Source organism: Streptomyces sp. AM 4-1-1, from assembly GCF_029167625.1.
Lineage (GTDB): Bacteria > Actinomycetota > Actinomycetes > Streptomycetales > Streptomycetaceae > Streptomyces.
This window is the reverse complement of sequence record NZ_CP119145.1, coordinates 1,261,791-1,319,461: the sequence shown is the minus strand read 5'-3', so window position 1 is coordinate 1,319,461 and position 57,671 is coordinate 1,261,791. Positions and strand designations below refer to the sequence as shown.

Below are 57,671 nucleotides of genomic sequence, written 5' to 3'. Positions count from 1 at the left end.
CGCCGCGAGCCGCACCCGGGCGGACGCGGCGTGCGCGGGCCGGTCCGCCACCGCGACGGCCAGCCAGGGGGCGGCGAGCAGCCGCGAACCGTCCCGCAGTTCGGCCCCCGTCCCCGACACCATCAGGAACGTCCCGTCGCCCCGGGCCCGCGCCACCCGCTCGGGGAACGCCAGCGCCGCCACCAGCCCGGCCACCGCGTCGTCCGTCCCTCCGCCGCCGCCGGACCCGGCCGTTCCGTCCTCGCCCGTGTGCGACCGCTGGTCCCGGCCGGCCACCTGGACGGCGGAGGCCAGTCGGCGCACCTCCTGACGCCAGCGCGCCGCGTACCCGTCGCCGCCGCGTCGCGCGCCTCGCCAGGCGCCGGCCAGATCGTCCCCGTACTCCCGGGGCGGTTCCTCGCTCAGCAGCGCCACCACCTCGGCCGCGCGGCGCGCCCCCACCTCGGCGGTCCCGTCCAACAGGGCCCGTGCCAGCCGGGGATGCAGCCCGATCCGGGACATGCGTACGCCCCGCTCGGTCACCCGCCCCGCCGCGTCCACCGCGCCGACCGCCGACAGCACCTCCCGCGCCGCACCCATCGCACCGGCAGGCGGCGCATCCAGCAGTGCCAGGCCCGTCGCGTCCGGATCGCCCCAGCAGGCGGCCTGGAGCGCGAACGCGGTCAGGTCCGCCACCTCGATCTCCGGGGCCGGGAACCGGGCCAGCCGCCCGTCCTCCGCCTCCGTCCAGCACCGGTACACCGCACCGGGCGCCTCCCGGCCGGCCCGGCCCGCCCGCTGCCGCCCCGTCGCCCGCGACGCCCGCACGGTCGTGAGCGCGCCCAGTCCCCGCGCGTGATCGGTGCGCGGCTCCCGTGCCAGCCCCGAATCGACGACGGTCCGCACCCCGGGGACGGTCAGCGACGACTCCGCGACCGAGGTCGCCAGCACCACGCGCCGCCCCCCGGACGACCCGGCCAGCACCGCGTCCTGCACGGCCGCGGAGGCCCGTCCGTGCACCTGGAGCACCTCCGCGCCGGTCCCGGCCAACTGCCCCGCCACCCGGGCGATCTCCCCGACGCCGGGCAGGAAGCACAGCACGTCCCCGGCCCGCTCGGTGAGCGCCCTCCGCACCACCGACGCGACATGGGACAGCAGCGCGGGATCGACCCGCATCCCGTGCGGCGGACGCACCGGAGCGGGCGGCGGCGCCCACACCACGTCGACCGGATGCGAGACCCCCTGGGCCGTCACCACCGGGGCGTCACCGAGCAGCCGCGCCCAGCCCTCCGCGTCCGTCGTCGCCGAAGCCGCCACCAGCCGCAGATCGGGCCGGATCGCGGCCCGTACGTCGAGCAGGAACGCGGCCACCGTGTCCGCGTCCAGATGGCGCTCGTGACACTCGTCGATGATCACCGTGTCGACCCCGGCCAGCTCCTGGTCGCGCTGGAGGCGCTGGAGCAGCACCCCCGTGGTCACGACCTCCACCACCGTTTCGCGCCCGGCCACGCGCTCCCCGCGCACCGTGAAACCGACCCGCCCGCCGGGCCCCTCACCGAGCAGCCACGCCATCCGCCGCGCCGCCGCCCGAGCCGCGATCCGCCGGGGTTCGGCGACCAGGACCCGGCGCGGCGCACCGCCCCCGACGAGCCCGGCCAGCACCAGGGGTACGAGGGTCGTCTTGCCGGTGCCCGGCGGGGCGCACAGGACCGCCACCCCCCGTTCGTCGAGCGCTCGCCGAAGGGCGGGCACTGCGGTACGGACGGGCAGCCGGTCCAGTGCGTCGGTGCGGGTCATCCCCTCAGTCTCGTACGCAGACGAAGATCGCGGTCCCCGGGATCAGATTTCCGCGCAGCGGCGACCAGCCTCCCCACTCCTGGCCGTTCCAGGCGGGCCACTCCGGTTCGACCAGGTCGACCAGCCGGAAACCGCCCGCCACCACGTCCCGTACCCGGTCACCGAGCGTCCTGTGGTGCTCGACGTACACGGCAGAGCCCCGCTCGTCCTGTTCGACGTACGGGGTGCGGTCGAAGTAGGAGGCGGCGACCGAGAGCCCTTCGGGCCCCGGCTCGTCCGGGAACGCCCAGCGGATCGGGTGGGTCACCGAGAACACCCAGCGGCCCCCGGGCCGCAGCACCCGGCGCACCTCGCGGAACACCCGCACCGGGTCCGCGACGAACGGCACCGCGCCGTACGCCGAGCAGGCCAGGTCGAAGGAGCCGTCGCGGAACGGCAGCGCCCCGGCGTCCGCCTCCACCAGCCGCACCCGGCCACGGCCGTCACCACCATGCCCATCTGCCCCACCGGCCCCATCTGCCCCATCGGATTCGGCGGATTCGGCGGTTCCGACGCTGTCGATCCGCAGGGCGTGCTGGAGCTGGCGGTGCGAGAGGTCGAGGGCCACCGGGCGGGCGCCCCGGGCGGCCAGCCAGCGCGAGCACTGGGCGGCGCCCGCGCCGATCTCCAGGACGTCCAGCCCGGACAGCGAGTCCGTGGGGCCCAGCAGCCCGGCCTCTGCCTCGTCCAGCCCCTCCGGCCCCCAGACGAACCGGTCGTCGCCGAGGAAGCCGCCGTGGTCGCTCTGGTACTCGTCGGCGTTCCGGTCCCACCAGCCGCGGCTGGCCCGGCTGCTCTCCGTCTCGCCGGTGATCCGACGGGTCGCTTCCGGTTCGGCCTCGTACATGTCTTGGCTCATCGTGTCCGTCGTTGTAGTTTGCCTACATCCCGCCGCGGGGTGTACGTACCTGGTGGTCCCGCGGTCCTCGTCGGAACGCCCCGGACCCGAACCGGGTCCGGAAGATCTCCGCGGATCTCGCCGTACGGTTCCGTACGCCCCCGCGTACGGGAGCGGGCGCGGTGCCGCCGGGGCCGACACGGCCCGGACGGGCATGAGTTGTGCCGGGCACGGGTGAATCCACCCCGGGCGCGTGCCGTCGTGCATTGACCCTGTCCGGCTGCCCCCGTATGCTACAAGTTGCGTCGCGAGCCTGCGCGCCTCAGACCTAGCAGGCCGCGCTTGCGTCTGTCGTATGTCCCCTCGGTTGTCGAGGCACTGCCCGTTCCACGGGTCCGGTGCTTCCCAGGCTGTCCGGCTTCTGCAGAGGCGATACGGGCTCTCGGCGTAGCAGTACCTACGACTCACTGTCCGTACCGGAGCCCTTTCCCACATGACGAGCAGCACCGAGACCACCTCTACCACCCCGCAGGTAGCGGTCAACGACATCGGTAACGAGGAAGCCTTCCTCGCCGCGATCGACGAGACGATCAAGTACTTCAACGACGGCGACATCGTCGACGGCGTCATCGTGAAGGTCGACCGGGACGAGGTCCTGCTCGACATCGGTTACAAGACCGAAGGTGTCATTCCTTCACGCGAGCTGTCGATCAAGCACGACGTCGACCCGAACGAGGTCGTCAAGGTCGGCGACGAGATCGAGGCCCTTGTTCTCCAGAAGGAGGACAAGGAAGGCCGTCTCATCCTGTCCAAGAAGCGTGCGCAGTACGAGCGCGCCTGGGGCACGATCGAGAAGATCAAGGAAGAGGACGGGATCGTCACCGGTACCGTCATCGAGGTCGTCAAGGGTGGTCTCATCCTCGACATCGGCCTCCGTGGCTTCCTGCCGGCCTCCCTCGTCGAGATGCGCCGCGTCCGCGACCTCCAGCCCTACGTGGGCAAGGAGCTCGAAGCCAAGATCATCGAGCTGGACAAGAACCGCAACAACGTGGTCCTGTCCCGCCGTGCCTGGCTCGAGCAGACCCAGAGCGAGGTCCGCCAGACCTTCCTCACGACCCTGCAGAAGGGCCAGGTCCGCTCCGGCGTCGTTTCCTCGATCGTCAACTTCGGCGCGTTCGTGGACCTCGGCGGCGTCGACGGTCTCGTGCACGTCTCCGAGCTTTCCTGGAAGCACATCGACCACCCCTCCGAGGTTGTCGAGGTCGGCCAGGAGGTCACCGTCGAGGTTCTCGACGTGGACATGGACCGCGAGCGTGTCTCCCTGTCGCTCAAGGCGACGCAGGAAGACCCGTGGCAGCAGTTCGCCCGGACGCACCAGATCGGTCAGGTCGTCCCCGGCAAGGTCACCAAGCTCGTTCCCTTCGGCGCGTTCGTGCGTGTCGACGAGGGCATCGAGGGCCTGGTGCACATCTCCGAGCTGGCCGAGCGCCACGTGGAGATCCCGGAGCAGGTCGTCCAGGTCAACGACGAGATCTTCGTCAAGGTCATCGACATCGACCTTGAGCGTCGTCGCATCAGCCTCTCGCTGAAGCAGGCCAACGAGTCGTTCGGTTCCGACCCGGCCTCGGTCGAGTTCGACCCGACCCTGTACGGCATGGCCGCGTCCTACGACGACCAGGGCAACTACATCTACCCCGAGGGCTTCGACCCCGAGACCAACGACTGGCTCGAGGGTTACGAGACCCAGCGCGAGGCCTGGGAGACCCAGTACGCCGAGGCGCAGTCGCGCTTCGAGCAGCACCAGGCTCAGGTCATCAAGTCCCGCGAGGCCGACGAGGCCGCCGCTGCCGAGGGCGCTGCCGCCCCGGCCGCAGGCGCCCCGGCTGCCTCGGGCGGCAGCGGTGGCGGTGGCGGTTCGTACTCCTCGGAGTCCGCGGACAACTCCGGCGCCCTGGCGTCGGACGAGGCCCTCGCCGCACTGCGCGAGAAGCTGGCCGGCGGTCAGAGCTGACGCTCCGACCCCAGCCGGTGACCGGCTGAGGTAGTTGTGTGAGGCCCGTTCCCTTCGGGGGGCGGGCCTCACTCGTATGTACTCGTACGCGGTGAGGCCGGGCCGGTGCTACGGCGTGACCGTGATGTTGGTCAGGCCCCGGCCGCCGGTGACGGTGTTGCTCCCGTACACCGTGGTCACACAGTTCGGGCCGCTGTTGGTGACATTGACGGCGAGCCGCTTGTCGCCCGTGGCGCCGGTCAGGTCCGAGGTGTTGGCGCGGAAGACGGTGCCGCAGCCCCAGCCGCTCTGCTGGGTGTGGGTCTCGTAGCCGTTGTTGGTCGTACGGGAACCCTTGTTGCCCTCGACGAGGACGTTGTTGCCCTTCACGTCGACCCAGGAGTCGTCGTAGTTGGCACCGGTCAGTCCGCTGCCGTCGAAGGTGTTGCCGATGATCTGCGCGCCGGTCGTGCCCTCCTTGATGTCGACGTTCTCGCCGCCGACCCCGGGTCCGATGGTGTTGCCGATGATCCGCGCCCCGTCGCTGCGGTCGGAGAGGTCGCCCGCCGTGCCGACGTACACCCCCTCGCCCATGCCCCGGCCGTTGTGGCCGGTGTCGTACACACGCGAGTTCTCCAGGACGGCGTTCCTGCTGGAGGTGCGGAAGTGCACCCCCTCCATGTCGAGATCGTGCACGGTCACCGAGTCGATCACCACGTTGTCGGCGGCGTCCGTCACGATGCCCTTCTGGCCGCCGGTGACGGTGATGCCACGGACCGTCCAGTTGGAGGCGCCGTTCAGGTGCAGCCCGTAACCACCGCCCGCCCTCAGGATCGCCGCGGACGAGCCGGTGAGGGTGATCCGCGCGGAGGTGGTGCCGGGCACGGTGGCCTTGAAGTTGCCGGTGTAGGTGCCGTCCGCGAGATGAATGGTGGCGCCGGGCGTGACCGAGGTCAGGACCGACTTGAGCTGCTTGGCGGTGGTCACCTCGATGACGGCCGCCGATGCGCCGGTGGCGGGAGCGGGACGCCCGGTGCCGGCGAAGGCCGTTCCGGTGGTGGCGAGCGCCGCGGCCAGCAGGGCGGGGAGCAGCGTGCGGGTGCGCATGGGGGGAGCCATGGGGAGCCTTCTCGTCGTGGGGTGAGGGCGGTTCGCGGGTTCGTACGGTGGGGCGCGCGTACGGCGGGTGGGGCGGCCCGGCCCCGGACCGCTGATCAGGGACGGTAGGGAGTGGGTGTGGGCATGTCAAGGTCTGGACCAGGCGTCGGAGCCGTGGGCCGGTGACCGCCTCCGGCCCGGGGATGTGGCGACGGGTCGGAGGCGGCTTCCGTCGCGTACTCGACGGGAGCGTCCGTGAGGTGGGGGATCTCAGGGAGCGGGAATTGCCCGGGGAGGGGGAATGCGTGTGCCGCGCGGGACGTTCTCCCTGGTGCCGCTCCCGGCAAGCCTCGCCCCATCGCGCCGCCCAGCACGCACGCTCGCCGCGTTGGCCAGAAGCCCTGGTGGCTCCTCCCTCAAGGTCCTGAGGACCAGGGGGGACCCCCTCCAGAACTTCCGGCCGCCTTGCGATCGCACGCACCGGACGACGCTCCTCCCGGGCGAACAATGCCGGGAGCGGCACCAGGAACACGAGGAGGAGCGGTAACCGTGCTTGATCCGCAGAGTCTGTACGAATGGGAGCCGAAGGGCCTGGCAGTCGTCGACATGGCGCTGGCTCAGGAGTCGGCCGGCCTGGTCATGCTCTACCACTTCGACGGATACATCGACGCGGGAGAGACCGGCGAGCAGATCGTGGACGGGGTGCTCGAAACACTTCCGCACCAGGTCGTCGCCCGCTTCGACCACGACCGGCTCGTCGACTACCGCGCCCGGCGCCCCCTGCTGACCTTCCGGCGCGACCGCTGGTCGGCGTACGAGGTCCCCACCCTCGACGTCCGGGTCGTCCAGGACGCCACCGGGGCGCCCTTCCTGCTGCTGTCCGGGCCCGAACCCGATGTGGAGTGGGAGAGGTTCGCCGCCGCCGTCGAGCAGATCGTCGAGCGCCTCGGGGTCCGGCTCACCGTCAACTTCCACGGCATCCCGATGGGCGTCCCGCACACCCGTCCGGTCGGCATCACCCCGCACGGCAACCGCACGGACCTGATGCCCGGTCACGTCAGCCCCTTCGACGAGGCCCAGGTCCCCGGTTCCGCCGAGGCGCTGATCGAGTACCGGCTGATGGAATCCGGCCACGACGTCGTCGGTGTCGCCGCCCATGTGCCCCACTACGTCGCCCGCTCGTCCTACCCGGACGCGGCCCTCACCGCCTTGGAGGCGGTCACGGCCGCGACCGGGCTGGTCCTGCCCAGCATCGCCCACGCGCTGCGCACCGAGGCACACCGCACCCAGACCGAGATCGACCGGCAGATCGGCCAGGGCGACGAGGAACTGGTCTCGCTCGTCGAGGGACTTGAGCACCAGTACGACGCCGTCGCCGGCTCGGAGACCCGTGGCAACCTCGTGGCGGAACCGGTCGACCTGCCGTCCGCCGACGAACTCGGGCGCGAGTTCGAGCGGTTCCTCGCCGAGCGGGAGGGCGACGCCTGACCGGCGGTCGCCAGGAATCCGGGCGAGTGACAGGACGGCGCGCCGGCCGGGCGGCAGCGTTCGTGGCGGTGGTCCGGGCGGCAGTGTTCGTGCCGACGGTCCGGGCGGCGACTTTCCGGGCCGTGGTCCGGACGGCAGAGTCCTGGTCCGCGAACCGGACGACAGCGTTCGTGCGCCCGGTCCGGACGACGGCCTTCGGGCCCGGGGGCCGGACGACAGCCCGTAGGCTGCGGTCATGCTGAAAGTGGGCCTGACCGGTGGGATCGGCGCCGGCAAGAGCGAAGTGTCGCGGCTGTTCGCCTCGTACGGCGCGGTGCTGATCGACGCCGACCGCATCGCACGTGAGGTCGTGGAGCCCGGAACCCCCGGGCTCGCGGCGGTGGTCGAGGCATTCGGCGCGGACGTTCTCACCGACGACGGCACGCTGGACCGCCCGAAGCTCGGGTCGATCGTCTTCGCCGACCCCGACCGCCTCGCCGCACTCAACGCCATCGTCCACCCACTGGTCCGCGCCCGGTCCGCGGCGCTGGAACGGGCGGCGGACCTGGACTCGGTCGTCGTCCACGACGTCCCGCTGCTCACGGAGAACGGTCTGGCCCCGCTGTACGACCTGGTCGTCGTGGTCGACGCGGCCCCGCGGACCCAGCTCGACCGGCTGGTGGGGCTGCGCGGGATGACGGAGTCCGAGGCACGCGCGAGAATGGCCGCACAGGCGACGCGCGAGCAGCGTCGCGCCGTAGCCGACCTGGTGATCGACAACGACGGACCGCTGGAGGCGCTGGAGCCACGGGTTCGCGAGGTCTGGTCGCAACTGCGGGACCGGGCCGCCCCGCGCTGAACCGGTGCGTGGAACGCGCTGCGTGGAATGCCGTCACCGGTTCGAGCGTTCTCCCTGTGAGCCTGAGGGAAGGACGCGACCGTGCCCGAGACCAACCCGGAAACCCATGTCATCGACTTTCGCGCGGCCGAACAACTGCTGGCGGCGCGTGACCCGCGGGGAGCGGTCAAGCTGCTGGACTCCGTGATCGGGGCGCACCCCGAGAACACGGCCGCCCGGCTGCTGCGGGCCCGTGCCTTCTTCGCCGCCGCTCAACTGCGTCCCGCCGAGCTGGAGTTCGAGCTGGTCCTGGAGCGTGAGCCGGACAACGCGTTCGCGCACTTCGCGCTGGCCCGCACCTTTCAGCGGGCCGGCCGTCCGGAACAGGCGACCCGTCACTTCAGGCTGGCCGCCGCGCTCGACCCGAACCCGGAGTACCTGACGGCGGCGCGCTTCGACGAAGGCGGCTGACGCCTCGGGGACGGGGCGGTTCTCCGTACCTCCTCGCGTCGTTCCCGCGGTGGTACGGGGCCGGCCGGTGCTGTTGCCGGCCGTCCCCGTCCCCGTCCTCGTCCTTGGCCCGGGCCGGCTCGTCCTCGTACCGGAGAGATCCGCCGGAACCGGGGACTCTGCCGGTGGCGGCGGATACCGTGGTACGCACAGCGGCACGGTCGACGAGGGGACGGTCGCGGTGGAAGCGGAGTTGGTGGCGCTGGCGGCATCGGGGGCCTCGGTGCTCGTCCATCAGATGGTGACGGACGGCTGGGCGCACGCCCGTGACCGGCTGGTCTCGCTCTTCACGCGTGGTGATGCCACGCCGGAGGAAGAGGAAGCCGTGGCGGGGGAGTTGGAGACCGCTCGCGGTGAGCTCTCCTCGGCGCGGGACAGCGGTGACGACGAGCTGGCCAGGGACGTCGAAGCGGAGTGGCGTACGCGGCTGCGCCGCAGGCTCGCCGCCGATCCATCGGCGGCGGCCCGGCTCCGGTCCGTCCTGGCGGAGCTGGAGGAGAGCGGTCCGGCCCGCCGGACCGGGGACGTGCACAACTCGGTCGGTGGCAACGCCCGGGTCGGTGGGCCGGTGATCCAGGCGGGGGACGTCGGCTCGCTGCACATCGGCGGCCAGGGCCAGGCCGTGTCCGACGCGTAGTGGCCCCTGTCCGGCGCATGACGCCGCCGGTCCCTGGGCGTCCGCCGAGCGTGTGACGGGGTCGCCTGCTCGACGGACGGTGCGGAGCGTCAGTGGACGATGGTGTAGCTGCGCCACAGCGGGTCGTTGTGCGCGTTGTTGTCGGTGAGGGTGGTGGCCACATAGGCCACTCCCCGTCCCGAGCAGTCGGGTGTGGTGTACAGGATGACGTCGACCAGGGTGCCGTTGGTGACCTCCGTGGCACCGGGGTCCAGACGGTGGCATCCCCGGACGGACGGGCTGTCGACCTGGATGACCTTGTCCTGGTCGGTCTTGTAGATGATCGGTCCGACCGCGTTGCGTCCGAGGCCGGAACAGCCCGCGAGGGCCAGGGTCAGTAGCGTCGAGCCGGCTGCGATACCGAGACGGCGGTGACGGCGATCGGTCACGGACATGGGCGGGTCCTCGTCTGTCTCGTCCGGCCACGGGGGCGTGCTGACGCTGGCCACCCTGCCCGCTCGGCGGATCACCGGCATCCCGTGGGCGGCCGGGTGGGCGTACGCCGCGCGGCGTACGGGGGACGTGTCGGGCAGGGGCGCGCCGTCGGCCGTTCGACCATTGCCCATATCGGGCATACCGTGGTATTGGCGCCTTGGTGAAGGCGCTCGCGGATGTCATGTGATGTCCCGGATGTCGACGGATGTCAGGGGATCGTGATGGGTCTGGTGCTGGTGATCGTGGTGGCGGCGCTGATCGGCGTCGGCCTGCTCTGCACAGCGGCTGCGGCGAGAATCGTCAAACAGTACGAACGGGGTGTGGTCCTGCGGTTCGGCCGGCTCCGCCGCGGGGTGCGCGGGCCGGGATTCACCATGGTGGTTCCCGGAGTCGACCGGCTGCACAAGGTCAACATGCAGGTCGTGACGATGCCCGTCCCCGCGCAGGACGGGATCACGCGCGACAACGTGACGGTGCGGGTGGACGCCGTCATCTACTTCAAGGTCGTCGACCCGGCGAGTGCGGTCATAGAGGTGGAGGACTACGGCTTCGCGGTGTCCCAGATGGCGCAGACCTCGCTGCGCTCGATCATCGGCAAGAGCGACCTGGACGACCTGCTCTCCAACCGGGAGAAGCTCAACCAGGGACTCGAATTGATGATCGACAGCCCGGCGGTGGGGTGGGGCGTGCAGATCGACCGGGTGGAGATCAAGGACGTCTCGCTGCCGGAGTCGATGAAGCGTTCCATGGCGCGGCAGGCCGAGGCGGACCGGGAACGGCGTGCCCGGGTGATCAACGCGGACGCCGAACTGCAGGCGTCCAAGAAGCTCGCCGGGGCCGCGGAACAGATGTCCACCCAGCCGGCCGCTCTCCAGCTGCGGCTGTTGCAGACGATGGTGGCGGTCGCCGCGGAGAAGAACTCCACGCTGGTGCTGCCCTTCCCGGTGGAACTGCTGCGGTTCCTGGAGCGGGCGCAGCTGCCGTCGGGATCTCCCGAGCGGGCGGAGGCACCGGGACAGGAGGCGGTGCCGTCGCGGGCGGGTACCTCCGGCGATGCCTCCGCGGCGGAGCCGGCGCCCGGCCCCGCCCCCGGCCCGGACTCTCGCGCCGGCGCCGACTCCGAGGCGGATTCCGGCCCCGGTCGCCCGGCTGGGGCCGCCTCGGCCGACAGGCATCTGACCAGTCACTGACCGCTTCTCCTCCACCGGCCCTGAGCTGCGGGAACACCGCGCCGGGGCCGGTTGTCGGACCTCCCGCCCAAGGGCTGTCCCGCGATCCGTGGTGGATCAGCGTGCGGCGTCGGATGCGGTGCGTCGCAAGGCGGAGGAGCGTCCGCGTACTGGATGTACGGGGACGTTCCCACAACGCCGCGAGGCGCCGTAGCTGTCGTCGCACGCCCACCAGGGACTGCGGGACAGCCCTTAGACTCGCGAACCAGAAGGAAACAGAAGGAACCGGGAATCAGCGAGCGGGACGAGTCCGCGAAGGCGGGGAGGGGACGATGGCCGTGGCACAGCAGGACCCGCGGGACATCGCCGACGGCCGCCTCATGCGCCGCGCGGCGGTGTTCCTGCCCGCGAGGCTGCCGAGGGACGGGCAGGTCGCCTTCTGGGACCCGGAGGACCTGGGCAGCCGTGAGGGGCAGGGGAGTCCGGAAGGTGTCGAGGGTCCCGGCCGGACCGGTGAGCTCACGGTCGTCCGCCGGCACGGTACGGACGGCGTCCGTCGTCGTACGGTCTCCGCCGTGCTGCTGCCGGTCGCCGAGGCCGTGCCGTTGCTGGCCCGTGCCAGGCACCGGGCGACGGCGCACCCCGCCACCCGGTGCCTGGGCGCCGCCACCCTGCACGCCCTCAACCTCGTGGCGCGGGGCAGGCTGCTGCCCGGACTGACGGCCGACGACCACGACGCCTGGCGGGCCGGGCCACGGGACGCGGAGGACGTGGCCCATCTGCGGGCCATCGCCGCCGCCCTGCCTCCCGAGGGCCACGCCGTCCCGTTGCCGGACCACACACCGCTCCGGGTCCCCGAGCCCGAGGCGCTGCTCGGTTCCTTCCTCGACGCGGTGGCCGACACACTGCCCCGCACCCCGGCCGCCCCCCATGCGATGGGCGCTCCGTACGCCGCCCGCGAGGCGCAGCATCTGCCGGGGGCCCGCGAATGGGCCGTGGAGGTCGCAGCCGGACTGGACGCCGGGGTGCGGGTGTCGCTCCGGCTGGACCTCTCGGCGTACGACCTCTTCGACGCCTCGGACATGTCCGACGACGCCTCGGAGGTGCCCGACGCGTCCACCCGGTCCGGCGGGTCCGGTCACGCCCACGCGGGACCGTCCGGCGACCGTGGGGCCCGGCATGCCGCCGCTGCCGTCGTGCAGGTGCACAGCCTCGCCGATCCGACCCATGTGGTCGATGCCGCCGAACTCCGGGACGGCGGGGCGGGGGACCCGTTCGGCCCCCGGGCGGGGGTCGACGCCGCACTGTCACTGCGCCGGGCCGCCCGGGTCTGGAGCCCGCTGGAGCGGCTGCTGGAGCAGCCGGTTCCCGACGTCCTCCCGCTCAGCGAGGACGAGCTGTACGAGTTGCTGGGCGACGCCGGGGCCCGGCTGGCGTCGGCCGGGGTCGCCGTGCACTGGCCGAGGGAGCTGGCCCGCTCGCTCACCGCCACCGCCGTCGTGCGCCCGGCCCCCGGATCGGCCACCGACGGCACCTCGTTCTTCGACGCCGAGCAGCTGTTCGCCTTCAACTGGCAGCTGTCCCTCGGCGAGGACCGGCTCACCGAGGCGGAGATGGACACCCTGGCGGAGGCGCACCGCCCGGTCGTCCGGCTGCGGGACCAGTGGGTCGTCGTCGACCCCGCTCTCGTACGCAAGGCGCGCAAGCGTGAACTCGGCCTGCTGGACCCCGTGGACGCTCTCGCGGTCGCCCTCACCGGCACCGCCGAGGTCGACGGGGAAGAGGTCGAGGCGGTGCCGGTCGGCGCCCTCGCCGCCCTCCGCGAACGCATCCTCACGGACGACGACACGATCGCCCCGCCGCCCGGCCTCCACGCCACCCTGCGGGACTACCAGCTGCGCGGTCTGGCCTGGCTGGACCGGATGACCTCGCTCGGACTCGGCGGCTGCCTCGCCGACGACATGGGCCTCGGCAAGACGATCACGGTCATCGCGCTCCACCTGCGTCGCGCGCACACCGCGCCGACCCTGGTGGTCTGCCCCGCCTCCCTGCTCGGCAACTGGCACCGGGAGATCAACCGCTTCGCCCCCGGGGTGCCCGTACGCCGGTTCCACGGCGCCGACCGCACCCTGGCCGGCCCGGACGGCGGCTTCGTCCTCACCACCTACGGCACGATGAGGTCGAGCGCGGCGCAGCTCGCCGAGCACGGCTGGGGCCTGGTCGTCGCGGACGAGGCGCAGCACGTGAAGAATCCGCACTCCTCCACGGCGAAGGCGCTGCGCACCATCCCGTCCCCCGCCAGGGTCGCCCTCACCGGTACCCCCGTCGAGAACAACCTCTCCGAGCTGTGGGCGCTGCTCGACTGGACGACGCCCGGTCTGCTCGGCCCGCTCAAGGCGTTCCGGTCCCGCCACGCCCGCATCGTCGAGAACACCGGCACGGCGGCCGGTCTCGGCAACGACGAGGCGGTCGAACGGCTCTCCCGGCTGGTCCGGCCGTTCCTCCTGCGGCGCAAGAAGTCCGATCCGGGCATCGCCCCCGAGCTGCCGCCCAAGACGGAGACCGACCACCCCGTCTCCCTCACCCGGGAACAGGCCACGCTGTACGAGGCCGCGGTGCGCGAGACCATGGCGTACATCGAGGCGTCCGAAGGCATCGCCCGCCGAGGACTGATCATGAAGCTGCTGGCCTCGCTCAAACAGATCTGCAACCACCCCGCGCAGTACCTGAAGGAGGAACCGACCCGCCTCGACGGGCGGTCCGGCAAGCTCGCCCTGCTCGACGAACTCCTCGACGCCATCCTCGCGGAGGAGGGCTCGGTCCTGATCTTCACCCAGTACGTGACGATGGCCCGCATCCTCTCCGCACACCTCACCGCCCGCGCCGTCCCGTCCCAGCTCCTGCACGGCGGCACCCCGGTGGCCGAACGGGAACGCATGGTGGACCGCTTCCAGGCCGGTGAGACGCCGGTCTTCCTGCTCTCCCTCAAGGCGGCCGGGACCGGACTGAACCTCACCCGGGCCGCGCACGTCATCCACTACGACCGCTGGTGGAACCCCGCGGTCGAGGAGCAGGCCACCGACCGCGCCTACCGCATCGGCCAGACCCAGCCCGTGCAGGTCCACCGGCTGATCGCGGAGGGCACGGTCGAGGACCGGATCGCGGAACTGCTGGAGTCCAAGCGGGTCCTGGCCGACGCGGTGCTCGGCTCCGGTGAGACGGCCCTGACCGAACTCAGCGACCACGACCTGGCCGACCTCGTCTCGCTCCGGAGGCCGTCATGAGTCCCCGCGCCCAGCCCCGCAGCGGTACTCAGCAGCCGTCCGCCCGCTCCCGGCCGGGCCCCGACGACCTGCGGCGCACCTTCGAGGCCGTACCCCCGCGCGCACCGGGCGCTGACGGGCCCTTCGCGGACAGCTGGTGGGGACGGGCCTGGGTGACGGCGCTCGAAACGCTCTCCATGGACGAGGGCCGTCTCGACCGGGGCCGGGGATACGCCGACGAGGGCCACGTCGCCGCCGTCACCGTGACCCCCGGCCGGGTCGTCGCGTACGTGCACGGCAGCCGCCCTCGGCCGTACCGGGCGGAGCTGAGCCTGCGGGTCCTCTCCGACGACGACTGGGACACCTTCCTCGACGCGGTCGCCACCCGGCCCGGTCACCTCGCCGCCCTGCTCGGCAAGGAGATGCCGCACTCCCTCGTCGACACGGCCGCCGAGACCGGCATCAAACTGCTGCCCGCCCCCGACGACCTCGATCCGGTCTGTTCCTGCCCCGACCGGGGCCGCCCCTGCAAACACGTCGCCGCACTCTGCTACCAGACGGCCCGGCTGCTCGACACCGATCCGTTCGTGCTGCTGCTGATACGGGGCCGGGGCGAGCGCGAACTCCTGGACGAGCTGGGCCGCCGCAACGCGGCGCACTCCGCCCGCGAGCGTCCCGCCGCCCCCGAGACGCCCTCCGTCCCGGCCGCCGAGGCACTGGCCGGGCGCTTCCTCCCCCCGCTCCCCGCACCCCTTCCGGTGCCCGCCCACCCCGGTCAGCCGCCCTCGTACCCGGACCCGCCCGGTGCCCGCGCCCCGCTCTCCCTGGACCACCTGGCCATGGACGCGGCGGTCCGTGCCCGGACGATGCTGGCCACCGGGACCGATCCCCTCGCCGGGCTGAACGTCTGGCAGGACGCCGTCCGCCTGGCCGCGGCCCGCCCCACCGCGGGGCTCACCGCCACCACCCGCGCCCTCTACCGCGAACTGGCGTTCGCCACCGGCCGCAACCCCACCGACCTGGCCCGTGCCGTCGCCGCCTGGCGACAGGGCGGCGCCGAAGGACTCGCCGTACTGGAAGACCCCTGGGACCCGCCTGCCGGCCCCTTCGACCGTGCCCGGCCGCTGCTCGCCGCCGCCGACTTCCCCCGCTTCCAGCCCTGGCGCAACCACCTCACCCACCCCGGCGGGACGCTCCAGCTGCGCTTCGGCCACGACGGCCGCTGGTACGGCTACGAGTCCGATCCCGGCGAGGACGACTGGTGGCCGCGCGCCTCCCCCGATCCGGACCCGGTCGAGGCACTGACCGCCCTGTACGGCGGATGAACCGGACCTGATGCCTCCGGATCGCCGACCGGGGTCCAGGCCGCCTGAGGCCCCCGGACCGCCGAGGCTCCCGGACCGGGGGAGGGCCCGGACCGGGGGAGGGCCCGGACCGGGGGACCCGGCCCACCGGCCGAGGACCAGGGCGGGGAGGACCAGGGCGGGGAGGACCAGGACGCCGAGGACCAGGGCGGGGAGGTGTCCCGGATCGGCCGAGGTCCCGGATCGGCCGAAGCCGCTCCCTCTCGTGGGGGAGGTCGTTAGAGTTGCGCCGTGGGCGACGAGACGCGGAACACGGTCAGTGGGCAGGCCCGGATCGACACGGTCGTCCAGGCGGGACACATCGGCGAGTTGCACCACCATGTGCACATGGCGACGGCCGGGACCACGACGACCGAGACCCAGGTGACGCCCTATCAGGTCCCCCCGGAGATAAACCACTTCGAGGACCGTCAGGAGGAGCAGAGCCGGGTCCTGCGGGCCGTGGCCGACCGGCCGGGCGGCGGCTCGGGACCGCTCGTGGTCTCCCTCCGGGGCATCGGCGGAGTGGGCAAGACGACGCTCGCCTTCCGCCTCGCCCGCTCCTTGCGGGACCGCTGCCCCGACGGTGTCCTCTACGTCGACCTCGACGATCTGCGGCGGGACGGCGTGGTCGAGATCGCCGACGCGCTCGGTGAACTGCTGCGACCGCTCGGTGTCCGGCCGCCGTGGCTGGAGGAGTCCTTCGCCGGACGCGCCAAGCAGTACCTCACCCGTACCCGGGACAAACGCCTCGTCGTCGTCCTCGACAACGTCCGGTACGGCGCCGAGGCCGTCCCGCTGCTGCCCGCCTCCGCCGCGAGCGTGGTCGTGCTCGTCAGCCACGGATCGCTGTACGACATCGAGGGCGGCGCCGCGCTCGAACTGCCCCTGGGACCCCTCACCGACGAGCACGCCGTGGGACTGCTGCGACGCATCGTCGACGATCCCCGGCTCGACGCCGAACCCGAGGCCGTCGCCGAGCTGGCCCGGATCTGCGGCGGGCTGCCCGCGGCCCTCCAGGTCGGTGCCCAGTGGGTCCGCAAGCACCGCCGCCGCAGGCTCCCCCGGCTCCTCGGAGAACTCACCGCCGAACTGCGCGAAAGAGGGCTTCCCGTGGTCGAAGCGGTGTGGGACGCGGCCTACCGCGATGTGAGCCCGGAGGCACGCACCCTGTACCGACTGCTCGCCGTGCACCCGGCCCCGCATGTGACGGCCGACATCGCCGCGGCGCTCCTCGGCACGGGACCGGACTCCGCCGAGGACGCCCTGGAGGAACTGGAGTCGGCGGGCCTGCTGGAGGTCAGGGGCACGCAGCCGTCCCGGATGCACGGACTGCTCAGGGCCCACGCCGCCCGCTGCGCCAGGGAAGCGTCCGACGGAGAGGCGGCCGAGGGACGCGAACGCCTGGTCCGCTGGTACACACGCCAGGCGCAGCGGGCCGACGCGCTGGCCGCGGGTCCCCGGATGACCTTCGCAGAGCGGGTCGCGCCGCTCACCGGGGCGCCCGACGTCGAGTTCACGGCGAAGACGGACGCGCTGCGCTGGCTCGAAACGGAACGCCTCGCACTGCACGGCTGTGTCCGCACCGCCCACGCACACGGGATGGACGCCGAGGCGTGGGCCCTGTGCGAACCGTTGTGGACGCACTTCCTCGACCATCCGCACTACGCCGACACCCTCGACTCGTTCCGCACCGGGGCGGCGGCGGCCCTCCGGTCCGGTCATCTGCCCGCGCTGGTGCGGATGCGCTGCCAGCTCGCCCGGCCGTTGTGGGAGCAGCGGGCGTACGACGAGGCGCGGGACGAACTGGAGCAGGCGGTCCGTGCGACGGAGCTGTTCGGGGATGCGGAACAGCCCGCGCGGGAACGCAAGCTGCGTGCCTCCGCACTGGAGTTCCGGGGCAAACTGGCCTCGGTCCAGGGTGATTGGGCCGGGGCGGCCGTGGACTTCGAGGCATCCCTCCGCATCCACGCCGAGATCGGCAACGACTACGGCGTGCTCCTCCAGACGTATCTGCTCGGGCAGGCCGCGGCGGCGACCGGGGACCCGGCGCGGGCGACGGAACTGCTGGAGCGGGCCCACGCGATGGCCGGTGAGCAGAACCGTGCGCGCATGGCCTCACGTACCGGTTTCGAACTCGGCAGGGTACTGGCCCGCTTGGGCCGGACGGACCAGGCACGGGAGTTGTTCGACGCGGCGCTCGTCGGCGCCCGGGAGCGTGGGTCCGGCTTCGACGAGGCGCGGGTACGGGACGCGCTCGCGGCGCTCGACGAGGCGGTGGGGGACGAGGACGGCGCCCGGAGTCACCGCGAGGCGGCGCACACGATCCGCGCGGCGGGCGGCCAGCTCGACACCTGACCGCCTGACCGACTGGCTGGTTGACCGCTGACCGCTGACCGCTGACCGCTGACCGCTGACCGACTGACCGCTGACCGCTGACCGCTGACCGACTGACCGGTTGTCCGCTTGGGTGCGGGCTTCGGCGGTCCGGCACGGCGCCGGTTCAGACCTCGGTGTCCGCCTCGCCAGCCGATGCGACGGCCAGGCGGGCCTGGTAGCGGCGGCCCGCGATCTCGCACCGTACGACCGTGGGCAGCCACGGCGTCCGGGACCCGGTCCGGTCCGGATCACCGGGCGGCGGCTCCGGCCGGGCGGACAGCCAGGCGTGCACGGCGGACAGCACGGCGGCCGGGTCGGTGCGGATGACCAGCCCGGTCGCCGGGTCCCGGGACGGTTCGATACGGGCACTGAGCAGCGGCAGGCCGTGCCGTCCGACGATCCAGTGATCGGGTGCCAGGGCCACCGCCGCCGTACGGGTCCGGCCGGGGTGTGCGGCGAGGACATCGGCGGTCCAGCCCGCCGCCGTCCAGGTCACCCGGTGCGGGCCGGACGCGGTTCCCTCGCCGGCGGGCCGCCGGAAGAGCAGGCCCGCGCCCTGCGCGTGGCGGGCGGTTCCCCGGTCCAGCTCCACGGCGAGGTGGTGCACGTGCTCGTGCGGTTCGACGGTGACGGGATGGCGTACGACCCGTACGGTGTCGCCCTCGACACCCGCCCGCACGACGAAGGCGACGGGGGTCCGGGGGCGTGTCGGGGGGATGGGCAGCGGGCGGGCTTCGGCGGGAGTGTCCGGTGGGGTGAGCGCGAGCAGGGCGTACAACTCCTCGCGCAGCCGGTGCAGCGACCGGCCCCGTTCGGCGAAGGCGAGACCGGCCGCGACCGGGGCCGGAACGGCCAGGTCCACATCGCCGGGGGATTCCAACCGGGGCACCGAGGAGAGGAGTTCGGCCATCGGGGTACCGGGGATCAGCTCCGGTCCGCCGTCGCACGCGGCGACGAGCGGCCGCCCGACGGCGGCGGCGTACAGCGCCGTGGAGCCGTGGTCGGTGACGACGGCGTCCGCGGCCACGAGCAGCGCGGCCCATTCCTCGTACGGCCGGGCGAGCAGCAGTCCACCGTTGACGGCGGGTGCCAACTGCTCGTTCAGGTCGAAGACGCCGGGTGCGCTGTGCAGGTTCGGGTGGGCCAGCAGGGCGAGTTGGTACGCGTCGTGCGGGAGCTGTGCGACGAGCCTGGCGGGCAGCCCGGGGTGACGGGCCAGCAGCGAGTACGGGCCCCAGGTGGAGGTGAGCACGATCAGCCGGCGGTCGCCGGTGCCGAGGGCGGCGCGGTAGCTGTTCCGTCGGGGGAGCGAGGCCAGCAAACGGTCGAGGGTCGGATCGCCGATGACGGCGGCCCTGGTCGCCGCGGTGGGGCTGCCCGCGGTGAGGCGGTCGAGCTGGCTGGAGTGGGCGAGCGCGTGCAGTGCGGCGAGCGGGCGCCCGCCCGGGAGAAGCAGGCGCGGATCGAGACCGGACGCCGAACGGCCGGCTTCGGCGGCGGGCAACGCCTTGTTGTACCCGGCGCCGTGCGGGAACAGCACGCGCGGCCCGCGCAGTTCGTCGATCGCGCCCTTCGGGCTGGCCGCCAGTGTCAGCCCGGGGGAGATCATGCGGGCCTCGGCCCACGGGATGGTGCGGGCGCCCGCACGATCGATCGCGGCGAGCGCGTCGACGCCGAAGTCGGAGCCCGGGACGAGGGTGAAGCGGCGGCGGATGCGCTGATCCCCGGCGAAGACCGGAAGCACGTCCAGGAGCCGGTGGAGAGCGGTCGCGGAACGGGCGGCGAAGAGGACGGTCACTGCCTCGGCCTCATGGTCCTTCGCGGTCACGGTCCCGGGTTCGCGATCCGGAGCCGTCCCGACTCCGGTGCGGTCACCCGGTCCGGGTGCGGTCATCTCCTCGCGCCCGCGGTCCGCCGCGCTCACCGTAGCCACTCCGGAACGACGGCGACGGCGACGGTAACGCGCCTGTCCGGTCGCCGCCGCGCCACGGTTGCCGTTGCCGATACCGGCGCTGGTGCCGACGCCGGTACCGGATGCCGTGCCGGTGTGATGGCCGGTCGCGGGCGCTGTTCCGCCGACGTCGCGTGCGGTACGCGGAATGCCGTGTCCGGCCCGGGGGTGAGCCGGTGCGGCGACCGGTCAGGCGTGTCGCCGATCACGAGGCGCGGCGTCCGGCCGGGGACACCGTCCCCGTGGTGCGGGACGGCGGGCTCCGGACGGTTGGACGGCATGGGCGAGAGACTACCGCCGTCCCGGCCACGGGCCGGGACGGCCGGAACACGGCGGGGAAGGGGAGCGGGACGCGCCGGGTCGGAGGGTTCGAGCCGTCGGCGTGCTCCCGCACCCGTCACAGCACCGGGCGCCCGCCCCTGCCCCGTACCGCGGCCCTCGTCCATGACACACCCCGGCCGGCGAAGAAGCGGTCGAAGAGGGGCAGGGGGAGTTCCGCCGCCCGGGTCCCGGCCGTCGTGCCCGACGGGTTGTGGAAGTGCACACCGTCGCCGTCGGCCGTACGGGACGTCAGCAGCACCAGATGCCCGCCCCGGCCGGGTGCGGGGCGCTCCGGGTGTCTGATCCCGTAGTGCACCGAGGCCATCACGGCACGGCCGCCGTCCAGCAGACCGGGGATCTCCTCCACCGTGAGACGGCGGTGGACCGTCGCGTCGAGCCCGTGCACCTCATGCGCGTACTCCGCGAACGGGGCGTACACCAGTCCCCGGATCACTCCCTCGGCGTCCTCCGTGTACGCCCCGTACTTCAGCGCCCCGTCCCGCAGCGCGAACAGGGAAGGAACCGGCGGCGACGGTGCCGTCCCGCTGAGGCCCGACGGGTCCTCGGCGCCGCCGCCCAGCCCCATCCGCAGACACGTCATCCCGCACAGATGCCCCGCCCAGCGCGCGTACTCGGCGGGCGAGCCGGCGCCCGAGTCCGCCCACCCCGGATCGCCACCGGGATCGAACCCGCCCTCCACGATCGGCCCGACCAGTTCGGGCGTGGCGAACTGGGTGAGCACCGGAACACCGCAGGCGGGACAGGTCACTGGCGATATCCGTTCAGGAACCGGCCGATGCGGCTGATCGCCGCGTCCAGGTCGTCGGCGTACGGGAGAGTCAGGATGCGGAAGTGGTCGGGGCGCGGCCAGTTGAACCCGGTGCCCTGGACCACCTGGATCTTCTCACGCAGCAGCAGGTCCAGCACGAACCTCTCGTCGTCGACGATTGGGTGGACCTTCGGATCGATGCGCGGGAACGCGTACAGCGCCCCCTTGGGCTTCACGCACGACACGCCGGGAATCTCGTTCAGCCGCTCCCAGGCGCGGTTGCGCTGCTCGTGCAGTCTGCCGCCCGGCGCCACCAGTTCACGGATCGACTGCCGACCGCCGAGCGCCGCCTGAATGGCGTACTGCGCGGGCGCGTTGGGGCACAGCCGCATGGAGGCGAGGGTGGTCAGTCCCTCCAGATAGCCGCGGGCGTGCTGCCGCGGTCCGGAGACCACCATCCAGCCCGAACGGAACCCGGCCACCCGGTAGGTCTTCGACAGCCCGCTGAAGGTGAGGCAGACCAGGTCGGGGGCGAGGACGGCCACGCTGTGGTGCTCGGCGTCGTCGTAGAGGATCTGGTCGTAGATCTCGTCGGCCAGCACCATCAGACCGTGCCTGCGGGCCAGATCGAGGATGCCTTCCAGCACCTCGCGCGGATAGACCGCGCCGGTCGGATTGTTCGGATTGATGATGACGACGGCCCTGGTGCGGTCGGTGATCTTCGAGGCCAGATCGGCCAGGTCCGGGTTCCACTCCGCCGACTCGTCGCACGTGTAGTGCACGGCCTTGCCGCCCGCGAGGGTGACGACAGCGGTCCACAACGGGTAGTCGGGGGCGGGGATCAGCACCTCGTCGCCGTCCTCCAGCAGCGCCTGGATCGCCATGGAGATCAGCTCGGAGACCCCGTTGCCGAGAAAGATGTCGTCCACGTCGACATCGGGCAGACCGATGTCCTGGTAGCGCTGCGCCACCGCGCGGCGGGCCGAGAGGATGCCGCGTGAATCGCTGTAGCCATGGGCCTGCGGAAGCATCCGGATCATGTCCTGGACTATCTCCTCGGGTGCCTCGAAACCGAAGAGCGCCGGGTTGCCGGTGTTGAGGCGCAGCACGCTGTGGCCCGCCTCCTCAAGGGCGTTGGCGTGCTCGATGACCGGGCCCCTGATCTCGTAACAGACCTCGTCGAGCTTGCTGGACTGCCGGAACTCCATGCGTGGGCCTCCCCGGTCCGATTGCGTACTTGGTTTTACCAAGTTTGAGCTTGGAAAGTCCAACAACATGTCTAGACTGCCTCGCATGCCACGTCAGCAGCAGGCGGTACGCCGCCGGAGTTATGACCAGTTCTGCGCCGCCGCTCGCGCCCTCGATTCCGTCGGCGACCGGTGGACCCTGCTGATCGTCCGTGAACTGCTGGCGGGACCGCGGCGCTACACCGACCTGCACGCCGATCTCCCCGGGGTCAGCACGGACGTTCTCGCCTCCCGGCTCAAGGACATGGAGCAGGGCGGCCTCGCCACCCGCCGTCGCCTGCCGCCGCCGGCGGCCGCCTCGGTGTATGAACTGACCGAGCGGGGCCGGGCGTTGCTCCCCGTCCTCACGGCACTCGCCGCGTGGGGCGCGCCGGCGCTGACCGAGCGCCGCCCGACGGACGCGCTGCGCGCGCACTGGTTCGCGCTCCCGCTGCTCTCCGCCCTGGACGGCGTCAGCCAGGCCGGGGTGGTGGAAGTGCGCCTGGACGAAGGTGAGTTCCACGTCCGCACGGGCGGCGGTGAGCCGGGGGCGGGCGTCTACGGGTACGGACCCGCCACCCGGCCGGATGCCCTTCTCACCCTCGACGGCGAGATCTGCCTCGCGATCGGGCGGGGTGAGGTCACCCTCGCCGACGCGGTGAGGGACGGGCGGGCCGTGGTGGCCGGGGAGGGGCCGCTGGCGGCCGAGCTGCGTGGCGAACGCGGTGGTGGGGCCGGGAGGTGAGCCGGGGGCGGTGGACGCAGGGGCGTCCCATCGCTGTGGTCAGGTGATTCCGTGGCGGAACTCCCGGGTAGCGTGGGGGCATTTGAGTTGCCTGGGACGCGAAGGCTGAGGAGTGACGCATGAGGAAACCGAGCGACGACATACCGGAGGACAGGACCGAGGACAGGGCCACCGACGAGGTCGCCTACGGGGCCGCCGATGAGGTCTCCGGCGGAGCCGGGACCGTAGTGGAAAGCGGAGCCGGGACCGGAGCCGGCGGGGAGACGGGTGCCGGATTCGAGGGGACGATGTCCGCGGGAACCGCCGCGGGCGCGGCGACCGGAGCGGTCGGCGGACCGGGTGCGCCGACCGCCGGTGAGCGGGGTGTCGGGGCGACGGGCGGGCCGGTCGCCGGGGTCTGCGACGGACGGGGCGCCGGGGTCTGCTTAGCGGGGAAGCGGCACAGGGGACTACGCAGGGCCGCGCTCGTGGGCACCTGCGTGGCGGCACTGGGATTCATCCCGGCGTCCGCGTCCGCCGCTCCGGACGGTGGGGTGAGCGCCACCGTGCTGGCGAAGGGTACGTCCCCCGGCCGGCTGAAGGTGAAGACCCCGAGGGGGCGCACCGACGTCACCTTCCGTGAGATCACGATCCAGCCGGGCGGTTCCACCGGCTGGCACACCCATCGCGGCCAGCTGATCGTGGTCGTCAAGTCCGGCACTCTGACCCGGACCCTGGCCGACTGCTCGGTGGAGGTGGCGACCGCGGGGACGTCCTTCATCGAACCCGCCGGGGCCAGGAACCGCCACATCGGACAGAACCTCGGTACCGAGCCGGTCGTGCTCTGGGCGACCTATCTGCTGCCCGCCGGGAGCGAACTCGCCGAGGACACCGCCCCGGTGGGGTGCGGCGCGGGCAGGTAGGGCGCCGGACGCGCGCCGGTCGTCCGGCGTCGTGGGCGGGTGCTTCCCGATACGCGCCGAAGCCGGGGGCGGGTGTTCCCGATACGCGCCGAAGCCGAGGGCGGCCGGACCGTTCCGGAAGGTCAGCGCCTCACCGTCCCGTCCGGGAGCGTCGTGTCCCGTCGGTGGAACGGTCCGCGATGATGGGGGACGTGCGACTGGAAGCGATCACCTGGGAACGGCTGGCCGACGCCCTGGCCGTGCGTGCCGACGGCCTGACACCGGCCGGGGGCGGCCCCTGGCTCAGGCTCGCGGTCGACGGGGCACCCGCCGGCCGTACCGGCGAACTGGCCGCCCGGGTCGCCGGGGCGCTGCGGGTGCGCGGCCGCCCGGTGCTCGTCGTCTCCACCGAGGGGTTCCTGCGGCCCGCGAGCCTTCGGTTCGAATACGGCAAGCGGGACCCCGACGCGTACTACGACGGCTGGTTCGACACGGGCGCGCTGTGGCGTGAGGTGTTCGGACCACTGGAGGCGGGCGGTAGCGGTCGGGTCCTGCCCGACCTCTGGGACCCGGTGACGGACCGCGCCACCCGGAGTCCGTACGAGGACCTGGCGGCGGGCGGGGTGCTGGTGGTGCACGGGCCGTTCCTCCTGGGGCACTGGTTCCCGTTCGACCTCAGCGTCCATCTGCGGCTCTCGCCCGGTGCGCTGGCGCGGCGCACGGAGGAACCGGAGCGATGGACGCTGCCCGCCTTCGCACGGTACGAGGACGAGGTGACGCCCACCGACCGGGCGGACGTGGTCGTGCGGGCGGACGACCCACGACATCCGGCCTGGACCGGCCTCGGCCAGGCACCGCGCGCCTGACGTCGGCCGATCCCGTGGGCCCGCCCCGGACGCCGACGCTCGCCGGACGTGCCGCCCCGAGACGTACCGCTCGTCGGACGTGCCTGCCGCGGAGACGCCGCTCCGTGCCGCTCCCCGAGCATGCCGACCCTGGAGTGGCGCCCCTGGCCGGGGCCGACCATGCGCGCGACGGCCGGTCAGAACAGCGGCTGCGGAAGCACCCCCTCCAGCGCGAGCAGCCGTCGTTTCGTCTCCAGACCGCCGCCGAAGCCGCCCATCCCGCCGTCGCTCTCCACCACCCGGTGACAGGGCACCACCACCGGCAGCGGATTGGCCCCCATGGCGGCCCCCACCGCCTGCCCGGCCCCGGGCTGCCCCACCCGCCCGGCCAGCTCCCCGTACCCGACGAGCGTCCCGTACGGCACACCCGTCGCCAGCTCGCGGAGCACCTGACGGTTGAACCCGGACGTCAGTGACCAGTCCAGGTCGAGTGTGAACTCCCGCAGCCCGCCCGCGAAGTACGCCGCGAGCTGGCGTATCGGCTCGGCGAGCCGCGCGGAGCCGGGGCTCTCCACCGGCTCCGCGCCGAGCCGCGTCCGCAACCGCGCGACCGCCGTGTCCCGCACCGCTGGGGAGGCGTGGAAGGCCACGCTCACCAGACCGGCACCGGACGCGGCGAGGAACAGCGGACCGACGTCGCTCCCGACGACGGCCCACCGCACCGCACCGACCTGCTCCGAACCCCCGTTGTCGTCCATGCCGACCACCGTACGACCCGTCACTGACAACGCGCCCCCGCCGGCCCCGGAGCGTTTCTGAGCGATCCCGGCCGCCCCCGACCGGCGGTCCAGTGCGCGTGGCCGCCGTCCCCCGGCCGTCGGCCACCACAGGCCCCCGCCAGCCCCTCACCGGCGCCCGGCGGGCCCTGGCCGTCCGGCTCAGCGGGTGGCGGAACGCACCACGTCGGGGTTGTTGGTGATGATGCCGTCCACGCCGAATCCCTTGACCCGCACCGCGTTCGCCGCGTCGTTGACCGTCCACGTGCTGACCCGCAGCGGCTTGCCGTGCGCGCCCTTGAGCTTGTGCACGGCCGCCACGTAGTCGGCGGAGACCGAGGTGTACGTCGGGTTGATCTGGTCGGTGAACGCCGCGTACGAGGGCAGATCGGCCACCGACGGAGTGCCGAGGAACCCGGTCGTGACATCGGGACGCTGCTGGTGGACCTTCCTCACGCTGTCCGCACCGAAGCTCTGGACGACCAGCCGGCGCTTCACGTGGGCGCGGTCGAGCCAGCCCTCCGCGCGCAGGACGCGAAGGGTCTCCTTCTCGATACCCGGATAGATCTCGGGGCTCTTGATCTCCAGGAGCAGGTTCTGGCGGTTCCGCTCGACGCGGCGCAGATACTGCTTGAGGGTCGGCACCCGGGCCCCGGCGTACCGGGGCGCGAACCAGCTGCCCGCGTCCAGCCGGGCGATCTCCGCCGCGGTGAAGTCCTTGACCGCCCACGACGTCCGGCCGGGGAAGACCCGCTCGACGTCGGTGGTCCGCCTCAGGTCGGTGTCGTGGATGACCACGAGCACGCCGTCCCTGGTGAGCTGGACGTCGTTCTCCACCCAGGCGATGCCCAGGGCGTCGGCCTTGTCGACAGCGGCCAGCGTGTTCTCCGGGGCGTAGGCCGACGCGCCCCGGTGGGCGATGACGAGCGGGGCCCGGCCGGTCCCGGCCGTGGCCGGGGCGCCCGTGGTGTGTGCCTCGGCCGTCGGCAGCAGCAGGGCTCCCGTGGCGACGAGGGCGACTGCGGAGACGACTGCGGTGCGTACGTACACGGATGCTCCTCGCATCGGAAGGGTGACGGACAGAGACTGACAGCCGTCCGTCAACACGCGACGGGCGAAGGATGGCCGTCACATGAACGCGATCCCACAGCACCGGCACCAGGACGGCGACCGGGAGCGGCGTCACCGGGTCCCGGGAACCGGTCGCCGGGTCGGCCCGGACCCGCGCCGGGACGCCCCCGGACCGGTTCCCGGGACCGGTACCGGCGCCGGAACCGGTCCGGTCGGCATACCGGTACCATGCCGTTTCCATGTGTGCCCGCCGAGCCCGGCGCCTGACGATCTCCCCCGCGACGGGAGCGGAACGGCGAGCGGAGTCGCCGGGTGTCGGAAGTCCGCTCCCTGTCGCGGGGGAGATCGTCAGGGTCACCCCCGTACCTGGGCCTCCGTGAAGGGCGTACGAGCATGCAGGGCACAGTCGACGGGTTCGTCCACGGTCCCGTGACGCCCGTGGCGGCGTTCCTCGTGGCGTGTCTGGGTGCCGTACTCGGACTCCGCTGCGCCAACCGGTCGCTCGGCGGGAAGCGTCCCGTGAAGGGCGGCTGGCTGGCTCTCGGCGCCGCCTCCATCGGCACCGGGGTCTGGGCGATGCACTTCATCGCCATGACCGGCTTCAGCGTCGCGGAGACGCCGATCGGCTACGACAGGACGATCATCTTCGCCGTGCTCGCCGTCGCGATCACCGTGGCGGGCGTCGGCATCTTCCTCGTCGGCCACCGTGGGACGACCCGGATGGCGATCGTCACGGCGGGCACCGTGACCGGTCTCGGCATGGCCTCCACGCACTATCTGGGCATGGCCGGGATGCGGCTGCCGGGGCAGCTCGAATACGACACGCTCACGGTCGTTCTCTCCGTGGTCGTCGCCGTCGTGGCCGCCACCGTCGCGCTCTGGGCGGCCGTCTCGCTGCGCGGCCTGCTGCCCGGACTGGGGGCCGGAGTGGTCATGGGCGTCGCGGCGGGCGGGATGCACTACACCGCCATGGCGGCGGTCAGCGTGCGGCTGGACACCGTGACCGGGGCCGTCCCGGCCGCGACGGGGACCTCGGACACCACCGCCCCCCTCCTCGTCCCGATGCTGATCGGACCGGTCTGTTTTCTGCTCCTCGCCGGGGCGGTCGTCCTGCTCGGTCCCCGGATCATGGCCGGCCGGCCGAACCGGAACGGACGGGGCTCCACCGGCCCCCGCCCCGCCGGCCTGGCGGGCCTCCCCGCGCAGGGCCGACGTCCGCGCGCGCGGACACCGGTGGGCCGGGCCGGGGCCAGGGTCCCCGCCAGGGCCGGAGCGCGACCGCCGCACCACGGCTGACCACCGGACGCGGCGGCCCACGGCCGCTCCGGAGCCGATGGGCCGACGGTTGTCAGTGGCGGGTCGTACCGTTGTTGCATGCGGCCCGTTTCGAAGATCGAACGTTCGGTGGCGCCTTTCGAGGTCGTCAGTCCCTACCAGCCCAGCGGTGACCAGCCGGCGGCCATCGCCGAGCTGGAGCGGCGTGTCCGTGCGGGGGAGAAGGACGTCGTCCTGCTGGGCGCGACCGGCACCGGCAAGTCCGCGACCACCGCCTGGATGATCGAGAAGCTCCAGCGCCCGACCCTGGTGATGGCGCCGAACAAGACCCTCGCGGCCCAGCTGGCGAACGAGTTCCGGGAGCTGCTCCCCAACAACGCCGTCGAGTACTTCGTCTCGTACTACGACTACTACCAGCCCGAGGCGTACATCCCGCAGTCGGACACCTACATCGAGAAGGACTCCTCGATCAACGAGGAGGTCGAGCGGCTGCGGCACTCCGCGACGAACTCACTGCTCACCCGGCGTGACGTCATCGTGGTGGCCTCCGTGTCCTGCATCTACGGCCTCGGTACGCCACAGGAGTACGTGGACCGCATGGTCCCGCTCAAGGTCGGCGACGAGATCGACCGGGACCAGATGCTGCGCCGCTTCGTCGAGATCCAGTACAACCGCAACGACCTCGCGTTCACCCGGGGCACCTTCCGGGTGCGCGGCGACACCATCGAGATCTTCCCGGTCTACGAGGAGCTGGCCGTCCGGATCGAGATGTTCGGCGACGAGATCGAGGCGCTGTCGACGCTCCACCCGCTGACCGGCGAGGTCATCAGCGAGGACCGCGAGCTGTACGTCTTCCCGGCCAGCCACTACGTCGCGGGCCCCGAACGCATGGAGAAGGCGGTCAACGGCATCGAGCGCGAGCTGGAGGAACGCCTCGCCGAGCTGGAGAAGCAGGGCAAGCTGCTGGAGGCCCAGCGGCTGCGGATGCGCACCACCTACGACATCGAGATGATGCGGCAGATCGGCACCTGCTCCGGCATCGAGAACTACTCGATGCACATGGACGACCGCGGCCCCGGCACCGCCCCCAACACCCTCCTCGACTACTTCCCCGAGGACTTCCTCCTGGTCATCGACGAGTCGCACGTCACGGTGCCGCAGATCGGTGCGATGTACGAGGGCGACGCGTCCCGCAAGCGGAGCCTGGTCGAGCACGGCTTCCGGCTGCCGTCCGCCATGGACAACCGCCCGCTGAGGTGGGAGGAGTTCCAGGAGCGGATCGGCCAGGCCGTCTACCTCTCCGCGACCCCGGGGAAGTACGAGCTGTCCCGGGGCGACGGCTTCGTCGAACAGATCATCCGCCCCACCGGCCTCGTCGACCCGGAGGTCGTCGTCAAGCCCACCGAGGGCCAGATCGACGACCTGGTGCACGAGATCCGCGCCCGCACCGAGAAGAACGAACGGGTGCTCGTCACCACCCTCACCAAGAAGATGTCCGAGGACCTCACGGACTACTTCCTGGAGCTCGGCATCCAGGTCCGCTATCTGCACAGCGACGTCGACACCCTGCGCCGTATCGAGCTGCTGCGCGAGCTGCGCGCCGGGGAGTACGACGTCCTGGTCGGCATCAACCTCCTCCGGGAGGGTCTCGACCTGCCCGAGGTGTCGCTGGTCGCCATTCTCGACGCCGACAAGGAGGGCTTCCTGCGTTCCGGGACCGCCCTCATCCAGACCATCGGCCGCGCGGCGCGGAACGTCTCCGGCCAGGTCCATATGTACGCGGACAAGATCACCCCGGCGATGGAGAAGGCCATCGAGGAGACCAACCGCCGCCGCGAGAAGCAGATCGCGTACAACACCGAGCGGGGCCTCGATCCGCAGCCGCTGCGCAAGAAGATCAACGACATCGTCGCGACCATCGCCCGCGAGGAGGTCGACACGGAGCAACTGCTCGGTACGGGCTACCGCCAGGCGAACGGCGGGAAGGCGGCCAGGACACCCGTTCCCGCCCTCGGCGGGAAGGCGGCGGGCGTGGCGGGCAAGGGCGGTGCCAAGGCGGGCGCGGTGGTGACGGACCGTCCGGCCACCGAGCTGGCCGGGATCATCGAGGAGATGACCGACCGGATGCGGGCCGCCGCCGCCGACCTCCAGTTCGAGGTGGCCGCCCGGCTGCGCGACGAGGTCGGGGAGCTGAAGAAGGAACTGCGCCAGATGCGGGAGGCGGGACTGGCCTGACCGGCGGGCCGGAAGAGGGCCGTGACACCAGGACCGCGTCGCGAGGACCACCTCACCAGGACGGTGTCACCAGGACGGTGTCGCGAGGACTGTGTTGCAAGAACGACACAGAAACGACCCGGAGTCACCGCGCCCTTCGCGGGACTGCGTAGGGTGCTGGGAACCGCGCACGGATGGTCGCGGGAAATGCGGAGAGGGGACAGCGCGTGACGGTCAACATGACCAAGGGCCAGGCCATCAGCCTGCAGAAGACCGACGGGGGGACCCTGACCGCGGTACGGATGGGGCTCGGCTGGCAGGCGGCGCCGCGCCGCGGACTGTTCGGCTCGCGCACCCGGGAGATCGACCTGGACGCCTCCGCGGTGCTGTTCGCCGACAAGCAGCCCGTCGATGTGGTCTTCTTCCGCCACCTCGTCAGTGACGACGGCTCGGTCAAGCACACCGGGGACAACCTGGTCGGCGGCGCGGGTTCCGGCGGCGACGACGAGGCGATCCTCGTCGACCTCCAGCGGGTACCGGTCCACATCGACCAGATCGTCTTCACGGTGAACTCCTTCACCGGGCAGACGTTCCAGGAGGTGCAGAACGCCTTCTGCCGGATCGTCGACGAGACCAACGGCCAGGAGCTGGCCCGTTACACGCTGGACGGCGGCGGCCAGTACACCGCCCAGATCATGGCGAAGGTGCACCGGTCGGGGAACGGCTGGCAGATGACCGCCCTGGGCAACCCGGCCAACGGCCGTACGTTCCAGGACCTGATGCCGGCGATCCTGCCGCACCTGTAAGGACGGCACACAAGCGTTACGCGCAGCTCCCGGAGGCACCCGCCGCCGGGAGCTGCGCCTCATGGCACGGCCGTACGACGGTGCGGCGGGGCAGGGCACGCAGCAACTCGTCGAGGGGACAGCGCAATGACGGCCGAGCTGGTCCGGGGGCAGAACCACGTCCTGCCCGGGACCCGTCTGGAGATCCGGGTGTCGGCGGGCTCGCCCGTCGTGGCGGGTGCCACACTCGGCGACGACCGGGGCAGGGTGTCCGGCGTCGACCGGATCGCGCACCCGGGCTCGCCCCGGCTGCCCGGCCTCGAAGTGTCCCGGCAGGCCGCCGCGGACCACCGGCTCGCCGTCGACCTCGACGCGCTGCCCGAGGACGTGCACCGTGTCACCGTGCTGCTGGCCCTGCCGGTGGGGGCGGGCGGCCCGGACAGGTTCGGCGCGGTCGCCGCGCCGTTCGTCGCCGTCACCACTCTGGAAGGCACCGGAATAGCCGGCTTCACCCTCACCGGACTGGACACGGAATCCGCGGTCGTCGCCCTGGAGCTCTACCGGCGACAGGGCGCCTGGAAGGTCCGCGCCGTGGGTCAGGGGTACGCGGGCGGTCTCGCCGAGATGCTGGCCGACCAGGGTCTCGACGGGGCGGACGGACTGGCCGGGTCGATCCAGGAGGCGGTAGCACGGGGACTGGCCCGCTCGGTGACCCCGGCCCCGCCGCCCCGCACCCCGGACGGCGACCGGGCCCGCAGGACACCGGACGCCGCGCCGCCCCCGGCGGGGGCCGTCTCCGTGCCGCCCGTTCCCGTACCGCCTGCCGACGTGCCGCTCGCTCCCGTAGCGTCCACCGACGTGCCGCCCGTTCCCGTACCGCCTGCCGACGCGCCGCCGGCTCCCGCGCCGCGCGTTTCCGGTCCGCCCGCCTCCGTCGGCGGGCCGGTCGACTACACGCATCCGCGCCGCCGGGCCTCCACGACCTCTCCGTCCTCGCCGCCCCCGGCCGCCGCCCCCGCGCCACCGTCCGTGTCCCCGCCCGTGTCCCCGTCCGGCGAGCCGCCCACCGGGCCGCCGCGACCCGTCGCGGGCGACGCGACCGGCTGGTCCATGGAGGAGCGCCTCTACAACCAGATCTGGGGCATGTTCGAGGACCTGGCCCGCGCCACTGCCGCGTACCGCAGCGCCGTCGACTTCGCCGAGTCCCGGATGGACCAGGAACTCGACCGCACACTCTCGGACCCCCGTTCCCGGATCGGGGGCGCCGGGGACAGTGCGCGCGAGCGGGCCCGCGCCAAGCGCGACGAGCTGACCGACCGGGCCCGCGACGTCCTCGACCGCGACCTCGCCCAGCTCGCCGCCGAGTCCGCCGTCGTCGAACCCGCGCTGCCCGCCGCCTACGCGAGCTGGGACAGCCCCGTCTGGGACGCCCACCGTGTGCCGATGGAGATGCCGATGGCGCTGCGGGTCGGCGATCTCCATCTGCCCGAGCGCACCGACCTGCGCATTCCGTTCCTGGTACGGCTGCCGCTGGAACGCGGGCTGTGGATCGACAGCGGCCGCACCGCTTCCGAGGCCGCTTCCCTGACGGACCGGCACCAGTTGCGTCACCTCGCCCTGGAGACGGCCGTCGCCCACGCCGCCCGGCTGCTCGCCGTCCACCCGGCCGACGCGTACTCCGTGCACGTCATCGATCCGGCCGGTTCCGCCGCCCCGGAGCTGGCCCCACTGGTGAGGGCAGGGGTCCTCGCCGGTCCGCCGGCGGCCGGGGCCCAAGGTGTGGCGTCCGTGCTCGCCCACCTCACCCGCCGGGTCGATCTGGTGCAGATGGCCGTCCGCGCCGGCGCCGCCGACTCGCTGCCGCCGGACCTGGACACCGGCGAACACCTGCTGATCGTCAACGACTTCCCGCACGGGTTCGACGACCGGGCCGTCACCCAGCTGCGGTATCTCGCCGACGAGGGCCCCTCGGTCGGTGTGCATCTGCTGATGGTGGCGGACCGGGCGGACGCCTCCGAGTACGGGCCCGTGCTCGACCCGCTCTGGCGCTCGCTGCTCCGGATCAGCCCGGTCCCGGACAACCACCTCGCCGACCCCTGGGTCGGTCACGCCTGGACGTACGAACCGCTGCGGCCCCCGTCCGGCAGCCCGGTGCTGGAACAGATCCTGGCCCGGGTCGCGACGGCTCGACGCGCTCTCGGCCGCTGACCGCGCTGCTCCCCGCACCGGCCCCGCGCTACCGCGCTGACCTGGTGTTTTGGCTTATTTTTGCCCAACACTTTACCTTCCCTTGGTGTTCCCTGTACTGTTTTTCGGACGGAGGGGAGTACTCCCGAACGCGACGTGCCCGTCAATACGGACTGTGACCGGTCCCGGGGCGTCGGCCCGTGCGCGCGCCCCGCGCGCTCGGGTGGAAGAGACCTCCGGCAGCGACGACGCTGATCAGTAGCCGTAGCGAATTGCCGGAGGCACAGTGGACGTTTCATGGACCCTCTGGGCGCTGACCATCCTTGGTCTGAGCGCCCTCATCGCGGTCGACTTCTTCATCGGGCGCAAACCCCACGACGTCTCGACGAAGGAAGCCGGCGTCTGGACCGTCGTCTGGATCGCGCTGGCGGCGCTCTTCGGGCTCGGCCTGCTGGTCTTCGGCGAGAGCCGGGCCTCGGGCGAGTTCTTCGCGGGCTTCATCACCGAGAAGTCACTCAGCGTGGACAATCTCTTCGTCTTCATCCTGATCATGGCTAAGTTCTCGGTGCCGTCCCAGCTGCAACAGCGGGTACTGCTCGTCGGTGTGCTGATCGCACTGGTGCTGCGGGCGGTCTTCATCGCGGCGGGCGCCGCGATCATCTCCAGCTTCGCCTGGGTGTTCTACATCTTCGGGGCGTTCCTGATCTACACCGCCTGGAAACTCGTCCAGGAGGCCCGGTCCGGCGGGGAGGAAGAGGAGGAGTTCGAGGAGAACCGCCTGCTCAAGACGGTCGAGCGCCGTTTCGGCGTCTCGGACAAGTACCACGGCACCAAGCTCTTCATCCGGAACAACGGCAAGCGCGTGCTGACCCCGCTCATGGTCGTCATGCTCGCCATCGGCACCACCGATGTGCTGTTCGCGCTGGACTCCATCCCCGCGATCTTCGGTCTCACCCAGGACCCGTACATCGTCTTCACCGCCAACGCCTTCGCGCTGATGGGGCTGCGGCAGCTGTACTTCCTCATCGGCGGGCTGCTGAAGAAGCTGGTCCATCTCAGCTACGGGCTGTCGGTCATCCTCGGCTTCATCGGGGTGAAGCTCGTGCTGCACGCCCTGCACGAGTCCGGGGTGCACGTCCCCGAGATCTCCATCCCGGTCTCGCTGTCCGTCATCTGCGGTGTCCTGGTGATCACGACGGTCACCAGCCTGATCGCCAACAAGAGGAGCGCGGCGGCCGAGGAGGAGGCCGGGCGCGCCCGAGATGAGGAGAAGGCCGGACAGGGGAGCGGCAACGGCTCCCGGAGCTGAGTGCCGCGTCCCGGGGCTGAGCCGTCTCCCGTCTTCCGGCGTCCGTCCGCCGTTCACCAGCCCCGGGCGCGCCACTCCGGCAGATGGGGCCGCTCGTCGCCGAGCGTGGTGTCATGACCGTGGCCGGGGTAGACCCACGTCTCGTCGGGCAGCCGGTCGAAGAGCTTCGTCTCCACATCGTGGAGCAGGCTCGCGAACGCCTCGGGGACCTTGTTCGTGTTGCCGACCCCGCCGGGGAAGAGGCAGTCCCCGGTGAACACGTGGGGGGCGCCGTGCGGGTCGTCGTAGACCAGTGCGATCGAGCCCGGAGTGTGCCCGACCAGATGGCGCGCGGTCAGCGAGACCTCGCCCACTCCGATGGTGTCGCCGTCCTCCACGAGCACATCGGTCGGGACGGGGACGGCCTCGGCGTCGTGACGTCCCGCGTAGGTGCGTGCCCCGGTGGCCGCCACCACCTCGGCCAGCGCCTGCCAGTGGTCACCGTGCCGGTGCGTGGTGACGACGGACGCGATGCCGTCGTCACCGATCAGCCGCAGCAGCGTTCCGGCCTCGTTCGCCGCGTCGATCAGCAGCTGTTCCCCGGTGGCCCGGCAGCGCAGCAGATACGCGTTGTTGTTCATCGGACCGACGGCGACCTTGGAGATCATCAGATCGGTCAGTTCGTGTACGTCCGCAGGTCCGCCGACCTCGACCGCTCCGCTGTACGTCATGCGCCTCAGCCTATAGCGGGGGCAGTGCGGGGAGGGGGCTGCCGTCGGCCACGTCCAGGGCCGAGCCGTCGCGGCGCCCGCACAGCCACCCCAGCAGATCGGGGGCCGTGCCCCGGACGACGACGGGGGAGCCCTCCGCGCCACCCCCCGTGGTCCAGCGCCGGCCGTCGTCGGTGGTCACCTCCGTGGACACCACGTCCGGGTGCCCCGCGAACCGCTCCGTGAGGAAGTCGATCTCGCGGGCCGTGAACTCGTCCGGCAGGTCCTCCAGCCCGTAGCCGACGCCGAGGTCGACGTGGTGCAGTTCGACCTCGACCCGGCGGCGGAACGGCACCCGCGAGGCGGAGTCGGTCACACCGTTGCGCAGCGTGACGGTACGTGACCAGTCGGCGGGCACGGCGGCCGCATCCTCGAAGAGCGCCGCGGTCGCGCGCAGGTCCGCGAGCTGATCGGCGAGCGGCCGGGGCGCGTCGCGAGCGATGTCGGAGTCGCGCGTTTCGCTGCTCGCGTACATCGGCCGGCCCCGGAGAACATTTACGAGCGCTTCGGCGTTACGCGAAAGGTGCGCGAGGACATGCCCCCGGCTCCAGCCCGGCAGTCGCGACGGTTCGGCGACTGTGACGTCATCGAGTTCCGCCGTCGCTGCCAGCAGCCGCGCGGTCGCTTCACGTACGGCGTCCAGGTCGTGCACATGCTCAATCATGGGGCCGAGCCTAAGGGCTGTCCCGCGATCCGTGGTGGATCAGCGTGCGACGTCGGATGCGGTGCGTCGCAAGGCGGAGGGGCGTCCGCGTACTGGGTGTACGGGGACGTTCCGACAACGCCGCGAGGTGCCGTAGCTGTCGTCGCACGCCCACCACGGATCGCGGGACAGCCCTGAGCTCGGCCACTCATTCGGGTGAAGGAGCCGGACGACGACCATAAATCGAATGCGCGTGCTATACGCTCGGAGTCGAAAGCCTCGTTCTCCGCTGTGGCGCCCCCCATACCCTGGGCCAGGGGCTCAGTTCCCCCATTTCTCTTCAGAAAGGTGCGGACCGGCGTGACCGACCGTCTCATCGTCCGTGGCGCTCGTGAGCACAACCTCAAGAACGTCTCGCTCGACCTCCCCCGCGACTCCCTCATCGTCTTCACCGGGCTCTCCGGGTCGGGCAAGTCGTCGCTCGCGTTCGACACGATCTTCGCCGAGGGCCAGCGGCGGTACGTGGAATCGCTCTCCTCGTACGCCCGGCAGTTCCTCGGCCAGATGGACAAGCCGGACGTCGACTTCATCGAAGGCCTCTCGCCCGCCGTCTCCATCGACCAGAAGTCGACCTCGCGCAACCCGCGCTCGACGGTCGGCACGATCACGGAGGTCTACGACTACCTCCGGCTGCTCTTCGCGCGGATCGGCAAGCCCCACTGCCCCGAGTGCGGCAGGCCCATCAGCCGCCAGTCGCCGCAGGCCATCGTCGACAAGGTGCTCGGGCTTCCCGAGGGCAGCCGCTTCCAGGTGCTGTCCCCGCTGGTGCGTGAACGCAAGGGCGAGTTCGTCGACCTCTTCGCCGACCTCCAGACCAAGGGCTACAGCCGGGCGCGGGTGGACGGCGTGACCATCCAGCTCTCCGAGCCGCCCACGCTGAAGAAGCAGGAGAAGCACACCATCGAGGTGGTCATCGACCGCCTCACGGTGAAGGACAGCGCCAAGCGCCGGCTGACCGACTCGGTCGAGACCGCGCTCGGGCTCTCCGGCGGCATGGTCGTGCTGGACTTCGTCGACCTCCCCGAGGACGACCCCGAGCGTGAGCGGATGTACTCCGAGCACCTCTACTGCCCGTACGACGACCTGTCCTTCGAGGAGATGGAGCCCCGCTCCTTCTCCTTCAACTCACCCTTCGGCGCCTGCCCCGACTGCACGGGTATCGGTACGCGCATGGAGGTGGACGCGGAACTGGTCGTCCCCGACGAGGAGAAGTCCCTCGACGAGGGCGCGATCCACCCCTGGTCGCACGGTCACACCCGGGAGTACTTCGGACGGCTGATCGGCGCGCTCGCCGACGCCCTCGGGTTCCGTACGGACATTCCGTGGGCCGGGCTGCCGCAGCGCGCCAAGAAGGCACTGCTGTACGGCCACAAGATCCAGACCGAGGTGCGCTACCGCAACAGGTACGGCAGGGAACGCGCCTACACCACCCCCGCCTTCGAGGGTGCGGTGCAGTTCGTCAAGCGGCGGCACTCCGAGGCCGAGAGCGATTCCAGCAGGGAGCGCTTCGAGGGCTACATGCGCGAGGTCCCGTGCCCGACCTGTGAGGGGACGCGGCTGAAGCCGATCGTCCTCGCGGTGACGGTCATGGACAGGTCCATCGCCCAGGTCTCCGCGATGTCGATCAGCGAGTGCGCCGAGTTCCTCGGCCGGCTGAAGCTGAACGCCCGCGACAAGAAGATCGCCGAGCGCGTGCTCAAGGAGGTCAACGAGCGGCTGCGGTTCCTCGTCGACGTCGGCCTCGACTACCTCTCGCTGAACCGCGCGGCGGGCACACTGTCCGGCGGCGAGGCCCAGCGCATCCGGCTGGCCACCCAGATCGGTTCCGGCCTGGTCGGGGTGCTCTACGTCCTGGACGAGCCGTCGATCGGTCTCCACCAGCGCGACAACCACCGGCTGATCGAGACCCTGGTCCGGCTCCGGGACATGGGCAACACGCTCATCGTCGTCGAGCACGACGAGGACACGATCAAGGTGGCCGACTGGGTCGTCGACATCGGCCCCGGAGCCGGTGAGCACGGCGGCAAGGTCGTCCACTCCGGTTCGCTGGAGGACCTGCTGACCAACAAGGAGTCGATCACCGGCCAGTATCTGGCGGGCAAGCGGGCGATCCCGCTGCCCGACGTCCGGCGCCCGGTCGACCCGGCCCGCCGGCTCACGGTGCACGGCGCCCGGGAGAACAACCTCCAGGACATCGACGTCTCCTTCCCGCTCGGGGTGCTCACGGCGGTGACCGGTGTCTCAGGGTCCGGGAAGTCCACCCTGGTCAACGACATCCTCTACACCCACCTGGCGCGTGAGCTGAACGGCGCCAAGTCGGTGCCCGGCCGGCACACCCGGGTCGACGGCGACGACCTGGTCGACAAGGTCGTGCACGTGGACCAGTCGCCCATCGGGCGTACGCCCCGGTCCAACCCGGCGACGTACACGGGCGTCTTCGACCATGTGCGCAGGCTCTTCGCGGAGACGATGGAGGCGAAGGTCCGCGGCTATCTGCCGGGCCGCTTCTCCTTCAACGTCAAGGGCGGGCGCTGCGAGAACTGCTCGGGCGACGGCACGATCAAGATCGAGATGAACTTCCTGCCGGACGTCTACGTCCCGTGCGAGGTCTGCCACGGAGCGCGCTACAACCGGGAGACGCTGGAGGTCCACTACAAGGGCAAGTCCATCGCCGAGGTGCTGGACATGCCGATCGAGGAGGCCCTGGACTTCTTCGACGCGGTCCCGACCATCGCCCGGCACCTGAAGACGCTCAACGAGGTCGGTCTCGGGTACGTGAGGCTCGGGCAGTCCGCGCCGACGCTCTCGGGCGGTGAGGCTCAGCGGGTGAAGCTGGCCAGCGAACTCCAGAAGCGTTCCACCGGCCGCACGGTCTACGTCCTGGACGAGCCGACGACCGGGCTGCACTTCGAGGACATCAGCAAGCTCATCCAGGTGCTCTCCGGGCTGGTCGACAAGGGCAACACGGTGGTCGTCATCGAGCACAACCTCGATGTCGTCAAGACCGCCGACTGGGTCGTCGACATGGGCCCCGAAGGGGGCAACGGCGGTGGTCTCGTCGTCGCCGAGGGCACTCCGGAGCAGATCGCCGCGGTCCCGGCCAGTCACACCGGCAAGTTCCTCCAGGACATCCTGGGCGCGGACCGGATCAACGAGGCGGCGGTACCGGCAGGGCGCAAGCCGGTGCGGAAGACGACCGCCCGGAAGACGGCCACGAAGCCGGCGGCCACGAAGAGGGCGGTCGCCGCGAGCGAGGCGCCGGCCACCCGCACCGCGACGGCCAGGGCGACCGGTTCGGCCAAGTCGGCGGCGGGCACGACGAAGGCCGTGAGCGGGGCCAAGGCGGCTGCCAAGAAGCCCGCGGCGAAGAAGGCGGCCCGTACGCGAAAGGGCTGACCCCGGGGTACTGCGATGCCCGGGTGGCCGCAGCCGGAACCGCGATTCCCCCAGCGGCCACCGGGCGGGGCGTGTGCGACCGCCCGCTCCCGCCCGGTGCCGGGCGCCGGATATCGGTCGGGCGCCGGAACCGGTACGGCCGGCCCAGCGATGGCTGGGCCGGCCTGCCGGTCGTGCCTGCCGGTCGTGCCTGCCGGTCGTGCCTGCCGGTCGTGCCTGCCGGTCGTGCCGTTCCGGCCGTCCTGCGCCGGTCGTCCCGCCCCGGTCACCCCGCCCCGTATCACCTGGTCGTGGGACGCCTCAGCGGCGAGCGGCCCGGCCGAGGGCGTTCCGGTCTCCGCCGGTATCGTCGGTTCCGTCACCGATGCCTCCGGTACCCCTGGCGCGCGTCCCTGACCCCCCCACCCCCGCCCCTCCGACCAGTGGAGACCGCATGTCCGGCCAGTCCGCCGCCCGCCGTACCGTGCTGAAGGGCGCCGCGCTCGCGGGCGCCGCCGGACTCGGTGTGGCCGCCTGCTCGACCGAGTCCAAGCTCGGTCACGCGCAGACGCCGACACCCACCGCCCCCGTCGAACTCGGCGCCCCGAGCGAGGTGCCCGTCGGCGGCTCCAGGCTCTACCGCGACAAGCGGCTCGTCGTCACCTGCCCGGCCGAGGGCCAGTACAAGGCGTTCAGCGCGCAGTGCACCCACGCGGGCTGTCTGCTGGACAAGGTCGAGAGCAACGAGGGCCACTGCCCCTGCCACGGCAGCCGCTTCGACGTGACGACGGGGCAGGTCGTGCAGGGCCCGGCGACCGTGCCGCTGTCCCCGGTCCCCGTCAGGGTCGAGGCCGGAAAGCTCGTCGCGGGCCCCGACGCCTGACGAATCCGGTACGGGACCGCGTGGACCGCGTCACTCCCAGTCCCAGTCGATGCCGACCAGACCGGGCCGTACCGCCTGCTCCACCAGATGCACGGTCCGGTGCCTGCCGGTGAGGGTCAGATCCGTCCGGGCCGCACGCGGCGCCCCCGCCGAGACCTGCGCGAAGCGCCGGCACCGCACGGGCAGCGCGTCCTCGTCGAAGCCCACCTGAAGGACGTACTGCCCGCCGGCGAAGGTGAAGCCGCGCATGTACTCGCCGCACGGCCCGCCCGTACCGTCGTCGAAGCCGTACCCGAAGAAGTACGTCTCACCGGCCCGCAACCGGGTGTCGAACAGCAGCTCCGCGACCAGCACCCCCGTCGCCGCGTCCCAGCGGACCCGGCCCGCCCGGCAGTTCTCCCGGGCCCGCACCCGCACACCGGCCGGATCGCATCCCGGGTCACCGAGGTACACCGCGAGATAGCGGTCCACGCCGTCACGGTGCGCGCGCACCGCGTGCTGCGAGTCCCGCGCGGTCATCCTGCGGCCTGGACCGATCCGTACCCGCTCCTGGTGCGTCACCGTGTGCAGTCCACCGTCGGGCGGCGACTCCAGCAGGGCGAGCAGCCGCTCCACCGAGCCGGACGTGTCCATCAGGGAACGGTACGAACGGGCCACCGGCCGGTCCGCGTCCGTGCGCGCCCCCGCCGGTTCCAGCAGCCGCAGCAGCGACTCCTCCGGCAGTTCGAGCACCTCCTCCAACGCCCGGACGGCCCGCAGCGACTCGGCGCGGCGCGGACGCCTGGCCCCCCGCTGCCAGTAGCTCAGGCTCGTCACGCCGACCTTCACACCACGGTGCGCGAGGTGGTGCCGTACGCGCTGGAGCGGCAGGCCGCGCGCCGAGAGAGCGGTGCGTAGCGCCAGATGGAACGGGCCGGTACGCAGGACCTGTGCCAGTTCGGCCTCGATCTGCCGCATGGGGACCTCCGGTGAACGTTCACGAAGCGGGTGTGGGAAGCCGCGTCGAAGGGGTGCTGAACGCAGGTGGGCCGGGGACGCCTGTTCACACTTCAGCCGTGCCGTTCACACCGGCGTGTCATCCCGCATTGAAGCGCGTTGACCAGCTCCTGACAACGGTTGATGCTCCTCGACAGCGTCCGGACACGCTCCCGCCGAACCACCCCCACTTCATGGGAGGAACGTCATGCGCAACCGCAGAATCCGGTCAGGACGGCTGTCGGTCGCCGCCACCCTCGCCGCCGTGGTGCTCACCCTGCCGACCGCGTCGGCGAACGCCACGACCGCCGCTCCGCCCGTCGTCGCCACGGGCCGGTCCACCGCCGCCGCCCCCGCGCCCGCCGCCGTCGGCGCCCCGGCCCCGGCCGGATCGCTCGCCGCCGCACGGCGGCTCGACATCACCATGCAGGCCCAGCAGAAGACCAACTGGTGCTGGGCGGCCTCCGGCAACACCATCGCCACCTGGTTCGGCCGGAACTACTCCCAGAACCAGTTCTGCAACGCCGCCTTCAACCGGGCCCAGGGCTACGAGTGCCCCAACTCGCAGGCCGCGCTCGACAACGTCCAGGCCGGCCTGTCCTGGGCCGGTGTCCGGCCGGGCTCGTACGTCACCGGCTGGCTGCGCTACCCGACCGTTCAGGCCGAGATAGCCGCCGGACGGCCCGTGGAGAGCCGCATCCAGTGGTCGTCGGGCGGTGGGCACATGCATGTGCTGTACGGGTACGACGACGCCAACAGCTGGGTGTACTGGGGCGATCCCTGGCCCTCCAACAACCGCTACAACTGGGCGTCGCACGCCTGGTACGTCAACAACAACGAGTTCTCCTGGACCCACTCCCTCTACCGGATCGGAGCGTGACGCCATGACCTCCACCCACGGCCGCGCGACCGGCCGCACGTCCCGGCGCGCCCCCGCGCGCGTCGCCGCGGCCGCCGCGCTCACCGGCGCCGCACTGCTCGCCCTCGCCGCACCACAGGCGTCGGCGGACACCGGGCCCGTGCCGGACCCCGCCCTCAGCAAGGCCACCCTGGCCGCCGCCCGGGAGACGGTCACCGACGCGTCGACCATGACCACGCTCTCCCGGTTCTTCGCCCGGGAGGAGACGGGCGGCCGGACGTCCGCCGCCTCCCTGGCGGCCGCCGCACCGCGTATCGAGGGCAACACCGTCCCCGTGCGCACCCTCGATCCGGCCTTCGTCGCGGGGGAACCCGGCGCACCCGTCGCCCGGCTCGACTACCTCGCCACCACCGCGGTCTCCGCCGACGGCCGGAAGGCGTCCCTGTGGACCGCCCCGGCGAACGCGGCGGGCACCGACTGGCGGGTGGTGAACATCGCCACGGGCGACGACGAGACCCGGTACGCGAGCGCCGGCGCCCGGAAGCTCCCGGGCGGCACGGTCTTCCACGAACCGCAGATCGACGCCTGGTACGTCCAGAAGGGCGACCGGGTGCTCCCCCTGGACGACGACGCGGTGCGGGCGGTCGGCGGCGACGGCACCACCCTCACGGCCTACCGCGCCCGAGTGCGCGCGGCGTACGGGGACAAGCTCCCCGGCTCCGACTACGCCCGCTCGGGCAAGGCGGGCGGATACGCGCCGGTGGCCGCCCCCACGCCCGGCCGCGCTCCCGGAGTCCTGACGACGCGGACGGCGGGGGTGGGCGCCGGTGTGCTCGCCGTACTCGCCCTGGGCGGTCTCACCGCCCTGCGCCGCCACCGCGGGCGCCGGGGGGCCACCGGGGCCTGACGGGCCGCCCCCGCCCACCCGGCCCTCCCCCCTTCCGCCGTCTCCCTCTCCGCCTCCTCCCCGCAGGTCCGTGCTCCGGGACGCCCCGCCCCTCCGCGTCCCGGAGCACGGCACCCCGGGCCGCGCCGGACTGTCGGCGCTCGCCAGTAGGCTGTGAGACATGGCAGACCCCTCCAGCTACCGACCCAGGCCGGGACAGATCCCCGACTCCCCGGGGGTCTACAGGTTCCGCGACGAGCACCGCCGGGTGATCTACGTCGGGAAGGCGAAGAGCCTGCGCCAGCGCCTGGCCAACTACTTCCAGGACCTGGCGGGTCTCCACCCCCGCACGCGCACCATGGTCACCACGGCCGCCTCCGTCGAGTGGACCGTCGTCTCCACCGAGGTCGAGGCGTTGCAGCTGGAGTACTCCTGGATCAAGGAGTACGACCCCCGGTTCAACGTCAAGTACCGCGACGACAAGAGCTACCCGTACCTCGCCGTCACGCTCAACGAGGAGTTCCCCCGGGTCCAGGTCATGCGCGGCGCCAAGCGGAAGGGCGTGCGCTACTTCGGACCGTACGGGCACGCGTGGGCGATCCGCGAGACCGTCGACCTGATGCTCCGCGTCTTCCCCGTCCGTACCTGCTCGGCCGGAGTCTTCAAGAACGCCGTCCGGACCGGCCGTCCCTGCCTCCTCGGCTACATCGGCAAGTGCTCGGCCCCCTGCGTCGGCCGCGTCACCCCCGAGGAACACCGCGAACTCGCCGACGACTTCTGCGACTTCATGGCAGGCCGCACCGGGGCGTACATCCGCCGCCTGGAGAAGGACATGACGCGGGCGGCCGAGGACATGGAGTACGAGCGGGCGGCCCGGCTCCGCGACGACCTGGCGGCCCTGCGACGGGCCCTGGAGAAGAGCGCCGTCGTCCTCGCCGACGCCACCGACGCGGACCTGATCGCCCTCGCCGAGGACGAGCTGGAAGCGGCCGTCCAGATCTTCCACGTACGCGGCGGCCGGGTGCGCGGCCAGCGCGGCTGGGTCACCGACAAGGTCGAGGCGGTCGACACGGCGGGCCTCGTCGAACACGCCCTCCAGCAGCTGTACGGGGAGGAGCGCGGCGACGCCGTCCCGAAGGAGGTCCTCGTCCCGGCCCTCCCGGAGCGGACGGAGGCGGTCTCCCAGTGGCTCGCCGACCGCCGGGGCTCCCACGTCAGCCTGCGCGTCCCGCAGCGCGGCGACAAGAAGGACCTGATGACCACGGTCCAGCGCAACGCCCAGCAGGCACTCGCCCTGCACAAGACGAAGCGGGCGTCGGACCTGACCACCCGCTCCCGCGCCCTGGAGGAGATCGCCCGCGCGCTCGGGCTCGACACCGTCCCGCTGCGCATCGAGTGCTTCGACATCTCCCACTTCCAGGGCGACGACGTGGTCGCGTCCATGGTCGTCTTCGAGGACGGCCTCGCCCGCAAGAGCGAGTACCGCCGCTTCCAGATCAAGGGCTTCGAGGGACAGGACGACGTCCGCTCGATGCACGAGGTGATCGGTCGCCGCTTCCGGCGCTATCTCCACGAGAAGGAGAGGACGGGGGAGTGGGACACCACGGCCCCCGACACCTCCGTCACCCCCGACACCTCCGTCACCCCCGACACCTCCGTCACCTCCGTCACCCCCGACACCTCCGTCGTCCACGACACCTCCGTCACCCCCGGGGCCGCGGACGTCCCCGGCACTCCCGGAACCCCTGACACGGCCGGCGCCGCCGCCGTGCCCCCACGGGGTGTTCCCGTCCCGGCGGCCGTTGCCGCACCCGGGCCCGGCCTCGACCTCGATGCCGATGCCCGGGACCGTGAGGACGACGGACGCCCCAAACGCTTCGCGTACCCTCCGCAGCTCGTCGTCGTCGACGGGGGACAGCCGCAGGTCGCCGCCGCCAAACGGGCGCTCGACGAGCTGGGCATCGACGACGTCGCCGTCTGCGGCCTCGCCAAGCGGCTGGAGGAGGTCTGGCTGCCCGACGACGACGACCCCGTCGTCCTGCCCCGCTCCAGCGAGGGCCTGTACCTCCTCCAGCGCGTCCGCGACGAAGCCCACCGCTTCGCCATCACCTACCAGCGGGCCAAGCGCGCCAAGCGGATTCGCAGCAGTCCGCTGGACGACGTGCCCGGCCTCGGCGACACCCGTAAGCAGGCGCTGATCAAGCACTTCGGCTCGGTACGCAGACTCCGGCAGGCAACCATCGACGACATCTGCGAGGTCCCTGGAATAGGCCGCAGGACGGCGGAATCGGTCGCCGTGGCCCTCGCGTCGGCCACCCCGGCCGCGCCCGCCGTGAACACGGCCACAGGAGAAATCATCGAGGACGACGACGGGGGCAGCACGACATGAGCGAGCACCACAGCACCGACCGAACAGACGGAGCGGGACACGTGACCAAGGGCAGCACGAACGAGACCGGCGAAGCCGCCCCGCACGCGGCCATCCCCGAACTCGTGATCATTTCCGGGATGTCCGGCGCCGGGCGCAGCACCGCCGCCAAATGTCTTGAGGACCTGGGGTGGTTCGTCGTCGACAACCTGCCGCCCGCGCTGATCCCCACCATGGTGGAGCTCGGCGCCCGGTCCCAGGGCAACGTCGCCCGGATCGCCGTCGTCGTGGACGTCCGGGGCCGCAGGTTCTTCGACAACCTCCGGGAATCCCTGGCGGACCTGGAGGCCAAGGGCGTCACCCGGCGGATCGTCTTCCTCGAATCCTCCGACGACGCCCTGGTCCGCCGCTTCGAATCGGTCCGCCGGCCGCACCCGCTCCAGGGCGACGGCCGGATCGTGGACGGCATCGCGGCCGAGCGCGACCTGCTGCGCGAGCTGCGCGGCGACGCCGACCTGGTGATCGACACCTCCAGCCTCAACGTCCACGAGCTGCGCGCCAAGATGGACGCCCAGTTCGCCGGCGACGAGGAGCCGGAGCTGCGCGCCACGGTGATGTCGTTCGGCTACAAGTACGGCCTGCCGGTCGACGCCGACTTGGTGGTGGACTGCCGCTTCCTGCCCAACCCGCACTGGGTCCCCGAGCTGCGCCCGTTCACCGGGCTCAACGAGGAGGTGTCCGACTACGTCTTCGACCAGCCGGGCGCCAAGGAGTTCCTGGACCGGTACACCGAGCTGCTGCACCTCGTCGCCAACGGCTACCGCCGTGAGGGCAAGCGTTACGTGACCATCGCCGTCGGCTGCACGGGCGGCAAGCACCGCTCCGTCGCGATGTCGGAGAAGCTGGCGGCCCGGCTCGCCACCGACGGGATCGAGACCGTACTGGTCCACCGGGACATGGGGCGCGAGTGACCAGCCGCAATCTGCGCCTGCGGCGGCTGAGCAGCGGCGGCAGCGGACTGACCGGCCGCAAGCGCGGCGGACAGCCCAAGGTCGTCGCCCTCGGCGGCGGCATGGGCCTCTCCGCCTCGCTCGCCGCGCTGCGCCGGATCACCGGCGACCTCACGGCCGTGGTCACCGTCGCCGACGACGGCGGCTCCAGCGGCCGGCTCCGGGAGGAGCTGGGCGTACTGCCTCCCGGCGACCTCCGCAAGGCGCTCGCCGCGCTCTGCGGGGACGACGAATGGGGCCAGACCTGGGCCCGGGTCATCCAGCACCGGTTCCAGTCCAAGGGCGATCTGCACGAGCACGCGGTCGGCAATGTGCTGATCGTGGCCCTGTGGGAACAGCTGGGCGACCACGTCCAGGCCCTGGACCTGGTCGGCAAGCTCCTCGGCGCCCACGGCCGGGTGCTGCCCATGTCGGCGGTGCCGCTGGAGCTCCAGGCGCTCGTACGCGGCCACGACCCGGCCCGCCCGGACGACGTGGACACCGTGCGCGGCCAGGCCACGGTGGCGCTGACCCCCGGCGAGGTGCAGTCCGTGCACCTCGTCCCGAACGACCCGCCGGCCGTCCCCGAAGCGGTCGCCGCCGTGCTCGACGCGGACTGGGTGGTGCTCGGCCCAGGCTCCTGGTTCTCGTCGGTGATCCCGCATCTGCTCGTACCGGAACTGCTCGACGCGCTCGTCGAGACGAAGGCCCGGAAGGTCCTCTCGCTGAACCTCGCGCCACAACCCGGTGAAACAGATGGCTTCTCACCGCAGCGTCATTTGGAGGTTTTGGGACGACACGCCCCTAAACTCGCCCTGGACGTGGTGCTGGCCGACGAGGCCGCCGTGCCCGACCGTGAGTCCCTGGTTCACGCCGCGAAGCGGCTCGGTGCCGCGGTCGAGTTGGCGCCGGTGGCCTCACCCGACGGCGTTCCGATTCATGATCCGGAACTGTTGGCCGCCGCGTACGACCGTATTTTTCGGATGCATGGAAGGATCGGCCCATGGCGATGACGCCAGCGGTGAAGGACGAAATCTCTCGGCTTCCCGTCACCCGGACCTGCTGCAGGAAAGCAGAGGTCTCGGCGATTCTTCGGTTCGCGGGCGGGCTGCACCTGGTGAGCGGCCGGATTGTGATCGAGGCGGAGCTGGACACCGCGATGGCGGCACGCCGGCTGAAGCGGGACATCCTCGAAATCTTCGGGCACAGCTCGGAACTGATCGTGATGGCCCCCGGCGGGCTGCGCCGCGGCTCCCGCTACGTGGTGCGCGTGGTGGCGGGCGGCGATCAGCTGGCCCGCCAGACGGGCCTGGTGGACGGCCGGGGCCGCCCCATCCGGGGGCTTCCCCCGCAGGTCGTCTCCGGCGCCACCTGTGACGCCGAGGCCGCCTGGCGCGGGGCGTTCCTGGCGCACGGCTCGCTCACCGAGCCGGGCAGGTCCTCCTCGCTGGAGGTCACCTGCCCCGGGCCCGAGGCGGCGCTCGCCCTGGTCGGCGCGGCCCGCAGGCTCTCCATCGCGGCGAAGGCCCGCGAGGTGCGCGGCGTCGACCGGGTCGTCGTCCGCGACGGCGACGCGATCGGCGCCCTGCTGACCCGGCTCGGCGCCCATGAGTCGGTGCTGGCCTGGGAGGAACGGCGGATGCGGCGCGAGGTCCGCGCCACCGCCAACCGGCTCGCCAACTTCGACGACGCCAACCTCCGCCGCTCCGCGCGCGCCGCGGTGGCGGCGGGCGCCCGGGTGCAGCGCGCCCTGGAGATCCTCGGCGACGAGGTGCCCGAGCACCTGGCCGCGGCCGGACGGCTGCGCATGGAGCACAAGCAGGCGTCCCTGGAGGAGCTGGGCGCGCTCGCCGATCCGCCGCTGACCAAGGACGCGGTCGCCGGGCGGATTCGCCGGCTGCTGGCCATGGCCGACAAGCGGGCCCAGGACCTCGGGGTGCCGGGGACCGAGTCCAACCTCAGCGACGAGCTGGCCGACGGGCTGGTCGGCTGAGCCGCCCCCGGCCGGCCGCGCCGGACCGGCCGCGCGGGGGCCCGGACGTCGCCGCTCCGTGACCGTCGGGGCGCGGCGCCGACCGCCCCGCGGCAGGCGGCGGGGCCTCCTCCCGCGACGCCGCCACAGGCTCGTACACCTACTCGCAATACGGGCCTGTGGTGCGCCTCCGGCGCTCTCGATGTCACTGCGGAGCCCTCGGAGAGGTAGGGTCGGAGGCGGTCGGGGACATCCCATACAACTCGCCGGCGTCGAAAACCGGCGTACCTAACGAGGAGATCGGTTCGTGACGATCCGCGTAGGCATCAACGGCTTTGGCCGCATCGGTCGTAACTACTTCCGCGCGCTGCTGGAGCAGGGTGCGGACATCGAGATCGTGGCTGTCAACGACCTGGGTGACACTGCGACCACGGCCCACCTGCTGAAGTACGACACCGTTCTGGGTCGTCTCAAGGCAGAGGTCAGCCACACCGCCGACACCATCACCGTCGACGGCCACACCATCAAGGTGCTCTCCGAGCGCAACCCGGCCGACATCCCCTGGGGTGAGCTGGGCGTCGACGTCGTCATCGAGTCGACCGGCTTCTTCACCAAGAAGGCCGACGCCGAGAAGCACATCGCGGGCGGCGCCAAGAAGGTCCTCATCTCGGCTCCGGCCAAGGGCGAGGACATCACCATCGTGATGGGCGTCAACCAGGACAAGTACGACGCGGCCAACCACCACGTCATCTCCAACGCCTCCTGCACCACCAACTGTGTGGCGCCGATGGCCAAGGTTCTCCTGGAGAACTTCGGCATCGTCAAGGGCATGATGACGACGGTCCACGCGTACACCAACGACCAGCGAATTCTCGACTACCCGCACTCGGACCTGCGTCGCGCCCGCGCCGCCGCCGAGAACATCATCCCGACCACCACCGGTGCCGCCAAGGCCACCGCGCTGGTCATCCCGGAGCTCGAGGGCAAGCTCGACGGCATCGCGATGCGCGTCCCGGTCCCGACCGGCTCCGTCACCGACCTCGTCGTCGAGCTGGAGCGCGAGGTCACCAGGGACGAGGTCAACGCCGCGTTCCAGAAGGCGTCCGAGGGCCAGCTCAAGGGTCTGCTCGACTACACCGAGGACCCGATCGTCTCCTCGGACATCGTCAACTGGCCGGCGTCCTGCACCTTCGACTCCTCCCTGACCATGGTCCAGGGCAAGAGCGTCAAGGTCATCGGCTGGTACGACAACGAGTGGGGCTACTCCAACCGCCTCGTCGACCTGACCGTCTTCGTCGGCAACCAGCTCTGACCTTCGAACCGGCAGGCACCTCGATGTGAGCACGGGGCTCGGACGGCGCAACGCGGCGCCGTCCGAGCCCCGTCGCATGCTCTCTCGCCCTCCCAAGGAGTCCAGAACAGATGAAGACGATCGACGAACTTCTCGCCGAAGGGGTCGCCGGCAAGCGCGTATTCGTCCGCGCGGACCTCAACGTCCCGTTGGACGGCACGACCATCACCGACGACGGCCGCATCCGGGCCGTCGAGCCCACCGTCGCGAAGCTGGCCAAGGCCGGCGCGCGGGTCGTCGTCGCCTCGCACCTGGGCCGCCCCAAGGGCGCCCCGGACCCGGCGTTCTCCCTGGCCCCCGCCGCCGCCCGGCTCGGTGAGCTCCTCGGCGCGGCCGCCGGCGAGGTGGCCTTCGCGACCGACACGGTCGGCGAGTCCGCCCGCGCCACGGTCGCCGCCCTCGCCGACGGCCAGGTCGCCGTCATCGAGAACCTTCGCTTCAACCCCGGTGAGACGTCCAAGGACGACGCCGAGCGCGGCGCCTTCGCCGACCAGCTCGCCGAACTCGCCGACGTGTACGTGGGGGACGGCTTCGGCGCCGTCCACCGCAAGCACGCCTCGGTCTTCGACCTCCCGGCCCGGCTGCCGCACGCGGCCGGCGACCTGATCGCCACCGAGGTCGGCTTCCTCAGGAAGCTCACCGAGGACGTCCGGCGCCCGTACGCCGTGGTCCTCGGCGGCTCCAAGGTCTCCGACAAGCTCGGTGTGATCGACCACCTGCTGGGCAAGGCCGACCGCATCCTGATCGGCGGGGGCATGGCGTTCACGTTCCTCAAGGCCCAGGGCCACGAGATCGGTTCGTCCCTGGTCCAGGAGGACCAGATCCCCGTCGTACGGGAATACCTCGCGCGCGCCGCCGAACTCGGTGTGGAGTTCGTGCTCCCCGTCGACGTGGTGGTCGCCGCCGGGTTCCCCGACCTGAAGACCAAGGCCCCGGCCGACCACGAGACGGTCGCCGCCGACGCCATGCCGGCCGGCCGGATGGGCCTGGACATCGGCCCGGCGACCGGCGAGCTGTACGCCTCGAAGCTCGCCGACGCGGCCACCGTCTTCTGGAACGGACCGATGGGTGTCTTCGAGCACCCCGACTACGCCCAGGGGACCAAGGCGGTCGCCCAGGCCCTCGTCGACTCCCCGGGCTTCAGCGTGGTCGGCGGTGGCGACTCCGCCGCCGCCGTCCGCATCCTGGGCTTCGACGAGAACGCGTTCGGACACATCTCGACCGGTGGCGGTGCCAGCCTCGAATACCTCGAGGGCAAGACGCTTCCCGGCCTCGCCGCACTGGAGGACTGACCCTTAATGAGCACCCGCACCCCGCTGATGGCGGGCAACTGGAAGATGAACCTCAACCACCTTGAGGCCATCGCCCACGTCCAGAAGCTCGCCTTCGCCCTGGCGGACAAGGACTACGAGGCCGTCGAGGTCGCCGTACTGCCGCCCTTCACCGACCTGCGCTCCGTGCAGACCCTGATCGACGGCGACAAGCTGAAGATCAAGTACGGCGCCCAGGACCTCTCGGCCCATGACTCCGGGGCGTACACCGGAGAGGTCTCCGGCTCGATGCTCGCCAAGCTGAAGTGCACGTACGTGGCGGTCGGCCACAGCGAGCGCCGGCAGTACCACGGCGAGAGCGACGAGGTCTGCAACGCCAAGGTGAAGGCCGCGTACAAGCACGGCCTGACCCCGATCCTCTGTGTCGGCGAGGGCCTGGAGATCCGCAAGGCGGGCGACCAGGTCGCGTACACGCTGGCCCAGCTCGACGGTGGCCTCAAGGACATCCCGGCCGAGCAGGCCGAGTCGATCGTGATCGCCTACGAACCGGTGTGGGCCATCGGTACCGGCGAGGTCGCCACCCCCGAGGACGCGCAGGAGGTCTGCGGAGCGATCCGCGGTCGCCTCGCCGAGCTGTACTCGCAGCCCCTGGCCGACGCCGTCCGCATCCAGTACGGCGGCTCGGTCAAGTCCGGGAACGTCGCCGCGATCATGGCGAAGCCCGACGTGGACGGCGCCCTCATCGGCGGCGCGGCGCTGGACGCCGAGGAGTTCGTCAAGATCGTCCGCTTCCACGACCGGTGAGTATGCGCTAGCGCCGATCCGTCGTACCCTTGCGGGGGCCAGGAGGCCGCGACCTCCCGGCCCCCGTTGTCCGTATGAGCAGTCCATGGGAATTCCGGAAAGTAGGGACCAGCCGTGATTATGGGGTTCTCGATCGCCCTCATCGTCTTCAGTCTGCTGCTGATGCTGCTGGTGCTGATGCACAAGGGGAAGGGCGGCGGCCTTTCCGACATGTTCGGTGGCGGGATGCAGTCGTCCGTCGGCGGCTCGTCGGTCGCCGAGCGCAACCTCGACCGCATCACCGTGGTGCTCGGCCTGGGGTGGTTCGCATGCATTGTCGTGCTCGGGCTGCTGATGAAGCTGGACAACTGACCCGTCGTCAGCGATTGCCGGTGAGGGTGTAACTCCCTTCACTGGACGCGCGTTGGGCCTTACGTAGACTGGGGCATCCTCGAGCACCATCACGCAGGGAGTTACGACCGTGGCAAGTGGCAACGCGATCCGGGGAAGCCGGGTCGGAGCGGGGCCGATGGGGGAGGCCGAGCGGGGCGAGTCCGCACCGCGCCTCCGCATCTCCTTCTGGTGCTCGAACGGGCACGAGACGCAGCCGAGCTTCGCCCATGACGCGCAGGTACCGGACACCTGGGACTGCCCGCGCTGTGGATTCCCGGCAGGTCAGGACCAGGACAACCCGCCGGACCCGCCCCGCACCGAGCCGTACAAGACGCATCTGGCGTATGTGCGCGAGCGGCGCAGCGACGCGGACGGCGAGGCGATCCTCGCGGAGGCCCTGGCCAAACTCCGGGGCGAGATCTGAAGCCTCTCGTTCAGGATCAGGGCGGATGCGAACGAAAGGCCCTGGCGCCACTTCCGGCGATGTCTCCCGGAAGGAGCGCCGCCGCCCGGCGCGCCCGCTGATCCGGCCCGGTGCGGAAGAAGGACCCTGGACGTTGTGTACGGCCGGGCGCCCCAGGGTGTCCGGCCGATTCCCGTCCCGTCGCCCGCTCGCCGTCATCCCGTCCGTTCCGCCGATCAATTAGGTTGGAGGAGCAGCGGGGTATGGCAGGTACGAGAAGAAGTGGGCTGATATCCGGGATGAACGCACAAAGCCGAACAAAGCTCAACCAGACGCCCGAGTGGCACGCCCTCGGAAAGCACCGTGAGGAACTGGGCCGGACCCATCTGCGGCAGCTGTTCGCGGACCATCCGGAGCGGGGTGCCGGATACACCCTGCGGGTCGGCGACCTGTACATCGACTACTCCAAGCACCTGGTCACCGACGAGACGCTGCGGCTGCTGCGCGAACTCGCCGAAGCCACCGGAGTGGCCGAGCTGCGGGACGCGATGTTCCGCGGCGAGAAGATCAACACCACCGAGGACCGGGCCGTCCTGCACACCGCGCTGCGGGCCCCGCGCGACGCGGTGATCGAGGTCGACGGCGAGAACGTCGTACCGGCCGTGCACGCCGTCCTCGACAAGATGGCGGCGTTCTCCGACCGCGTCAGGTCGGGCGGATGGACCGGGCACACCGGCCGGCCGGTCAGGAACATCGTCAACATCGGTATCGGCGGCTCCGACCTCGGACCCGCCATGGCGTACGAGGCGCTGCGGTCCTTCACGGACCGCTCGCTCACCGTCCGCTTCGTGTCGAACGTCGACGGCGCCGACCTCCACGAGGCGGTGCGCGACCTCGACCCGGCCGAGACGCTGTTCGTCATCGCCTCCAAGACGTTCACCACGATCGAGACCATCACCAACGCCACCTCCGCCCGGGACTGGCTGCTGACCGAACTGAAGGCCGGTCAGGAGGCCGTCGCCAAGCACTTCGTGGCGCTGTCGACGAACGCCGAGAAGGTCGCGGACTTCGGTATCGACACCGCCAACATGTTCGAGTTCTGGGACTGGGTCGGCGGCCGTTACTCGTACGACTCCGCCATCGGTCTGTCGCTGATGATCGCTGTCGGTCCGGACGCGTTCCGCGAGATGCTGGACGGCTTCCATCTCGTCGACGAACACTTCCGCACCGCCCCGGCCGCCGCCAACGCGCCTCTTCTGATGGGGCTGTTGGGTGTCTGGTACGGCGCTTTCTTCGACGCGCAGTCGCATGCCGTGCTGCCGTACAGCCACTATCTGTCCAAGTTCACCGCGTACTTGCAGCAGCTGGACATGGAGTCCAACGGCAAGTCCGTGGACCGGGACGGTGATCCGGTCGACTGGCAGACGGGCCCGGTGGTCTGGGGTACGCCCGGCACCAACGGCCAGCACGCCTACTACCAACTGATCCACCAGGGCACCAAGGTGATCCCGGCGGACTTCATCGGCTTCGCCGCGCCGGTCGCCGATCTGCTGCCCGGTCTGATCGCCCAGCACGATCTGCTGATGGCCAACTTCTTCGCCCAGACGCAGGCGTTGGCCTTCGGCAAGACGCCGGACGAGGTCCGCGCTGAGGGGGTCGCCGAGGAACTGGTGCCGCACCGCACGTTCCACGGCAACCACCCGACGACCACGATCCTCGCGGACCGGCTGACGCCGTCCGTGCTGGGCCAGTTGATCGCCCTGTACGAGCACAAGGTGTTCGTCCAGGGCGCGGTCTGGAACATCGACTCCTTCGACCAGTGGGGCGTCGAACTCGGCAAGGTCCTCGCCAAGAAGATCGAACCGGTGCTGACGGAGGGCGTCGGGGACGAGCCGCTGGACAGCTCCACCGCCACGCTGGTCAGCACCTACCGCACGCTGCGCGGGCGCTGAGCCGATGAACACCGGGGAGGGGGCCGCGATACGGCTCAGGCCGCCGCGCAACAGGCCGGACCCGCGGGCCGTCCACTGGTGGCGGGCGCAGTGGCTGCTGCCGACCGCCGCACCGGTGGTGGTGCTCGCCGTGCTGGGCGCGCTCCTGGCGCCCGCCCGGCTCTGGCTGCTGCCGCCGGCCGCGGTGCTCGCGGTGCTCGGCGCCGCGTGCGCCGCCCTCTTCCCCCGCTGGTGGTTCCGCGTCCACCGCTGGGAAATCACCGATGAAGCGGTGTACGTCAGGACCGGCATCCTCCGCCAGGTCTGGCGCATCGCGCCGATGTCCCGCATCCAGACCGTGGACACCGTGCGCGGACCGCTGGAACAGCTGTTCCGGCTGGCCACGGTCACCGTCACCACCGCGTCCGCCAAGGGCGCGGTGCGGATCTCCGGCCTCGACCACGAACGGGCCGCGGAACTCGCCGAACAGCTCACCAGGGTCACCGGGGCCACCCCCGGCGACGCCACATGAGCGGCGCCGACCGCATGAGTCCCGAGGAGCGACCGGTCGACCAGGAGCGGCCCGGCACCGAGGGCCGGGCCGACGCCGTTGTCCATGGCCGGGACGGCCGGACACCGCCGGGAACGGGACCGGCGGAACCGGCGGGACCGGCGGAACCGGCGGTAGCGGCGGAACCAGCGGAAGACGACTGGCGGTCCCTCGACCGGCACACGGTCCTTGTCTCCGCGCTCGTCACCGCCGGGGTGGCGGCGGGCGCCGCCGTCCCCCTCACGCTCGGACTCGCCGGACACCTCGGGTCCGGCCCCGCCGTCGCCCGGGTGGTGCTCGGCGCCGTTGTGCTGATCGCCGTCGGCGCGGGCGGTGATCTGGTGCGGTGGCGCCGCACCCGGTACCGGATCGGCGCCGGACGCGTCGAGCTCCACAGCGGACTGCTGCTGGTCAAGAAGCGTGCGCTGGCCCGCGAACGCGTCCGCAGCGTCGACCTCACCGCCCACCCGCTGCTGCGCGTCCTCGGCCTGGTCACGGTCCGCATCGGCACCGGGGAACATGTCGGCGGCGATTCCGCCCTGAAGCTCGACCCGGTCTCCAGGGCCGAGGGCGAACGGCTCCGGCACGTCCTGCTGAGCCGTACCGCGACCGGCCGGCACAGCGGCCACCGCGAGGGCGAACTGGCCGTGCTCGACCTCCGCTGGATCGGCTACGCACCGGTCTCCTTCGTCGCCCCCACGCTCGGCGGCGCGGCGCTCGGCGCGGTCCTCCAGGTCAGCGACTGGCTCGGCGCGCAGGGGAAGGTGATCGACTGGGCCGGTGAAAGGTTCCGCGAGACCCCGCTGTTCTGGGCCGTCGTCGCGGTCGTCGCCGCCACCGCGGCCGCCGGGGTCATCGGGGCGCTGGGCCTCTGGGTCGAGATGTGGTGGAACTACCGGCTGGAGCGGGAACCCGGCGGCACCCTGCGCATCCGCCGCGGACTCCTCACCTCCCGGTCCGTCTCGATCGAGGAGCGCCGGCTGCGGGGTGTGGACCTGGTCGAACCGTTCGGCGTACGGCTCCTGGGCGCCGCCAGGGTCGACGCCATCACCACCGGGCTGGCCCAGGACGACGAGGAGGAACGCGGCGACCACGACACACTGCTGCCCGCCGCGCCCAGAGCCCTCGCCGACACGGTCGCGGCCGAGGTGCTGAGGGCGGCCGTGAGCCCGACAGCGGCGCCGCTCACGCCGCACCCCCCGGCGGCCCACCGCCGACGGCTGCGCAGATGGCTCGCGGCCGCGCTCCTCCCCACGCTGGCCCTCACCGTGCTCGGTGCCACGCTGACACCGGCCCTGTACTGGGCGGCGGGCGGCTGCGCGGTCGTTCTCGGTCCTGTCGCCGCCCTGTTCGCCCGGGACGCGTACCGCGCGCTGGGACACACCCTGAGCGGTGACCACCTGGTGACGCGGTCGGGTACGTTGCGCCGCTCGACCGCCGCCCTGGAGCGGGCCGGGGTGATCGGCTGGACGGTGAGGCAGTCGTACTTCCAGCGGCGGGCCGGACTGCTCGACGTCACCGCCACCACGGCGGCGGGAGCGGGCGCGTACACGGTGTACGACACGGGGGTGGCCGAGGGGCTGCGCTTCGCGTCCGACGCCGTCCCCGGCCTGCTGGAACCCTTCCTGGAGCCGGCCACGAACCAGCGGTGACGGCGTGCGGGGCGGGCGCGGCTCGGCCGCGGGCCGTGTCGAGGACGCAGAACCGATCGCCCTCGGCGCCGACGGGCGCACCTGGACCCGGACCGCCCCGTCCAGGTACCAGGACGTGCGAGAAGGCGGTACCACCGGTCGTGCCGGTGGTACCGCCTTCTGCCGCCCTCGCCGCCGCGGCCCCTGAGCCGCGGCGAACCGGACCTGATCGAACCTGAGTTGCCAGTCCTGCCAGTCCTGACCGGGCGTCAGGGCCAGACCTGACCGGGCGTCAGGGAATGGCGTGCGGATACAGCGCGGGAGGCAGCTGGGAGGCCGCCGCCGCGTCGAGCAGCCACAAGGTGCGGTCACGGCCGTACGCGCCGGCCGCCGGGGCCTGGATCTCCCCGGCGCCCGACAGCGCGATGGCCGCCGCCTCCGCCTTGTCCTCGCCCGCCGCCAGCAGCCACACCTCGCGCGCGGCCCGGATCGCGGGCAGCGTCAGGGTGATCCGGGTCGGCGGCGGCTTGGGCGCGCCGTGCACACCGACGACGGTGCGCCCGGTCTCCCGTACCGCGGGCAACTCGGGGAAGAGCGAGGCGACATGGGTGTCCGGGCCGACGCCCAGCATCAGCACGTCGAACTCCGGGACCGTGCCGTGCCCCGCCGGACCGGCCGCGGCGGCCAGCTCGGCGGCGTACGCGGCGGCCGCGGTGTCCGGGTCGTCGCCCGCCGGACCGTCCGACGCGGGCATCGCGTGCACCCGTGCGGGGTCCAGCGGCACCGAGTCGAGCAGGGCCTCACGGGCCTGCGTGACATTGCGCTCCGGATCGCCGGCCGGCAGGAACCGCTCGTCGCCCCACCACAGGTCGAGCCGCGTCCAGTCGACCGCGTCCCGCGCGGGCGCCTCGGCGAGTGCGGCCAGCAGGCCGTTGCCGTTGCGCCCGCCGGTCAGCACCACCGAGGCGTGGCCACGCGCGGACTGGGCGTCCACGATCCGCGTGACCAGCCGGGCCGCCGCGGCTCGCGCCATCAGCTCCTTGTCGCGGTGCACGACCAGCTGCGGGGTGTTCACTTCGCCGCCGCCTTCTTGGCCGGAGCCCTCTTCGCCGCCGGAGCGGCGGGTGCGTCCTTCTCGGACTTCCCGGACTTCTCGGACTTCGCGGAGTCGGCGGACTCGCCGGAGTCCGTCGACCTGCCCGAGTCGGCGGACCTGGCGGAGACCCGCTCCGTGGGTCCGCCCAGCCGCTCCACGCCGAACTTCACCGCGGACGCGTAGGTGTTGTCCGGGTCGAGGCGCCGCAGCTCCTCGGCCAGCAGCTCGGCGGTCTCCCGCCGCTTGAGCGCCACCGCGCGGTCCGGCTGCCCCTGCATGGCCAGGGTGGCCAGCGAACCGTCGGCACGGTCCAGGACGATGACCCCG

The 57,671-nt window shown here is 72.0% G+C and carries 47 protein-coding genes (2 of these 47 cut by a window edge); 33 read left to right on the top strand and 14 right to left on the bottom strand.

From position 1 onward, the window contains the following. Window positions 1–1,776, bottom strand: the 5' portion of a protein-coding gene (gene hrpB, locus PZB75_RS05460; RefSeq protein WP_275534148.1) for an ATP-dependent helicase HrpB. 771 nt of this gene lie to the left of the window's left edge; 1,776 of the gene's 2,547 nt are visible here — the first part of the coding sequence; it begins with the start codon at window positions 1,774–1,776; its stop codon lies off the left edge, out of view. A 4-nt stretch (window positions 1,777–1,780) separates the two neighbouring features. Next, entirely contained in the window at window positions 1,781–2,662 is an 882-nt protein-coding gene (locus PZB75_RS05455; RefSeq protein WP_275538597.1) for a class I SAM-dependent methyltransferase, read from the bottom strand. A 484-nt stretch (window positions 2,663–3,146) separates the two neighbouring features. On the opposite strand from PZB75_RS05455, the gene rpsA reads away from it, so the two are divergent. After that, window positions 3,147–4,664 carry a 30S ribosomal protein S1 gene (rpsA, locus tag PZB75_RS05450; RefSeq protein ID WP_275534147.1) on the top strand — a complete coding sequence of 506 codons (1,518 nt, stop codon included), beginning with the start codon at window positions 3,147–3,149 and terminating at the stop codon, window positions 4,662–4,664. 108 nt (window positions 4,665–4,772) lie between these two features. On the opposite strand, the gene PZB75_RS05445 is transcribed toward rpsA, so the two are convergent. Beyond that, complete coding sequence (locus PZB75_RS05445) at window positions 4,773–5,750, bottom strand: right-handed parallel beta-helix repeat-containing protein (protein WP_275538596.1); 978 nt, start codon at window positions 5,748–5,750, stop codon at window positions 4,773–4,775. Between the two features lie 540 nt (window positions 5,751–6,290). Between PZB75_RS05445 and PZB75_RS05440 the strand changes: the two genes are divergently transcribed. The 4 genes from PZB75_RS05440 to PZB75_RS05425 all read left to right on the top strand — a co-directional run bounded on the left by PZB75_RS05440 (window position 6,291) and on the right by PZB75_RS05425 (window position 9,193). Continuing rightward, window positions 6,291–7,229 (top strand): PAC2 family protein, encoded by a 939-nt coding sequence (locus tag PZB75_RS05440; protein WP_275534146.1) that lies wholly within the window; start codon window positions 6,291–6,293, stop codon window positions 7,227–7,229. Window positions 7,230–7,464: 235 nt separating this feature from the next. After that, window positions 7,465–8,067, top strand: a complete 603-nt coding sequence (gene coaE, locus PZB75_RS05435) for a dephospho-CoA kinase (protein ID WP_275534145.1) — start codon at window positions 7,465–7,467, stop codon at window positions 8,065–8,067. 81 nt (window positions 8,068–8,148) lie between these two features. After that, window positions 8,149–8,517, top strand: a complete 369-nt coding sequence (locus tag PZB75_RS05430) for a tetratricopeptide repeat protein (protein WP_275534144.1) — start codon at window positions 8,149–8,151, stop codon at window positions 8,515–8,517. A 67-nt stretch (window positions 8,518–8,584) separates the two neighbouring features. Continuing rightward, on the top strand, window positions 8,585–9,193 hold the full coding sequence (locus PZB75_RS05425) for a hypothetical protein (protein ID WP_275534143.1): 609 nt from the start codon (window positions 8,585–8,587) through the stop codon (window positions 9,191–9,193). 89 nt (window positions 9,194–9,282) lie between these two features. Here the strand turns inward: PZB75_RS05425 and PZB75_RS05420 are convergent, their stop codons facing one another. Beyond that, complete coding sequence (locus PZB75_RS05420) at window positions 9,283–9,627, bottom strand: hypothetical protein (RefSeq protein ID WP_275534142.1); 345 nt, start codon at window positions 9,625–9,627, stop codon at window positions 9,283–9,285. 261 nt (window positions 9,628–9,888) lie between these two features. Here PZB75_RS05420 and PZB75_RS05415 point away from each other — a divergent pair, with 261 nt between their 5' ends. The 4 genes from PZB75_RS05415 (at window position 9,889) to PZB75_RS05400 (ending at window position 17,800) form a co-directional block, all read left to right on the top strand. Further along, window positions 9,889–10,857, top strand: a complete 969-nt coding sequence (locus tag PZB75_RS05415) for a slipin family protein (RefSeq protein WP_275538595.1) — start codon at window positions 9,889–9,891, stop codon at window positions 10,855–10,857. 311 nt (window positions 10,858–11,168) lie between these two features. Then, entirely contained in the window at window positions 11,169–14,120 is a 2,952-nt protein-coding gene (locus tag PZB75_RS05410; RefSeq protein WP_275534141.1) for a DEAD/DEAH box helicase, read from the top strand. Then, window positions 14,117–15,424 carry an SWIM zinc finger family protein gene (locus PZB75_RS05405; RefSeq protein ID WP_275534140.1) on the top strand — a complete coding sequence of 436 codons (1,308 nt, stop codon included), beginning with the start codon at window positions 14,117–14,119 and terminating at the stop codon, window positions 15,422–15,424. The genes PZB75_RS05410 and PZB75_RS05405 overlap by 4 nt, the downstream gene beginning before the upstream one ends. 270 nt (window positions 15,425–15,694) lie before the next feature. After that, window positions 15,695–17,800: an NB-ARC domain-containing protein gene (locus tag PZB75_RS05400; RefSeq protein WP_275534139.1), complete on the top strand. Its 2,106-nt coding sequence runs from the start codon at window positions 15,695–15,697 to the stop codon at window positions 17,798–17,800. Between the two features lie 145 nt (window positions 17,801–17,945). On the opposite strand, the gene PZB75_RS05395 is transcribed toward PZB75_RS05400, so the two are convergent. From PZB75_RS05395 to PZB75_RS05385, 3 genes are all read right to left on the bottom strand, one after another. Further along, the gene (locus PZB75_RS05395) at window positions 17,946–19,649 is read right to left on the bottom strand and encodes a translation initiation factor 2 (protein WP_275534138.1); all 1,704 of its coding nucleotides are present in this window, start codon (window positions 19,647–19,649) and stop codon (window positions 17,946–17,948) included. A gap of 520 nt (window positions 19,650–20,169) precedes the next feature. Next, on the bottom strand, window positions 20,170–20,862 hold the full coding sequence (locus PZB75_RS05390) for a peptidase (protein ID WP_275534137.1): 693 nt from the start codon (window positions 20,860–20,862) through the stop codon (window positions 20,170–20,172). Beyond that, window positions 20,859–22,070 (bottom strand): pyridoxal phosphate-dependent aminotransferase, encoded by a 1,212-nt coding sequence (locus PZB75_RS05385; RefSeq protein WP_275534136.1) that lies wholly within the window; start codon window positions 22,068–22,070, stop codon window positions 20,859–20,861. The genes PZB75_RS05390 and PZB75_RS05385 overlap by 4 nt, the downstream gene beginning before the upstream one ends. Before the next feature lie 67 nt (window positions 22,071–22,137). On the opposite strand from PZB75_RS05385, the gene PZB75_RS05380 reads away from it, so the two are divergent. The 3 genes from PZB75_RS05380 to PZB75_RS05370 all read left to right on the top strand — a co-directional run bounded on the left by PZB75_RS05380 (window position 22,138) and on the right by PZB75_RS05370 (window position 24,580). After that, complete coding sequence (locus PZB75_RS05380; protein WP_275534135.1) at window positions 22,138–22,833, top strand: helix-turn-helix domain-containing protein; 696 nt, start codon at window positions 22,138–22,140, stop codon at window positions 22,831–22,833. A gap of 467 nt (window positions 22,834–23,300) precedes the next feature. Continuing rightward, window positions 23,301–23,735, top strand: coding sequence for a cupin domain-containing protein (locus PZB75_RS05375; protein ID WP_275538594.1), 435 nt, complete (start codon window positions 23,301–23,303; stop codon window positions 23,733–23,735). 191 nt (window positions 23,736–23,926) lie between these two features. Continuing rightward, window positions 23,927–24,580 carry a uridine kinase gene (locus tag PZB75_RS05370; RefSeq protein ID WP_275534134.1) on the top strand — a complete coding sequence of 218 codons (654 nt, stop codon included), beginning with the start codon at window positions 23,927–23,929 and terminating at the stop codon, window positions 24,578–24,580. Between the two features lie 176 nt (window positions 24,581–24,756). Here PZB75_RS05370 and PZB75_RS05365 read toward each other — a convergent pair whose 3' ends face one another. Together PZB75_RS05365 and PZB75_RS05360 are read right to left on the bottom strand one after the other, a co-directional pair. Continuing rightward, window positions 24,757–25,317, bottom strand: a complete 561-nt coding sequence (locus PZB75_RS05365) for a methylated-DNA--[protein]-cysteine S-methyltransferase (protein WP_275534133.1) — start codon at window positions 25,315–25,317, stop codon at window positions 24,757–24,759. Between the two features lie 180 nt (window positions 25,318–25,497). Next, entirely contained in the window at window positions 25,498–26,385 is an 888-nt protein-coding gene (locus PZB75_RS05360) for a glycerophosphodiester phosphodiesterase family protein (RefSeq protein WP_275534132.1), read from the bottom strand. A 414-nt stretch (window positions 26,386–26,799) separates the two neighbouring features. On the opposite strand from PZB75_RS05360, the gene PZB75_RS05355 reads away from it, so the two are divergent. From PZB75_RS05355 to PZB75_RS05335, 5 genes are all read left to right on the top strand, one after another. Then, window positions 26,800–27,702: an MHYT domain-containing protein gene (locus PZB75_RS05355; protein WP_275534131.1), complete on the top strand. Its 903-nt coding sequence runs from the start codon at window positions 26,800–26,802 to the stop codon at window positions 27,700–27,702. A gap of 78 nt (window positions 27,703–27,780) precedes the next feature. Then, complete coding sequence (uvrB, locus tag PZB75_RS05350; RefSeq protein ID WP_275534130.1) at window positions 27,781–29,916, top strand: excinuclease ABC subunit UvrB; 2,136 nt, start codon at window positions 27,781–27,783, stop codon at window positions 29,914–29,916. Between the two features lie 206 nt (window positions 29,917–30,122). Next, window positions 30,123–30,701: a TerD family protein gene (locus tag PZB75_RS05345; RefSeq protein WP_275534129.1), complete on the top strand. Its 579-nt coding sequence runs from the start codon at window positions 30,123–30,125 to the stop codon at window positions 30,699–30,701. Window positions 30,702–30,827: 126 nt separating this feature from the next. After that, window positions 30,828–32,888: a TerD family protein gene (locus PZB75_RS05340; protein ID WP_275534128.1), complete on the top strand. Its 2,061-nt coding sequence runs from the start codon at window positions 30,828–30,830 to the stop codon at window positions 32,886–32,888. Between the two features lie 265 nt (window positions 32,889–33,153). After that, on the top strand, window positions 33,154–34,176 hold the full coding sequence (locus PZB75_RS05335) for a TerC family protein (protein WP_275534127.1): 1,023 nt from the start codon (window positions 33,154–33,156) through the stop codon (window positions 34,174–34,176). A gap of 53 nt (window positions 34,177–34,229) precedes the next feature. Here the strand turns inward: PZB75_RS05335 and PZB75_RS05330 are convergent, their stop codons facing one another. Further along, a complete protein-coding gene (locus tag PZB75_RS05330; RefSeq protein ID WP_275534126.1) occupies window positions 34,230–34,886 on the bottom strand; it encodes an MBL fold metallo-hydrolase in 657 nt (218 codons plus the stop codon). Window positions 34,887–34,896: 10 nt separating this feature from the next. Next, window positions 34,897–35,589: a maleylpyruvate isomerase family mycothiol-dependent enzyme gene (locus PZB75_RS05325; protein WP_275534125.1), complete on the bottom strand. Its 693-nt coding sequence runs from the start codon at window positions 35,587–35,589 to the stop codon at window positions 34,897–34,899. Window positions 35,590–35,928: 339 nt separating this feature from the next. Here PZB75_RS05325 and uvrA point away from each other — a divergent pair, with 339 nt between their 5' ends. Beyond that, on the top strand, window positions 35,929–39,024 hold the full coding sequence (gene uvrA / locus PZB75_RS05320; protein WP_275534124.1) for an excinuclease ABC subunit UvrA: 3,096 nt from the start codon (window positions 35,929–35,931) through the stop codon (window positions 39,022–39,024). A gap of 433 nt (window positions 39,025–39,457) precedes the next feature. Then, window positions 39,458–39,886 carry a Rieske (2Fe-2S) protein gene (locus PZB75_RS05315; RefSeq protein WP_275534123.1) on the top strand — a complete coding sequence of 143 codons (429 nt, stop codon included), beginning with the start codon at window positions 39,458–39,460 and terminating at the stop codon, window positions 39,884–39,886. 30 nt (window positions 39,887–39,916) lie between these two features. Here the strand turns inward: PZB75_RS05315 and PZB75_RS05310 are convergent, their stop codons facing one another. Further along, complete coding sequence (locus PZB75_RS05310; RefSeq protein WP_275534122.1) at window positions 39,917–40,843, bottom strand: hypothetical protein; 927 nt, start codon at window positions 40,841–40,843, stop codon at window positions 39,917–39,919. A gap of 226 nt (window positions 40,844–41,069) precedes the next feature. Here PZB75_RS05310 and PZB75_RS05305 point away from each other — a divergent pair, with 226 nt between their 5' ends. From PZB75_RS05305 to PZB75_RS05240, 14 genes are all read left to right on the top strand, one after another. After that, window positions 41,070–41,741: a papain-like cysteine protease family protein gene (locus PZB75_RS05305; RefSeq protein WP_275534121.1), complete on the top strand. Its 672-nt coding sequence runs from the start codon at window positions 41,070–41,072 to the stop codon at window positions 41,739–41,741. Window positions 41,742–41,745: 4 nt separating this feature from the next. Continuing rightward, entirely contained in the window at window positions 41,746–42,627 is an 882-nt protein-coding gene (locus PZB75_RS05300; protein WP_275534120.1) for a hypothetical protein, read from the top strand. 160 nt (window positions 42,628–42,787) lie between these two features. Next, window positions 42,788–44,995, top strand: coding sequence for an excinuclease ABC subunit UvrC (gene uvrC, locus PZB75_RS05295; RefSeq protein ID WP_275534119.1), 2,208 nt, complete (start codon window positions 42,788–42,790; stop codon window positions 44,993–44,995). Next, on the top strand, window positions 44,992–45,945 hold the full coding sequence (gene rapZ / locus PZB75_RS05290; protein WP_275534118.1) for an RNase adapter RapZ: 954 nt from the start codon (window positions 44,992–44,994) through the stop codon (window positions 45,943–45,945). Before uvrC ends, rapZ begins: the two co-directional genes overlap by 4 nt. Then, entirely contained in the window at window positions 45,942–46,976 is a 1,035-nt protein-coding gene (gene yvcK, locus PZB75_RS05285) for a uridine diphosphate-N-acetylglucosamine-binding protein YvcK (protein WP_275534117.1), read from the top strand. Before rapZ ends, yvcK begins: the two co-directional genes overlap by 4 nt. After that, window positions 46,967–47,956, top strand: a complete 990-nt coding sequence (gene whiA / locus PZB75_RS05280) for a DNA-binding protein WhiA (protein WP_275534116.1) — start codon at window positions 46,967–46,969, stop codon at window positions 47,954–47,956. Before yvcK ends, whiA begins: the two co-directional genes overlap by 10 nt. Window positions 47,957–48,242: 286 nt before the next feature. Then, window positions 48,243–49,247: a type I glyceraldehyde-3-phosphate dehydrogenase gene (gene gap, locus PZB75_RS05275; RefSeq protein ID WP_275534115.1), complete on the top strand. Its 1,005-nt coding sequence runs from the start codon at window positions 48,243–48,245 to the stop codon at window positions 49,245–49,247. A 110-nt stretch (window positions 49,248–49,357) separates the two neighbouring features. Then, window positions 49,358–50,578, top strand: a complete 1,221-nt coding sequence (locus PZB75_RS05270) for a phosphoglycerate kinase (protein WP_275534114.1) — start codon at window positions 49,358–49,360, stop codon at window positions 50,576–50,578. A gap of 6 nt (window positions 50,579–50,584) precedes the next feature. Further along, window positions 50,585–51,361 (top strand): triose-phosphate isomerase, encoded by a 777-nt coding sequence (gene tpiA, locus PZB75_RS05265; RefSeq protein ID WP_275534113.1) that lies wholly within the window; start codon window positions 50,585–50,587, stop codon window positions 51,359–51,361. A gap of 114 nt (window positions 51,362–51,475) precedes the next feature. Then, window positions 51,476–51,712 (top strand): preprotein translocase subunit SecG, encoded by a 237-nt coding sequence (gene secG, locus PZB75_RS05260; protein ID WP_275534112.1) that lies wholly within the window; start codon window positions 51,476–51,478, stop codon window positions 51,710–51,712. A gap of 109 nt (window positions 51,713–51,821) precedes the next feature. After that, the gene (locus tag PZB75_RS05255; RefSeq protein ID WP_078492600.1) at window positions 51,822–52,157 is read left to right on the top strand and encodes an RNA polymerase-binding protein RbpA; all 336 of its coding nucleotides are present in this window, start codon (window positions 51,822–51,824) and stop codon (window positions 52,155–52,157) included. 278 nt (window positions 52,158–52,435) lie between these two features. Continuing rightward, complete coding sequence (gene pgi, locus PZB75_RS05250; protein WP_275538593.1) at window positions 52,436–54,088, top strand: glucose-6-phosphate isomerase; 1,653 nt, start codon at window positions 52,436–52,438, stop codon at window positions 54,086–54,088. Window positions 54,089–54,092: 4 nt separating this feature from the next. After that, window positions 54,093–54,599: a PH domain-containing protein gene (locus tag PZB75_RS05245; protein ID WP_275534111.1), complete on the top strand. Its 507-nt coding sequence runs from the start codon at window positions 54,093–54,095 to the stop codon at window positions 54,597–54,599. Beyond that, on the top strand, window positions 54,596–56,269 hold the full coding sequence (locus PZB75_RS05240) for a PH domain-containing protein (RefSeq protein ID WP_275534110.1): 1,674 nt from the start codon (window positions 54,596–54,598) through the stop codon (window positions 56,267–56,269). Before PZB75_RS05245 ends, PZB75_RS05240 begins: the two co-directional genes overlap by 4 nt. 271 nt (window positions 56,270–56,540) lie before the next feature. On the opposite strand, the gene pgl is transcribed toward PZB75_RS05240, so the two are convergent. Further along, window positions 56,541–57,323 carry a 6-phosphogluconolactonase gene (pgl, locus tag PZB75_RS05235; RefSeq protein WP_275534109.1) on the bottom strand — a complete coding sequence of 261 codons (783 nt, stop codon included), beginning with the start codon at window positions 57,321–57,323 and terminating at the stop codon, window positions 56,541–56,543. Further along, window positions 57,320–57,671, bottom strand: the end of a protein-coding gene (gene opcA / locus PZB75_RS05230) for a glucose-6-phosphate dehydrogenase assembly protein OpcA (protein ID WP_275534108.1). 737 nt of this gene lie beyond the right edge of the window; the window shows 352 of its 1,089 coding nt (coding positions 738–1,089); the start codon falls outside the window, past its right edge — the gene reads right to left on this strand; its stop codon occupies window positions 57,320–57,322. Before opcA ends, pgl begins: the two co-directional genes overlap by 4 nt.

Excerpts from the sequence above, each read along its gene's own strand:
- PZB75_RS05455 (WP_275538597.1), bottom strand. The coding sequence starts at position 2,662 with ATGTACGAGGCCGAACCGGAAGCGACCCGTCGGATCACCGGCGAGACG.
- rpsA (WP_275534147.1), top strand. The coding sequence starts at position 3,147 with ATGACGAGCAGCACCGAGACCACCTCTACCACCCCGCAGGTAGCGGTC.
- PZB75_RS05445 (WP_275538596.1), bottom strand. The coding sequence starts at position 5,750 with ATGCGCACCCGCACGCTGCTCCCCGCCCTGCTGGCCGCGGCGCTCGCC.
- coaE (WP_275534145.1), top strand. The coding sequence starts at position 7,465 with ATGCTGAAAGTGGGCCTGACCGGTGGGATCGGCGCCGGCAAGAGCGAA.
- PZB75_RS05420 (WP_275534142.1), bottom strand. The coding sequence starts at position 9,627 with ATGTCCGTGACCGATCGCCGTCACCGCCGTCTCGGTATCGCAGCCGGC.
- PZB75_RS05415 (WP_275538595.1), top strand. The coding sequence starts at position 9,889 with ATGGGTCTGGTGCTGGTGATCGTGGTGGCGGCGCTGATCGGCGTCGGC.
- PZB75_RS05410 (WP_275534141.1), top strand. The coding sequence starts at position 11,169 with ATGGCCGTGGCACAGCAGGACCCGCGGGACATCGCCGACGGCCGCCTC.
- PZB75_RS05405 (WP_275534140.1), top strand. The coding sequence starts at position 14,117 with ATGAGTCCCCGCGCCCAGCCCCGCAGCGGTACTCAGCAGCCGTCCGCC.
- PZB75_RS05385 (WP_275534136.1), bottom strand. The coding sequence starts at position 22,070 with ATGGAGTTCCGGCAGTCCAGCAAGCTCGACGAGGTCTGTTACGAGATC.
- PZB75_RS05380 (WP_275534135.1), top strand. The coding sequence starts at position 22,138 with ATGTCTAGACTGCCTCGCATGCCACGTCAGCAGCAGGCGGTACGCCGC.
- PZB75_RS05365 (WP_275534133.1), bottom strand. The coding sequence starts at position 25,317 with ATGGACGACAACGGGGGTTCGGAGCAGGTCGGTGCGGTGCGGTGGGCC.
- PZB75_RS05355 (WP_275534131.1), top strand. The coding sequence starts at position 26,800 with ATGCAGGGCACAGTCGACGGGTTCGTCCACGGTCCCGTGACGCCCGTG.
- uvrB (WP_275534130.1), top strand. The coding sequence starts at position 27,781 with ATGCGGCCCGTTTCGAAGATCGAACGTTCGGTGGCGCCTTTCGAGGTC.
- PZB75_RS05340 (WP_275534128.1), top strand. The coding sequence starts at position 30,828 with ATGACGGCCGAGCTGGTCCGGGGGCAGAACCACGTCCTGCCCGGGACC.
- PZB75_RS05330 (WP_275534126.1), bottom strand. The coding sequence starts at position 34,886 with ATGACGTACAGCGGAGCGGTCGAGGTCGGCGGACCTGCGGACGTACAC.
- PZB75_RS05325 (WP_275534125.1), bottom strand. The coding sequence starts at position 35,589 with ATGATTGAGCATGTGCACGACCTGGACGCCGTACGTGAAGCGACCGCG.
- PZB75_RS05315 (WP_275534123.1), top strand. The coding sequence starts at position 39,458 with ATGTCCGGCCAGTCCGCCGCCCGCCGTACCGTGCTGAAGGGCGCCGCG.
- PZB75_RS05310 (WP_275534122.1), bottom strand. The coding sequence starts at position 40,843 with ATGCGGCAGATCGAGGCCGAACTGGCACAGGTCCTGCGTACCGGCCCG.
- PZB75_RS05305 (WP_275534121.1), top strand. The coding sequence starts at position 41,070 with ATGCGCAACCGCAGAATCCGGTCAGGACGGCTGTCGGTCGCCGCCACC.
- PZB75_RS05300 (WP_275534120.1), top strand. The coding sequence starts at position 41,746 with ATGACCTCCACCCACGGCCGCGCGACCGGCCGCACGTCCCGGCGCGCC.
- uvrC (WP_275534119.1), top strand. The coding sequence starts at position 42,788 with ATGGCAGACCCCTCCAGCTACCGACCCAGGCCGGGACAGATCCCCGAC.
- rapZ (WP_275534118.1), top strand. The coding sequence starts at position 44,992 with ATGAGCGAGCACCACAGCACCGACCGAACAGACGGAGCGGGACACGTG.
- whiA (WP_275534116.1), top strand. The coding sequence starts at position 46,967 with ATGGCGATGACGCCAGCGGTGAAGGACGAAATCTCTCGGCTTCCCGTC.
- PZB75_RS05270 (WP_275534114.1), top strand. The coding sequence starts at position 49,358 with ATGAAGACGATCGACGAACTTCTCGCCGAAGGGGTCGCCGGCAAGCGC.
- tpiA (WP_275534113.1), top strand. The coding sequence starts at position 50,585 with ATGAGCACCCGCACCCCGCTGATGGCGGGCAACTGGAAGATGAACCTC.
- pgi (WP_275538593.1), top strand. The coding sequence starts at position 52,436 with ATGAACGCACAAAGCCGAACAAAGCTCAACCAGACGCCCGAGTGGCAC.
- PZB75_RS05245 (WP_275534111.1), top strand. The coding sequence starts at position 54,093 with ATGAACACCGGGGAGGGGGCCGCGATACGGCTCAGGCCGCCGCGCAAC.
- PZB75_RS05240 (WP_275534110.1), top strand. The coding sequence starts at position 54,596 with ATGAGCGGCGCCGACCGCATGAGTCCCGAGGAGCGACCGGTCGACCAG.